The sequence below is a fragment of the Pseudoalteromonas amylolytica genome (genome assembly GCF_001854605.1).
GTDB classification, from domain to species: Bacteria; Pseudomonadota; Gammaproteobacteria; order Enterobacterales; family Alteromonadaceae; genus Pseudoalteromonas; species Pseudoalteromonas amylolytica.
Window position 1 is genome coordinate 230,686 of the sequence record NZ_MKJU01000028.1, and the last position, 57,671, is coordinate 288,356.

Below are 57,671 nucleotides of genomic sequence, written 5' to 3' on the forward strand. Positions count from 1 at the left end.
TTAGTACTAGATCCCGATGGTCACATAATCGCCGCACCAGAGCGACATATGCAAACACAACACTTCAGTAAATTTGATCTGCCCATTAACTTCAAACTATTGCAAACGGCACTCGCTCAAAACGCAAGGATTATTGAATTTAATGAGTCAAAGTTTGTTTTTGAGGCATATTTTCCGCTGCAGTTTCAACATCGTGATGAAACCAAAACAGCCATACTATTTGCCACGTACCACATTGCGCATGAAGTTCAGAGTGTTCTAGAAATTGGCCTGAATAAGAGTTTTATCGTTGCCTTACTGCTGCTGTGCTTGATCTGCCTTACAGCGATGTTTGTGTACGCTTTTATCACCAAGCCCATAAATCAACTAATTTATGTTGGTCAGAAGCTGCGCTCACTTGATTTTAGCCAAAGAGCGAAAATTGAAGGCAGTGGTGAACTAAAGTTACTAGCTGATAACTTCAATGATATGGCTGACAATTTACAGGAGAAAATTGCCGCACAAAAAGCGGCTGAGCTATATGCTCTGTCTAAACACAACTTGCTTGAAAGTATTTTTTCGGCACTGCCAGATTTGTTTATTGTTATCGACTCGCACGGTAAAGTGATCGAATTTAGTAACTCTCATCAAAACGATATGTTTGTTGAAAGTCCTCCGCTCATCGGCTGTGATGTGACCACTTTATTGCCTAATACCATTATGAAGCGCTTTAATGGCGCTATCAAAGAGACCAGAAAATATAAAAAGCTCACTTGTATTGAATATCCCTTTACTCATAGGCATCAAGAAAAATTCATGGAAGCGCGCGTGTCTGTTATGCCTCTAAGCAGTCATGTTGTTATCGTACTCAGAGACATTACTCAGCGTAAGCGCCAAGAAGAACTTATTTTCCATCATGCATTTTTTGATACCCTTACCAATCTCCCCAACCGTTTTTTAGTCATGGAACGACTGACTCAACAAATCAAAACAGCGACCAGAAATAAAACTATTATTGCTGTGATCTTCATTGATTTAGATGATTTTAAAAAAGTAAACGATTCTTTAGGGCATGAAATTGGTGATAAGCTGCTCATTGCCTCAGCGCAGAGATTGCAAGATACGCTGCGCGATGAAGACACCGTGGCTCGCCTTGGTGGTGATGAGTTCGTAATTCTAATCAATAACTTACACAACAGCGAGGATATCATTCCAATCGCCGCAAATTTGGTAAGGCGATTTCGCATCCCCTTAAATATCGATAAAAGAGAGTTTAGCATTTCATTGAGTTTAGGCGTTTCTGTATACCCACAAGATGGCAGTACACCCAGTGCGCTACTTCGTAAAGCTGACTCAGCAATGTATCACTCAAAACAGCAAGGTAGAAATACGTACTCATTTTTTACAGAGAAAATGAGTCAGGATTTATCTCGGCGCTTGCTACTTGAAGAGCATATGCGTCACGCTCTGGAGCATGGAGAGTTCGAAGTTTATTATCAGCCACAATTTACCATTGATAATAACGAGCTGATTGGCGCAGAAGCCTTACTTAGGTGGCACAATAAAACCCTAGGCACCGTTTCACCAAGTGAATTCATTCCATTAGCAGAAAGCAACGGCGAGATAGTTGCTATTGGAAAATTCGTGCTGCAATCAGCAATAAAGCAAATTAAAAAGTGGCAATCCGTGCTAGAGCGACCATTGAAAGTGGCAGTTAATTTATCTCCGCGACAATTTAAAGATCGCACCTTAATTGAAGATATTCACAAATACATTCAACAGTCGCAAATACCCACTTCTTTACTTGAGCTTGAAATCACCGAAGGCGTGCTTTTGTCCGGTGATGACGCACTCAAAGATTCGCTAGATAACTTACATCAATTAGGGTTAGTTATCTCAATGGACGACTTTGGAACAGGCTATTCATCCCTCAATTACCTACGCCAATATCCTTTTGATATCTTAAAAATCGATCAAAGTTTTATTGCTGACCTATCCACCAGCCAAGCTGCTGATGAATTGGTAAACTCTATTATTACCATGTCTCACAGTCTCGGGATAAGGGTCGTTGCTGAGGGTATCGAGACCCTCTCTCAACTCAAGATTTTACAGAATTATCAATGTGATATTGGACAGGGCTTTCTACTTGGAGAGCCAATGACAAGTGAAGATTTCGAACATTCGATTGGCATCACTAGGGAGCGATATAGCAAAGGCTAACGTATTAACTTTTCAACCCCATGCGACGCTTTTTCATGATAACTTACTCAGTTTATAAGACTATTAATAAGAATATGTTAGTATTGCGGTGCAAGGGTAAGGATTAAGATAATGAATGTAGAATTACTGATCAGCAAAGCAAAGCAAGTGTGTGATAATCGCGGGGCTAGGTTTACTCCTATCCGCGAGAAGGTATTTCGTCTGCTCGCAAGCAAGCAAGGCGGTGTCGGAGCTTATGACCTACTGGAAGAACTCAAAGTTACAGAAGCCGCAGCTAAACCGGCAACGATTTATCGCGCTTTGGATTTTCTGGCAGAATTAGGGTTCATCCACAAGATAGAAAGTACAAACTCGTTCATGCTTTGTCATCATTTTGATCATATTCACCCCGTACAGCTATTAATATGTGACCAATGCGGTAATGTCGAAGAGTTGCACTCCAGTGCCATTTCTCATGAGCTTAATAACCTCGCAGCCGAGAAAGGTTTCGTAGTAAGTGCACAAACAATTGAAGCCCACGGTAAATGTGAAAAGTGTAATGAGTAAGTGCATCGGCTCCAAAACCACACTACACTCAAATATTATCTCTAAAACAATATGTAGTTAAGGAAGTCATATGAAAGTAGAGTTTATAAACCCCTTTCTATCGTCTTTAATCAATGTATTGGCAACCATGGCGCAAACGGAGTTAACGCCAGGCAAGCCAAAAATAAAAAAAGATGAAATTGCTCTGGGTGATGTGTCTGGGCTCATAGGAATGGTTGGGCCGCAAACCAAAGGTTCATTTTCTATAACGTTTGATGAAAGCCTAGCCTTGACCATTATGGAGCGAATGCTAGGTGAGCGCCCAGATACCATTAACGAGGAAGTCACCGATATGGTCGGTGAAATCACTAATATGGTAACTGGCGGTGCCAAAAACCTATTGGGTGAAAAGGGCTACGAGTTTGAAATGGCCACACCAATTGTTGTATCTGGTAAAAACCACACCATTACACATAAATGTGAAGGTGCAAAAATCATTATGCCTTTTACATCACCAGATGGTGATGCAAATATAGAAGTCAGCTTCGACAAGCTTTAGGCTGCAAGGCTAAGAGCAAATTTCACCTTGTAAGGTAACAATAAGGGTTCTGCTTGAAGCATGATCCCTGTGTTCGCACAGATAAAGCCCCTGCCACACCCCCAATGCCAATTGTCCATTACTCACGGGTATACTTTGGCTGCTGCCTATTAAGGTGGACTTGATGTGTGCAGGCATATCATCAGGCCCTTCATATGTGTGTATGTAATAAGGAGCGTTCTCAGGTGCAAGTACATTAAAATGGCTTTCTAAGTCCTGCCTGACTGAAGGATCTGCGTTCTCGTTAATGGCAAGAGAAGCTGACGTGTGCTGAATAAATACATGGAGTAAACCTACACGGACATTTTTTACCTCTGGAAGCTGATGTTCAATTTCATCGCCAATAAGGTGAAAGCCTCTCTTTCTTGCTTTGAGTACTATTTTTTTCTGTAACCACATGAAACATTCCTAGATTCGAGTATCGGCTGTAAGTAGCTTACGCTTGGTTTTTATCCACATATTCGTAGCTTACTCGCGGAGTCACATTACATAGCAGTTCATAAGGTATAGTATCCGCATACGCCGCAACTTCTTCAACCGGTAAATTGGGACCCCACATTTCTACTTCGTCGCCAACCGCGATACCAGCTTTGTTATCACCAATATCTACCGTTATCATATCCATAGAGACACTACCCACAATGCCAAAGCGTTGATTGCGGATCATCACTGGCGTACCATTTTTCGCATGTCGAGGATAGCCATCACCGTACCCCATTGCAACAATAGCAAGCTGTGTCGCGTGCTTGCTCTGCCAGCGCCCACCGTACCCGACGGGTTCGTTGGCTGGTAAACTGCGAATAGCAATGACTCGAGTAGTTAAACGCATAACGGGCTGTAAACCATGATGAGCGCCAACCTGCTCTTGCATTGGCGACACACCATAGAGCATAAGCCCTGGGCGCACCCAATCATTATGACTTTCAGGCCAACCAATAATACCCGCCGAGTTTGCTAAACATAGAGACTCATTTTTATTGTCTACCAACTGAGTAAATTTATTTAGCTGTACCTTAGTTTTACTATTTTCGACGTCATCGGCACACGAGAAGTGGGTCATCAAATTAACTTGGGGCTTCACATTCTCAGAGCTTTTCAAACGATTATAGAAGCTGTCCAATTGCTCAGGCTCAATTCCCAACCGATGCATTCCTGTATCAACTTTTAGCCATGTCGCTATCGGTGCGTCTAACTTTGCGCTCTCTAACGCATTAAGCTGATACTCGTTGTGGATCACCGTTTGAAAGTTATTCGCTAAAAGGATAGGAATATCATTGGCATTAAAAAAACCTTCAAGCAACACTATCGGTTTAGTTAAACCACCAGCCCTGAGGGCTAATGCCTCATCGATTCGAGCTACTGCAAACGCATCAGCGTCTTGTAAGTGCTGAGCAATGGTCACTAGGCCGTGCCCATACGCATTGGCTTTTAACACCGCCATAACTTTGGCTCGCGGTGCCAGCGCTTTGATACGCCGTAAATTATGCCTTAATGCCGATAAGTTTATCTCCGCCGCCGCTAACTTCATGTGCGACTCTCCTAGTATTCGTCGTCAACCGCAGGACCTGCGTAGTTATCAAAACGTGAGTATTGTCCTTGGAAGGTTAACCTAACCTTACCAATTGGACCATTACGCTGCTTACCTATAATGATCTCTGCGACTCCCTTATCTGGGCTATCTTCGTTGTACACTTCGTCGCGATATATAAACATAATTAAGTCGGCATCCTGCTCAATTGATCCTGATTCACGTAAGTCGGAGTTTACTGGACGCTTATCGGCACGTTGCTCTAGCGTTCGGTTAAGCTGAGAAAGCGCGATAACCGGGCACTGTAGCTCTTTTGCCAACGCCTTTAAAGAGCGAGATATCTCAGCAATCTCAAGTGTTCGATTGTCTGACAAGCTAGGTACACGCATGAGCTGCAAATAATCCACCATGATCATACTGATACCACCATGGTCACGTGCAATACGTCTTGCTCTGGAGCGAACATCCGTTGGGGTCAAACCTGATGCATCGTCAATATACATCTTGCCTTTTTCCATTAACAACCCCATAGTTGAAGACAATCTCGCCCAATCATCATCATCCAACTGACCGGTACGTACCTTGGTTTGGTTAATACGGCCAAGAGATGCGAGCATCCTCATCATGATTTGCTCTGAGGGCATCTCTAGAGAGTAAATGAGTACTGGTTTATCTTGGGTCATCGCCGCATGTTCCGCAAGGTTCATTGCGAAGGTGGTTTTACCCATTGAAGGACGCGCGGCGACGATGATCAGATCCGATGGTTGTAGGCCTGCAGTCATTTTATCCAAGTCTGAGTAGCCTGAACTTACCCCGGTTACACCATCTTGAGGTGACTGGTATAGCTCTTCAATCTTATCGACGGTTTTTTCCAAGATACTATGAAGATTTTGCGGGCCCTCTGTGCTTTTGGTACGTTGCTCAGCAATTTTGAACACTTTACTTTCGGCCAAGTCGAGTAGTTCATGACTATCACGACCCTCGGGGTTAAAACCAGCCTCAGCAATTTCATTTGCGACCGCTATCATCTCTCGAACAACCGCGCGTTCGCGCACAATATTCGCATAAGCATCAATATTAGCGGCACTGGGCGTGTTTTTAGCTATTTCAGCAAGATAAGCAAAACCACCGACATTAGCGAGCTGATTATTTTTCTCCAAATTCTCGGAGATGGTGATTAAATCAATGGGGTTACCCATTTCCACCAGCTTTTCCATCGCTTCAAAAATCAGCTTATGCGTACGGGTGTAAAAGTCCTGCGCAACAACAAGTTCTGCAACTCTGTCAAACGCTTGATTATCTAACATAAGGCCGCCGAGAACGGACTGCTCGGCTTCAATTGAATGGGGTGGAACTTTTAGCGTATCAACTTGAAGATCTGGTTTTGCCATAGCACTGCACAATTGGGAATTCAGAGGACTATTTTATCCGCTCATGAGATAAGTGCAATGCTATATCCAAAACCACGAGTAATAAAAAGATACACCACCAACGAGTGGGTTGGTGGTGTGAGGGAGATTAGTTTTTTTTCAGTTCAATGTGCCCACTCACAGTGTCGATTTCTACATCGGCATTACCGCCGTTGAGCACAAATTCTAATTCTCTTGAGGGGCCATATTTTGCCTTTTTCATTTTATGGTCACTCAATTCATTAATAACCTTACCACCGGCATGCATATCAATGTCAAACCGAGCGGAAACATCCGCTGGAAAGTAAAACCTAGCATCACCACTAACTGAGTCCATATTAATGTTCGCGTTATCTTTTAGCCTTTTGATGTGTACATTGATTTCACCATTTACCGTGTTCAGACGTAAATCAGCTAATTCCTCTATACGTAAGTCAACTTCACCATTCACATTCTCTAACCGTACGTCCTGCGCTTTTGTGTCGCTCTCGATATCACCATTGACCGCATTAAATTTCAGCTTACCATCTGATCCCCTATCATTGATGCTGCCGTTGACCGTTTCATACTGAATGTGGCCGCTAAGTTGTGATGCATCAATATCGCCATTTATGGTCTGCAAAGAGATTTTCCCCTTCAAATCAGAAACCTGAATATCACCTTTAACAGTTTTTATACTGGTGCCCGCATATAACTGGCTCGCGTTTACATCAATACTCACACCTTCGAGATTTAACTCGCTACTCTTGGGCATATGAATTGTCAGCTTTGACCCATCATGACGGTTGTTCCAACCTCGGTACTGATTTGGCATCTGTACAATAAACTCAGTAACGGATCCGTTAGTTTCTAGCTTATATCCCTTGGCTTTTTCATCTAAGGTACCCGTAACTTTAAAGCTGTCTTCGTCCCAAGTTTTAATTGTGATGACACCGCGCTGATTCTCGATAAAAACCTTCCCTTGCTTTGGCAGAGATATCTTCTCATCAATACTTTGCCCAGCAAAAGTCGTCAATGGCAGTAGTGCTAATCCTGCTAATAGTGCTCTCATACTCTTCTCCTAAATTTGTTGCCAACGAGGTGCATGTACCTTGTTTATTAAATCCAATTGTTGCTGATAAACTTGAGCAAGCATTTGTAACAGTGCCGCATTTTCAGGATCATTCTGCAACGCCATTTTTATCGCTTGCTCAGCACTTTCAAGCTCCCCCAGTTGGGCTTGCCAATCCGAAGTTAATGCAGGCTGAGTTTCATACTGCACCAACAAACTCTGTTTTTGCTGCTCAAAGAACGCACTCATGTTTGTCATGGTACTTTGCTGTGGTTGATTCAGCACCACCTGCCAAGCCATTAATCCAGCGAGAATGCAAGCCGCTATTCCTGTGAGTTTCGGCCAATAACTATTTTGCGTATCCTCTACTGGTGTTGACGCGATTGCGTTTTCAATTCCTTTCCATAAGTCTCGCGTTGGTGCGATGTCTTTTGTTTGTTCGAGCGATTCTTTCAAAAACTGCTCAAAGTCAGGTTTACTCATTGTCGTACCACTCCTGCAATAACTGACGAGCACGGTGATATTGCGATTTACTTGATCCCACTGCCATGCCTAACATGTTGGCTATTTCCTCATGGCGATAACCTTCAACAGCATGCAATACAAATACTAAACGGGCTCTCTCTGGTAAACGTACTATCAGCTTGTCTAACCCGTTAAGCCCGTGACACATCTGCGCTGATTGTTCATTCATTCCGCAGCCTTCAATGCTCACCACCTTTTGCAGCCAGTTTTTATGCTTTCGTAAATAACTTATTGCTATGTTACTCGTGACGCTGTGGAGCCAAGTCGAGAACTGTGACTGCCCCTGAAACTGCGCAATCTTATGCCACAACTGCACAAATACCTCTTGGGTTACGTCCTCCGCATACTCTGGAGATGCGAGCAACCTTAGGCAAAGCCCAAAAACTCGCCTTTCATGCTTTCTATACAGTTGTTCAAAAGCCCGTTGATCACCCTGTTGTACTTTACGCACCAACTCATCGATAGGATTTTGCTCTGTGTTCGACAATGCCTGGTTGGCATCAATTAACATTTTTACTTTCCTTTTTCTTGGTCGAGCTAGCTTGATATAAATAGGGCTTGCTTTCAAGTTGCTAAGTAAGACGTCTTTAAAGCGAGAAAAGGTTTAAATATAAGAAGTATTTTTTGAAAAAATAAAAAACCCGCTATAAAGCGGGTCTTTCTATAAAAAGTTATATTACTCAGTGCTATCGGGTAACCTGTAATACCAACGCTCAAATGTAAGTAATGGCTTCGTTTGTGTGCTTCCACTACCATCACCGACACCGAAATCTACCGTTTTCAGTGCCTCATCAAAGTGAAAGTCACCGCTGCCAGAGCCATCAATGAACGAGCCAATAATGCTGCCATAAAGAGAACCGCTACCTGTCACTTTAACTGTTGATAATGGCGCATACACCATAGCGTACATGTCACTATTGCCACCCAGTGAGACCCCTTCTCCGGATTTAGATGAGTAAATGTTAAATGCCGCATGCCCGCTGTTAGTAAGCCCATGTTGCTCCACATACACATTACCGCTGCCACCTAGGTCTATATTGCCCGTCACAAAAATACTCAGGCTACTTCCAGCTTTAATGGTCATTCCCGAACCACCTTTAATAGAGAAGTCACCATCAATGAGGAAAATAACATCGCCCCCTTGAATCGTAACAGAGCCATTGCTACCAAGTTCAAAGCCGCTCATGCCATATACATATTCAAGGTCATTGTCGCTTTGTACAACATCTTCATAATGCTGCTCCAAGGTATTGAATATGTAAATATCCTTCTGAAAGGCAGAAATTGCACTCAAACCACCACTATTGCCATTTCCATTTCCATTTCCATTTCCATTTCCATTTCCATTTCCATTTCCATTTCCATTGCCATTTCCATTGCCATTTATAGTTTCGTAATAGGCCCAAGTAGGTGCAAACGTATAATGCTGGTTGGCCCATACCTTGTAGTATGGATAATCATTACTTTCTCCGATCACTTCGTCCATATTCTGTACGATTGCTAATGGATCACATTGTGATGAGTCTGCTGCATGGATCTCTATGGGCGTGATTTGTGGGTTAACGTTAAAACGGCTATTCGAATAGTGAATTCCATCCTGACTAAAGGTGCTATCATCAGGGAAAGAGCCAGAACCGCCATATTGAATATCAAATTCATCGTTGCTGAGATTAGTGATTGAGGCCCCCCAATCCATTGTCGCATCTCCATTGGCACGCACATAACCCGTTATTTCACCGCCTTTATGCACAATGTCACCTAGCGTAATCGCGTTACCGTCAACACGCACACCACCACCTGATGAAATCTCAATCCCGGTGTTCGATTTAATATTGCCATAAACTGGCGAAGAGCCCGTTAGGTATATTGCGCCCGCGGCGTTAACATCACCTTTTATGATTGAGTGTCCGCTCAATGACACATTTGCATTACTGCTGGAAGTATTGATGACGGCATTGCTGCCTTTAGTCTGTTCATAACTACCCGCAGACGAGTCATAACTGTCTATCAACGAGCTGCCTTTGAGACTAACTCCCGTGCAACCTGCCATAATGCTGTCATTAACCGCAGAAGAGCTACCTGGTGTGAACTTGTAGTGAGCTATAATTTTGTCATTAGAGTCACCGCTGTAACGCTCACCAGAGCTTGTAATCACCACAATATCCGGTGCATCCCCCGCCTCAGCCGAAGCGTCATACTTTAGATCGTCCCCTGCGCTACCACCACCAGTGTATGAACACTGGGTCAACACAAGCTCATCTCTCGTTAACGACGGATCCTCTACCAGTTTATCCTTTAGGCATTTTGCTACAATATAAATACCTTTTTCAGACAAGAATCTGGCATTCATGCTTTTTTGAAAATTACCTGATAAACGCTCTTGAACAAGAGTTTCTCTCATTGCACCAAACACAACAACGCCTGCCATCGTGCTCAATAACAAAACCTTTATCAGTGTAAAGCCGTTTTGCTTCTTCATCATTTACCTCATAATTACCCTGGTAGTAGCTAGGCTAATCACGATGCCTGTAGCAAATTGCGCTGGTACATCTTGTGGCGTCACGTTAACATTGATTAAGCGTCCGCTTTGACTACTACTAAATCCAAGCGCCTGTACACCTTTTAAAAGGTTTAAGACCCCTACACTATTCCCATCATCATCCAGATTTAATATATCGCAGGTTAAGTATCCATCACTTAAAGTATAGACCTCCTGATAATTAAATGTAGGTACAGTTCCTTGACACGAAGTGCTGTACGCATCTTGATCGATGGTAATTATCGTTCCGTTTTCTGTAATTGCTGGAATAACAGAAGTTTGCTTCACACTACGAGACAAAATATGGTTTGTATAACGCACAACTTCCTGCGCTTGAGACAGTTGTTGTGTGGTCATCACCGTGCCTTTTATTGCTGAATAAGACATCCCAATCCCCGCCAATAAAAATGTCCCGATAGTTAACGCTACCATCAACTCTACGAGTGAATAACCTCTAACTGAGTACGAGCTTAATCGCATGTGTCATCCAAACTCATAAATGTGGCATTCAATACCACTTGGTTTTCACCATCTACATCCGGATCCATACGATCATCGACCCAATTCACAAATATATTCATTTCATTTTCATAGGTCTGAGGAACAATCACTTCAAAGGTTGTACGTATATCTGATGGCGCTAATAACCACTCTCTAAATTCTTCATCTTGGAACAACGATGGGTCGTTATGTTGAATATCACATAATCGAGACCAAATTTTCTCCATCGCATTTTGGCCCTGTACTAGCGCTACAGTATAGTCAAAACTATTGGTCGCATATTGCAAAGCCCTGAGCTGCGTTGCAGCTAGTCCAAGCAGCGCGATACTCGCTATCAGCATCGACACCATCACCTCTACCAATGAAAAACCTTTCGTTAAGCGCAATTTTTATCTGCCTCATCAACCCAACTTTGCCCACTTTGTAACACACACAGCCGATAGTCAGTGGTACTGTCATCGTTGTCTGTCACTAATAGATTTAGCGCCTGATCCACTTCTCCCGTTGATGTAATTGTTCTATCAGCGTATTCAATTTCTATTGAATCATCTACAACTGAAAATTCATGTACCGTTACCCATTCACCATCAGTCTGTGACTGCAATAACCATTTAGAAGAGCTGGCAACCAGATGTAATGTTTTTGCCTGCTTTACTGCTTCACTACGAGAGTACTTATAAAAAGCACTCAAATAGTTCGCATTATTAACAACTCTGTCCTGCTTTATTTGCCTAACAAAAGAAGGCATTGCAAGCGAAGCCAATATACCTGCAATCAACAGCGTTATTACAAGTTCCGTCAAGGAGAAGCCACGGATGCTTTTACTACCAGCAGTCATCAACTTCAGCCCCCTGTGTGCCTATGTGGTTCAAGGTGATTGCCCCGCAAGGATCAGACTCCTGTAATGTTCCCGTTTTTGGCGTTGCTGTTAGTAAATATGAACGACTTGTATAGTTTTCTCCATTCTCAGGCTTGTTTAGGTGCTCATATTTAAATGTATACATTTCAAGTACTGGTAGAGCTGTAAAGGTGTCGCTGTCTGGATAGCCGCCGTTACGTGAGTAGGAACGCTCTAATATGATTGCCACTTGTAGCATTTCTTGTTGCGCTTGTGAGCGACGGCTCTCTTGCATAGACTCTATGTAGGTGGGGTAAGCAACTGCGCCAAGTATTGCAACGATTGCAGCGGCGATTAACAGCTCCGTTAACGAAAACCCTTTACTAACCATACATACCTCAAAAGCCTTAGATTTACCCAATACAAGGACAGCGCTGTCATCACTATAATTAAAATTATAGCAATTTTTGCAGCAATACTTAATTCTTATATTTTGTTTCTATAAGTTAACATTGCGCGTTGCGAGTTGGAAGTTCCATGCAATAATATTTGTGTAAAAACCATGCGAATTATTCAGCCTCAAGCAATTTCATCACATTAAATAACAGCGAGTTACGCAATTATGCACAGTATTCTTTGGTTTTTATCTGAAAATTAGAGTTGTTGTTATGTGTTTCAGGTGTGATAAATAAAAAACCGCGCACGAGCGTGCACGGTTTTGCTTAATACAAAAAATTAAGCTTCAGCAATAACGATTACTTTGATAGTAGCAGTTACGTCTGAGTGTACTGCGATTGCTACGTCAAATTCACCAGTCTCACGGATAGTACCTAGAGGTAGACGAACTTCTGATTTAGCAACTTCAACACCAACAGCTGAAATAGCGTCAGCGATGTCGCGAGTACCGATTGAACCGAATAGCTTACCTTCGTCACCAGCTTTAGATACTAAAGTAACTTCAGCTAATGCTTCTAGCTTCTCAGCGCGTGCTTGTGCAGCTGTTAGCTCTTCAGCGATTTTCGCTTCTAAATCAGCACGACGTGCTTCGAAAGTTTCAATGTTTGCTTTTGTCGCAGGAACTGCTTTACCTTTAGGGAATAAGAAGTTACGTGCGAAGCCAGATTTAACTACAACCTGGTCACCTAGGCCACCTAGGTTAGCGATCTTGTCTAGTAGAATAACTTGCATGTCTCTACACCTTTTAAAAACTGTTAATCCGCTGCTTACTTGTGTAAGTCAGTGTATGGAAGAAGGGCTAAGTAGCGAGCACGCTTGATAGCTGTTGCTAGCTGGCGCTGGTATTTAGCGCTAGTACCTGTAATACGGCTAGGTACGATTTTGCCACTTTCTGTTACATAGTTTCTAAGAGTAGCTAGATCTTTGTAATCGATTTGTTGTACGCCTTCCGCTTTGAAACGGCAGAACTTACGACGTCTGAAATAACGTGCCATGAGTAATTTCCTCAATTAATTCTTTCAATATGTTGTGCGTGTAATACCAGTTGACTTAAACCATTACGGTTTTCGTGTCGGTTTAAAAAACCGCTAACTTGTATTGCTTGCCCAACGTATAAATGCTGAGTTTGAGACTGGAACTTGTGCCCACTGGCAACCACTTGAATGCGAACATAACTATTACGGTTTAAGTCAGCTTCAACTTGAGTAGATTTATGCTCAAGCACAAAAATACAATGTGGAATGCCGGCTGGGCTTTGATTAAATTTGGGTGTTTTACAAATCACGCCCGAAAGCACATATTGATTTGTATACAGGTCAACCTGTTTTTGCACCACAAACCCTCAATGTCCAGAGTCAATAACGATTAAGCAGTAGCTGCTTCTTTTTTCTCTTCTCTTACAAGAGGAGATGCTTCAGTTACAGCAGTTTTAGTACGCATAACTAGGTTACGTAGTACTGCATCGTTGTAGCGGAAAGAAGTCTCAAGCTCGTTGATTACTTCAGTTGGTGCTTCAACGTTCATAAGAACATAGTGTGCTTTGTGAAGCTTTTCGATTGGGTATGCCAGTTGACGACGACCCCAGTCTTCTAAACGGTGAATAGTACCGCCAGCTTCAGTGATAGAACCAGTATAACGCTCGATCATACCAGGTACTTGCTCACTTTGATCTGGGTGAACCATGAATACGATTTCGTAATGACGCATGGATATTCCTTACGGTTAATATAGCCTTTTCCCGTTTCGGCCAGTCGGGTGAAGGCAAGGAACTAAATGTGATAGCCGAAAGAGCGCGTATTTTACGTAGAGTTGGATTATTAAGCAATTAAAATTTTTGTTAGAGAGAGAGATTTTTGGGATATTGAGATAAATCAAAGAGATTGGAGCGGCACACGAGGTTCGAACTCGTGACCTCGACCTTGGCAAGGTCGCGCTCTACCAGCTGAGCTAGTGCCGCATTCCATAGTTGCTCAAGTTTTATTGTTAGGCATTTATCTAACATTTCAACAGTTGAGCTAAGTATTACTTGGTAATACTGAAAGATTGGAGCGGCACACGAGGTTCGAACTCGTGACCTCGACCTTGGCAAGGTCGCGCTCTACCAGCTGAGCTAGTGCCGCTTCATAATCACTCATATTTTTGACCGCTGAAGCGCAACCTTAGGTCGCGTCTAACAATCTAGCAGCTGAGCCAGTGCCGCTTCATAATCACTCATATTTTTGACCGCTGGAGCGCAACCTTAGATCGCGTCTAACAATCTAGCAACTGAGCCAGTGCCGCTTCATAATCACTCATATTTTTGACCGCTGGAGCGCAACCTTAGGTCGCGTCTAACAATCTAGCAGCTGAGCTAGTGCCGCATGCTCAAGTTTTATTGTTAGGTGTTTATCTAACATTTCAACAGTTGAGCTAAGTATTACTTGGTAATACTGAAAGATTGGAGCGGCACACGAGGTTCGAACTCGTGACCTCGACCTTGGCAAGGTCGCGCTCTACCAGCTGAGCTAGTGCCGCTTCATAGTTACTCATATTTTTGACCGCTGGAGCGCAACCTAGAGGTCGCGTCTAACAATCTAGCAGCTGAGCTAGTGCCGCATTCTAAATCTTTTTCAACTTAAATATGTAAAAAGCCCCACTCAGGCTTCACGTCTTAAGCGGGGCAGGATTCTACAACATAGAAAATGCTTTGCAAGCACTTTTTTAAATATTGAAAAATTTTTCTTGGTAGACTTTCAATTCCATAATGGAATCTTTGATATCGTCCAAAGCGAGATGTGAACTTTTCTTTTTCACCTCATCTAGCAATTCAGGTTTCCATCGACGTGCAAGCTCCTTGACGGTGCTGACATCTAAATTACGATAATGGAAATACGCTTCAAGCTCTGGCATATACTTGTTTAAAAAACGACGGTCTTGACCGATGGAGTTGCCACACATTGGCGACTTAGCAGGAGGAACCCAACCTTTTAAGAAGTCTAAGGTTTGTTTAATCGCGTCAGCTTCTGTGAACTTACTGGCCTTACAACGAGCGGTAAGCCCTGAGCGGCCATGTTGGTTTGTGCACCACTCATCCATGCCATCAAGCAACTCGTCACTTTGGTGGATGGCAATAACTGGGCCTTCAGCCAATATATTCAAATCACAGTCTGTAATTACTGTGGCAATTTCGAGGATTTTGTCTGTCTTGGGTTCAAGCCCCGTCATTTCGAGGTCAAGCCAGATCAAATTAGATTCATTAAACGACATAGACTACCTTAGCGGTACTTTCCTTTAGATCCAATGCAATTAGATATATCATATTAGCTTCACCAACGGACCAAAAGCTTTTTTTTAAAAAGCGGGGCATTTAATTGAGTTATAGACCAATTACATGCAGCCCACAAAACAAACAGTACAGGAATAGATGAATTTAGACAAATTTACCTATTTCCGAGCGGCAGATCAAAAGTAACATGGCAAAACATAAAAAACTTAGTAAAGGCCAATCCAGACGGATTAGTGCCAATCATCAAAAGCGTTTGCATAAAGCAAAGCAGCAAAAGACGGACACGACTGAAACCACTTGGCAAGCGGATAATTTAGGGCCTAGTGAACATGCAGTTGTGATCAGTCGCTTTGGTCAACATGCTGATATTGAGACATCTCGCGGTGAAATACTACGATGTAACATTAGACGCACCGTAACAAGTTTGGTATGTGGTGATGAGGTATTCTTCCGCCGCGCTAAGGTGAGTGAAGGTGACTTAGCGGGCGTAATTGAAACCACTGAGGAAAGGCGTTCTCAGCTAACCCGTCCTGATTTTTACGACGGTGTGAAAGTGGTCGCAGCCAATATAGATCAAATCTTAATGGTCTCTGCAGTACTTCCTGAGTTTACTCCTCATATTATTGATAGATACCTTGTGGCATGTGAAGACATGGGCATTGAACCAATTTTGCTGCTTAATAAGGTCGACTTACTAGATGAGGAAAGTCGTCAGTATATCGATGAGGTTTTAGACATCTATCGAGAGCTTGGTTATCAGGTACTTCTGGTCAGCAATAAGACCAGCGAAGGCATTGAAGCGCTGAAGCACAAATTAGTCGGTAAAAATAATATTTTTGTTGGTCAATCCGGCGTCGGTAAATCGACCTTAGTAAATACGGTACTACCTAATGCCGACATTTTGACCCAAGAAGTTTCAGAAAACAGCGGCTTAGGGCAGCACACAACAACGGTTTCTCGCCTGCATCACCTACCGAGCGGAGGTAACCTAATTGACTCTCCAGGGATCCGAGAATTTGGTCTGTGGCACTTAGACGTTGAACGCGTTACTTGGTGCTTTAAGGAGTTTAGAGAATTCATAGGCGGATGCCGCTTTCGTGACTGCAAGCATTTAAACGATCCCGGCTGCCTATTAGTGGAGGCTGTAAACGACGGGAAAATAAGTGAATTGCGCTTTGAAAGCTATCATCGTATTTTAGAATCTATGGCCGATGGGCGAGCGGGAGCCCGTGCCCCTCGTGTTTAAATCTGTGCTACTATCAGCAAAATTTTTGTAGGAAATAACAACGTGAACTTGGATAAATTGAAGATTGCTATGCAGTACGCGCTACCAAAGCACGCGCTATCTCGTCTGGTTGGGAAGTTAGCTGCCGCAGAGGCAGGCGCCCTTACCACGCAATTGATTAAGTTATTTATCAAGCAATACAAAATTGATATGAGCGAGGCGCTTCACGAAGACCCTGCACATTACAAAACTTTCAACGAGTTTTTCACTCGCCCTTTAAAGCCTGGTATTCGTCCATTGGCGACAGACTCAAACACGATTGCACATCCAGTAGATGGCGCAATAAGCCAACTTGGCGATGTGGTAGATGGGCAAATAATTCAGGCTAAAGGTCACGATTATAGTTTACAAGCCTTGCTAGGCGGTAAAGAGGAAGATTTCTTGCCATTTAGCGGTGGTAAGTTCGCAACTATTTACTTGGCACCAAAAGACTATCATCGCATACATATGCCAGTCGATGGCACGCTAAAACGCATGATCTATGTGCCTGGCGACCTATTTTCAGTTAATCCACTAACCGCACAAAATGTACCAAACTTATTTGCCCGCAATGAGCGTGTAGTTGCCATTTTTGATACCGAACTAGGCCCGCTTGCGATGGTCTTAGTTGGCGCAACTATAGTAGCAAGCATCGAAACTATTTGGGCTGGTACAGTGACGCCACCAGCAGGAAAAGATGTATTTAGTTGGGATTACCCAACATCAGGAAGTAACGCGGTTACTTTGAAAAAAGGCGAAGAGATGGGACGCTTCAAACTTGGTTCAACAGTGATTTTGGCCTGGGGTGCTAATCAAGCTGAATTCCTAGACAGCGAGCAACCAGAAACAGTCACTCGCATGGGCACTCCATTTGCGACACTTAGCCACGGCTAGTTCGGCACACCTTATTTAGCGTAAAATCCTAATACGGGCTTTACGCTTTTTCTACAACCTCTTTTTCAGATACCTTACGTGTACTATTGAGATAATACCGTGTTAGAAGCAAAACCACGACAAGTATGAAAAAAGTTACTCCTGAGCTGCGAAATATACTCGACATTGCCAACGTAGCAACAAGGTCAGATAAATAACTACCATACTCAAATGCATGGTCAAAGTGAGCATCTATGAATGGTCTTTGTATATTGCTAAGTAAAGACTCGTAAGTGTAATGCTGCTGTGATTGCAACTGAATAAAACCTAAGGCAATAAAAACATTAGAAGATGTAATTCTCAAGCACATAGAAATAGAGTTTGCATTGATAACTTTATCACTTGTAATCGACAATAATGACATTGCTGTTAGGGGCGTAGCAAACAACACTATCCCTAAGCCTGCCACTACTCTTGCAGAGGCGAGTTGTGAAAATGTGGCATCCAAGGTGTATTGGCTCATCATGAAAAATGATATACCCGTTAAAATCAAACTGACCAATGCCGTGAAAAAATACCACTCTTTGCGTACATATTTACCAACAAATGGACTTAACAACCCCGCAACAGCACTACCAATAGCAACAACAATACCCGCATTCATCGCTGGCATTTTATAATTCATTTGTAACCAGATAGGTAACACGATCAAAGACGCAAAAATTAAGCCGTTCCCAACCACCATTACTGCCATAGCCGCGCTGAAGTTGCCATCTTTAAAAACAGCAAAATCAAAAACTTCCAGCCCATTCCTCTTGTTAAAGAAATAAAAAAGAACCATCCCAACTACAAATGTGACGGTACAAAGCAATATGCCAATATTGCTAAACCAATTGAGTTTCTCACCAAAATCTAATACATACTGAATTGAAGCGATAGCAACAGCAAAAGCTATTAATGCCGCATAGTTAACTTTACTGCTACCATCATTTTTCTTAAGCTTCGGTTCTAGCTCATCGACAAGAAAAATTAAACACACGATCATCAGCGGAAAATTGATGAGAAACAACCACCTCCAACTGAAGTATTGTATAACGAAACCACCGATCACGGGTCCGACAATCGGTGCCAATGAAATAGCACTGCTCCATAGCGCGACCGCCATAGCTCGCTTGTCTTCACCCATTATTTTAAACAGAATAGATTGACTTAATACGATGAGGAAGCCTGATGACAGGCCTTGCAAAAATCTGAAAATGATAAAGTCAACGTCAGAAAAAGCAAAGCCGCAACCAAGCGAAGACAGGATCACAACAACACTGGCTAGAACAAAGAGTAAATCGTTGCAATAACAACGACTAAGTGCACTGGTCAAAGGAAATGAAATGACAAGTCCAGCACCAAATGCAGTGATGATCCACGCAGCGTTATATACCATAATACCCAGATCCGGGGCTATTTTAACTAAAGCTAAATTGGCAATAGATGTATCCAGCATCTGGGTGAATATGACCAAATAGACGGCAAATATCTTAAGGTAGTTTTGCATCATTATCTACAATCGACAGTTCACATTCGACGCATATTTAGTAAATGAAGCTTGCTCTGCTGCTACAATTTTTTGAATATAGTCTTCCGGCTGCTTTTGCCAGTTTGGCAAGCTGTGGTAACCATGCCTTACTTGCGCTCTTTGTTCTACAGAATCTAATTGCTCATCAAGCAATAACTCGACTTTGGCGCTTGAGCCAATCGGTAACGTCTTGGCACCTTCATCTAATAAACTTACGATGACGGGCACACGTTGACTCACTTTGATCCAGTTTGAGTCGGTATTATTTCTTGGAATAGGTGAGAAAGAAGCTGCGGTAGAAGGAACAATAGAATGCACAACGCCCTTATAAACTTGCTGCGGGTTTACATCGGAATATACTTTGGCACGCATACCGGGCTTTAACGAAGCAATTTTTGTCTCAAGCACATTAGCTTCAACTCTAATATCATCCGTTGCAACTAATACAGCAATTAAATCACCAGCATCAACGTACTGCCCAGCATAAATATTGAGAGTATATATGTAGCCAGTGCGTGGCGACCTAACTTCCTGTAAACGTTGGTTGTGCAACTCTTCTTCAAGCGTGTTTTTAGCTTGCATCACTTTCGTCCGAGACAGTATAGCTTCATTCGTTGCATACCCCATCACTGACCATTCCAATTGAGCAATGCTTTTCTCTTTCATGGCGACGGAATACCCCAAAGACAAGTCCTCAAATGTATCTTCTGCAAGCAAATTGGCACTACTTAACTTTTTGCCTCGCTCCAACCTGTCCTTTTTAAAACTACTGACAAGGTCACTACTAGATAGCTTTTCTTTGGCTATGCTCTCTTCAAAGCAGGCTTGTAACTCATCTTTAATGCTTTGATGGAAAGCTTGTGACGCTTTTTGGACCGAAAGCTCCGCTGAACGTTTATCATAAGCGAACAAAATGTCTCGCTCATTAACTGTACTCCCATGTTCTATCAGCACAGTCTCGATAATGCCATCTTTAGGCGCTCTAATCTTTATGATTTTTCCACTCACATAAGCGTTATCCAGCACAACCGTATTGCTGTCTAAACTCATCACATAGCCAGCCGCAAGACCAGCGACAACCAATAGCAATATCAGAAAGTTCTTCACCATTATGCATTTAATTCCTTTTCGTTGTTGTGGTGCTCTAGCACCACTGCATATTCTCTTCAAGTGTAGCAATGCCCTTATGAAGAGCTTGTTTTACATCAGTCTCTGAGTGCCCAACTACGACAAAACTTGCTGCACACGCGACACTGACACTAGCACCACCGTAGCTTTCTCCTTCTTTAACAGCGATTTCAAGCTCCGTCATCCAAGCAGTGTCACTTTTATTTTTAAGACCTTGGTAGGTGGCACTTTGAGGTTGATATAAGATCATTCCCGACATTCTAGTCGGGATACTAGCGATTTCTAGCTGTTGAGCAATGCCCGCTTGAGCCTTGACCCAAAGTTCATACAAATTCACATTGAATGCGTGGTTAAGGGCTGAAACGATCCTCCCCCCCGCCAATCGACAACCAATTTCACACAGCACCAGCTCATTCTCTTTTGTTACAAATACCTCGCAATGAAACGCCCCGTTATCAGGTAGCCTAAGCGCATTAATCACTTCTTTCGTGAAAGTAATTAATGGCTCTGTCAGCGGGTTGTCTTTTTCGAGCAAGTAGCTGCCAACATGCTCACCGTTAGCAAAACTCAGCGCGTCGCCAGCCAAATAAGAGCTAGGCCATATTATTTCGACTTTTCCATTAATAGAAATACCATCTACATGATATAAATGCCCGTCGACGAATGTTTCAATATCTAAGCCAGCAGATTTATTGTTGTCCAGAAAGTGCTGAAGCTGCTCATCATTCCTTATTACATGCACACCACTTGAACCAGCTCCATCTGCGGGCTTCACTACCACTGGGTAGGCATTACTCTGAACAAAGCTAAGAACGTCAATGACATTCTTAGCTTTCGTGAAAGTGGGCACATTAACTCCACATTTACCAGCGGTCTCTTTCATCAAGACTTTATCTCTAAAGGCAAGCGCATTGGTTGCCTTTTGACCCGGTATGTCAAAATACTCTCTAAGCTGTGCACAGCGTAGTACATCAAACTCAGAAGTGGTTACAATTGAATCAACTGGATAAAGCTTACACAATTCATAGGCTTTAGCAACAATTCCATCATCATCATAACTGTCGAATGCATAAGGTTCTAATTCTGAAAACTGATCCGCTACCTTGCTACACATTAAATAGTGACATTGCAAAGTGTCATCATTTAACCACTGCCCAAAGTCAGCAATCGCCTTAGGCAAGCGATTAAATATAATTATATGTCGCATCCTGCTCCCCTAATTTCCATTGCTAAATTTCGACTCTGACTGATAACGTAGATTGATCTGTTGCAGCTTAGGAAAAACCTCTTCATGTGAATCACACTTAACAACAACAAATCCAAAAGCATCACAAGACATTGAAGCCTTTTCAAACTCTTGACCAACTTGCTTCCAAATTTGATGATAAAGCACTTGCTTATCTTCAATAATCTTTTGTTCATCACCAAGTTCATCAATACGTCCTGTACACACACTTTTTAATAATGCAGCTCCCACGTATGGTCGCGCTTGGTACTGTACAACATGTTTCTCAACCAGTTCAGCACGTACCCATTCTTCCGCCATTTTAATCTGATACCCCTCTTTGATCAGATTAGATACATACACGCCAGGCAAACGCGCACCTATCTCCCCAAAGTAAACTCTTTTGTCCGGTGTTAAAAAGAATTCAACATGTGCAACACCATTAACAAAGCCAAACTCTCTGATGATGATCTCATTGAGTCTTATCATCTCTTTTATGTGCGGTACACTTTCGTCAAATATAATTTGGCTCGCAAAAAGTGTCGTAGGATCCTGTAATGACTTTAATGGCGTAGTGGAATATTCTGATACGGATTTAAAAATAACTTCACCATTTTGGATTACACTATCCACATGAAACTGTTCACCTTCGATAAACTCTTCAACCCGATATTGCTTTAATATCTCATTGGATAATGCCAAATCTTGTAGTTCGGTTTCGTTGTGTACTTTATATGTCGAACGTGAGCCCATACCATCATAGGGTTTTACTATCACGGGAAAGTGCAGACCGCTTTGGTTAAATTCTTCAACCGACAAAGTGCTGGGTATGTAACTTTGCGCAATCGGAACGCCTATCTCCTTGGCTTTGGCTTGCATCACATTTTTGTTTCGCACAAACTCTGAAAGAGCTTGCATATTTTCTCGCACACCAAGGTGTTCCATTGCTTGCAATGCAAGTCCCACATCCTCTTCATAAGCAGGCAAAACACTTTTGATTTGAAAGTCTTTTGCAAGCTCATCAAGAATAGTCAGTGTCAATGAGAAGTCACTAAAGTTAGACACTTTGAAGTGCGCATCGGCTTCTATATCACTGATTTCTGTTCCATCAAGTGTGATTACAAACGCAGTCGCATTTTGTTCTCTTGCTGCTCTAGCCATTGCTTTTAAGTTAAGTCTATAAACTGGTCCAAAATCTCTATATATCACTACTATTGCTTGTTTCATGCTGCACTCTCCTCTTGTGCATCTGGTGCTACTTGCTCAAGGCCAACACTGTGGTAGCCATTATCAACGTGTATTATTTCTCCTGTGGTACACAAAGATAGATCAGACGCCAGATATGCAACACTTTTAGCCACATCTATTTGGTTAATTTCATTGTTGAGTGGGCAACGGTTTGAGTAAGCATCTTTCATGGTGGCGAAGTTGCCAATTCCGAACGAAGATAATGTTCTTAATGGACCCGCACTGACTGCATTCACTCGAATATTGTGTGCACCTATATCCTGCGCCAAATACCGAACAGAGCCTTCAAGAGCCGCTTTAGCAATCCCCATCCCATTAAACCCAGCCATAGCCCTTTGCGCCCCAAAATGGGATAATGTGATCAACGAACCGCCGCCCAAAATGTCCTTCGCTTGATTGGCAACTTTCAATAGACTGTACACAGAAATATCCATCATTTCTGCGAACCCTTTTCGGGACATGTTGGACACGCCAGAGGCTAATTCTTGCGTATCGGCATAAGCAATAGAATGCACAATAAAATCAATCTTTCCATATTGCGATTTTAGTTTTTCAAATAACGCTTCAATATCTTCGTCATTCGCGACGTTACAAGGGTAAAAGCTAGCTTCAGGAGAAAGCCCACTACCTTTTTTGATACGAGCAAGGTACTTGTCTTCATCCCCTCCCATAGGTTGATATGACACAGCTATTTCAGCACCTTGCTCCTCTAAAAACTTTGCAATATGGGTGGCAATTGAGTTTTTATTTGCAATACCCATCACCAAACCAACTTTATTTTTCATCAATTCCATTTCTACTACCTTCAACTACAATGATTTATCGAGCAACGGTTCAGGGAGTCGCTCAACTATGTTAAACTCTGTGGGAATACAGCTGCTAGGCAACTGAGAACGAATGTATCTCTTTAACTCGGTGACCTCAAAAGGTGTTGCCGCTTCTATATATGCAACAGGCACTTCCCCCAGAATAGGGTCTTGCTGCGCCGTTACTCGTACGTATTCCGACTGTGTGAATTCACTAATCACATTTTCAATTTCACTTGGGTAAATCTTTTCCCCTGCGCGCTTAATAATGTTCTTTGAGCGGCTACTGAACGCAAATCCGCCGTTCAATCTAGAGAAAAAGTCCCCTGTATTCAAACGGTGGTCGAGATGCAATTCAACAATGCTATTGTTAACGGCTATTCCAACCATCTTCGTAGGAGTTTCAATCACTAACTCGCCAACACCATCCACCTCATTAGCTAAGCTCAAGGACACGCCATCTAGAGGCTCACCCAAAGGTACTTTCGTCAGATTAATAAGGTGTTGAGCGTTAGCTTTGTATGTTGAAACACGAGGGCCAGCTTCTGTGAGCCCATATGTACAATAGATTTCTGTCTTATCAAAAAGCTTCAACACCCTTAACAAAGTCGCTTTGTTTATCGCATCCCCTCCGATAGTGAGGGTGCGTATGTTAAGAGCAGGTCGTTGCGCGATGAGTAGTTTCACAATGTGCGGTGTCACACTGGCAAAGGTGATAGCATTTTCTTGCAGCCACTCTCCTAACTTACCCATGATCTGGTTGCTGTTTTTGCACATAACAATGGTGCTCTGAGATTGAATTGCACCAAATAAATTTGCTATCAAGCCGAAACTGTAGAAGATAGGCAGTACGATGGCCACTCTGTCTGAGCAACGCATATCAACCGACTTGGTATGCAGCCAGCTATTATGCAATACTCTGTCCAATTTATGCAGAATCAGTTTAGGCTCTCCAGTCGTACCTGAGGAGAAAATTCCCAAGTCTGCCACCTGCTTTAGAGAAGACAATGCATTATGGTTTACGTTAAACCTTATGCCTGCGAAGCCTTGAAGATTTGAATCAATGACTTCACCATTAGAGTTCTTACCAATGGCATTCACCATTGTGCTTTCAGACAGGAAGAAGTTAAAATGAAACTTTTCTATGAGCTTGTTTATATAACTGGCTTTTACAGCATTTTTTACTATTGCAGTAAACACCCCCACTTTCCATAGAGCACAAAGCGCTGCTACGTGTTCCACAGAGTTTTTTAACTGTACGAGAACCGTATCGTTGTTTCCCAACCCCATTGCAGAAAGTTCATCACACTTTTGCGCAACAAGTAAACAAAAGTCTCTACCAGTCAACGCTACTTCGTCATCTACAATGTTAAAAGTGTCTGATGCTTCAATTTTTGAAAGCAGTGCTTGTATATCAAAATTCGCTTGCATTACTCCTCCCTAACCAAAAGTGAATTCTGCCAGTTAAAGCAAACAAGAATCTAAGTACATCGCTTCAACGACTAACTCATCTCCAACATAATCTGCTTCTATTAGTAGTACTTGTTCGAGTATTTTTTCTTTTACTAAACTATTAACGATATTTTCTACAACAGTTCTAGAATCAGGGTTCTGTTGTATAAAGTAGGTATAACTTGCGCCATGTAGATCAAATGCAATTGAGCAATAATTGGCTAGCATTTGTGGACCACCACGCGAAAAAAAGCCCTGTCTAGGGCGACTTTGTTGGGCTGCTTCAACCACTTTATTAATATGAGATACGCAGCCTGTCTTCGTGATCACAACTACGCTGGTTGTCTCCGGTAGCATTAAACTAGACTCGGACAACAGCCGCTCAACACACCGTATACTTGCACTCGCCAGAGGATCACAACGAACATCCTTACCTTTAAGCCTTGCCGGTGGTTTACAATCCGCGATTGAGATTTTTAATCGGCTAGAAATCGACTGTTCCATCATTGTCACTCCCTCTCGAACGCAATACATGAATTGACGCCACCAAACCCACAAGTAATAGACAAGCCACTGCGCAATGTTGTTTCGGCCGAAGCACCCGCACCTATAACATTGAGGGGAATTAATGGGTCTAACTCACTATGGCCAACTGTTCCCAAAAGCATCTGATTCTTAAGAGCCCATATTGAAATCACAGCTTCAGCCAGGCCTGCTGCCCCCAATAAGTGCCCAACAGCCCCTTTAGTTCCATTTACAGGAATATCGTGCGCTCTCTCAGCAAATACCAGTGTTAAAGCTGCAGCCTCAGCCGCATCACTTAATGGTGTACCACTGCCATGCAAATTTATAAAATCAGGTGTGCCCACTGAAGCCGTCGCTTTGCTTATCGCTTTTGCCAAAAACTGACCGTGTTCAGCAGGCGCTGTAATATCACTCGCATCACAACTCATGCCAAAACCTCGTATAGTGATATCAGACGTTTCACCAATTTGTGACAGACCACGTGAATTCGCTACCACAACACATGCTCCCCCTTCTCCAAAAGTAGTGCCATTGCGTTTTGTATCCAATGGCATTGCTCCCTCGGGAGATTGAGTTCCAAGCGCTAAATGCTGTCTTAATTTTGCAGGGTCTAGGCAGTCGACTGCGAGCACGGCAATTATGTTTGCTGCACCGCTCTTAACCATTGCATATGCCTGACCCAGCACATCTGTACCACTTGAACAAGCACTTGACACCAGCAAGTCCACATTTTTCTCACATCCAATCTGCGACAAATGCGCTTCGATATCATTGATGGGACGACCTGCATTTTTTCCTTTCAAATCACCAAGGCTACTTGCCGAAAAAATATGATCACACTGCCCTATCCAGCTGGGAATAACCCCAGTAGCAGACATTTTTTTGAGTATGTTGGGTATTCTGTATTCGCTCTCGGAAATATCTTTAATCACACCGATTGGTGTGTTTTCATCAGGAAATGATTCAGGAAAACAGGTGCTCGCAGGAGAAAAACCGCACATTCCTTTAAATAAACGTTCTTGCAACGCCAACCCATCACCAAGACAAGTTAAAACGTTCGCAAACGCGACATAAACCTTATTGTCACTCATGTGAATAGCACTTTTGATTAAATTAAAGAATAAAGAAAGGTTGCTGCACAAACAGCAACCTCAATAGCATTAAAAACCTATTCCATGATAAATTTTCTTTTTAACACGGATCATTTTGCCGCTACCCTTAAGTGCAGGGCCAAAAGTTACCCCAAACTTATTCCCTTGATCATAGTAAGGGAAGTCTCTCACCCTCACCTCAAACTCAAATGGCATTTGAGAATCCGTTGTTTTACCAGTTGCCCAAAGAGCAACATCAAGTAACGTACCCGGTGGTACAGGATGTCCCATTGTCAAAGAGAGATCAGCAACAGCTGATACTTCTTCATTTGAGCCATCAGGAATAAGCGGACGAGTCATTCCCAAGAACAACATGATTGCCACTTGAATAGTGTCTTGCGCCAAGTTAGTTCCAGGATAAATAGCCGCATCAGGAAAGTGGCCTTCAAACGCAGGAATAGAACAAGAAATTGCTCTTAAACTGTGTACCCAACCTTTTTCAAAGTCATGATCCGCCACCTGGTCTAAGCCCAGCATTGGGTGAGTATGGCGTAAGTACTGCTTCACACCAGTATGAGAAATTGGCCCTTTGCCATGGCCTGATAACTCTTTCACTATGTATTCAAAACTATAATCTGACATACTTTAATCCCTTGTCATTTCTTGAAGTTTTTCAACCAGCTCAGTTGGTAATTTAACAACTTCATTGTTTGATTTGTCGATGCATACCACTGTAAGAGACACCGAACAATACTCTGTCTTGGCAGTATCATCTGCAATTAAAAATTCCAACATAGCGCGCGTACGACGCAGTTGCGAGGTCTTCAAATATACAGAAAATTGCTCAAGAAACGTCAGTGAGTTCATGTAGGTCGCATTCGCACCCACAATTGCGAGCGTGTGGTTTTGCTCTTGTAAGCTACTCCAAATCTGTGGCTCAACAACTTCGAAAAGCGCTTCTTCTGTATGTCTAAAATAGTTTGAGAAATGACATACACCATCAGCATCTGTTTCGTAGTGATTTAATCTTCGGGTACATAGCTTACGCATTTGCACCCTCCAATTTTTTACATACGTCAACATATGCCTGAACAATTCGAGGCACCATCTGTATGTCCATTCCTAATGGAGGAGTCATGCGTAAGGTTTCATGGATTCTGTATTCTTTTGGAATACTCGTCATCATCATGCCACTTTCAACTTCTGACAGTACACCTGCACGAATCAGCTCATCTCGTACAAGCCTTCCTTTTCTCGCATATTTTCGTTCAAGTTCGATACCTACTAACCCAGCTCGTCCTCGCACATCACGAATGATGGTAGGGAACTGTTTTTGAACTTCTTTAAGTTGCTCGATCAAGGCATCGCCTATTAATTTAATATTGCTGTTCAAGTCATTAGTTGCGATGAAATCCAACGCTTGTTCAACAATTTGAGCCTGAAATGGACGAGCATTAAATGTTCTTACACCCACTCCAGCGCGAAGGTTTAACTTTTTATTGTTCCAAATCACCGCCGATAGGGGGAACAAGCCGAAGCCAAGCGCTTTACCTAAAGTGATACAATCTGGAATTCGGCCCTGTGGTAACGCCAAAGTCGCTCCCGTTCTGAAGCCTGTTAGTATCTCGTCATCAATTAGCACTGCTGACTCATCACGTGCTAGCTGCTCTAGCTCCGACCACCATTGCTCAGATGCATCAATCACACCACCATCGCCAAGAATACCTTCCACGATCACGGTACGAATACGTCCCTTATACTGTGCAAACATGTCACGCAATGAAGACAGCTCTCCATAATGCATAAACACGACTTCATAACCTGCTACTCGAGGGATCCCTCCAGTGAACTGCTTTCGATCAAGCAATTGGTTTGCGCCAGTAGCCCAGCCATGCCAAGCACCATGGCAGGCCAAAATAACATCTTTGCCACTTGTGTCTGTATCCGTGCCCAGCTGATAGTCCGTCATTAAGCTCATTTGCATAGCTAACTCAACAGCTTCTGTACCCGTACTCGTAAATGATACATCCCAATCACTGGCACTTGTTTGCGTGTGCTCACCAATTAAAGACTTAATTTTCTTAACCAGCGATAGCCGATCTATCGAATGGTGCTCATCGTTCATAACCGGAGCAGTGTTTAAGGCTGCAGATACACGCTCACTTAGAAAGTTTAAGTTACCTCCCAATACTCCTGCGCCATAGCCACCAGTACAATTGATCACATTATAAGCGTCAACACACTCATCAGAATGTTCTGATTTCTCCACAACCAACGTTTCAATGCCTGTTGTTTCAAGGAAAACGAAGGGAGTTCGACCGCCATAGTGATCAAATAGACCATCACCGGACGTAAGACATTCCTGCAAATTGACATCCAATTCGCCATAACTAATAGGGGATTTCGACGCCGCGGCATCCCACAACATGCTATACTTGCTTGAGATCATCTTTAGCCCTTTACATGCTCAGCTATTTGCCCCACGATATGCTCTAAAGTATCTAGCTTTTCAGCGATAAGTTTTGATGGATCCAGTGAAAAGTTCTCTTCTACGAACACACGTAGTTCAGTGGTATCCAAGCTGTCTAAACCAAGCTCAGCATTTAAAGCCACACCTTCTAATTCGTCCTTCATTAAGTCTTCAATTAAAAAGTTACGTACTGATTGTTCGATCTGTTCTAAGTTCATTATCATTCCTTAAATATTATTTTATTCTGAAAATTCAGATATTTGAGCTCCAGTTATAGAGACTAGTTTTGAAGGAGAGGTTTTAATCAACAGCTCAGGTTTTCCGCCACCGCCAATAATAAACTCTTCCTTCATAACATTTTCATCAACGCATAGCGTCAAATGCTCAGGCAGACCCACAGGTGGTACTCCGCCTGGCGCAAATTCAGTAATATTCAAAACTTCATCGCCGTTGAGGAAACGAAACTTCTTAACGCCTAAATGCTTTCGAACCTTCTTTTGATCCATCGAATCGCACCCTCTCATAACTACGGCTGCATACGTCCCAGATGACGTTTTCAATAAAAGTGTTTTTATCACCGCACTATCAGGTAGCTGACAATAAACGGCAGCATCTTTTGCCGTTGGCAAAGCTCTATCAGCAACCACCAACTGCAACTCAGCTTGGTGCGTGTACATAACCTCCCGAAACATCTCAGGTAAATCCTTTAATGCATTTTCGTTGTTAGTGTTCATTTAAAACCCACCTCATTTAATTAACTTTCCTGTAATATAAAATTCAACTTCAAAACAATAATCAAGCGAGAAGTCGATGTTCACAATACGTACAATCGCTGAGCTTTAAAACGCAAAAGTGGTCAATGGCGTTTAAAAACAAGTACCATAAAGCGAAACGAAACTAACAAACAAAACACAAAATATCAACATACGAAAACACCAAGTAAACCAGTTGATAATTTGAATTTTACAAACAAATATTTAAGCTCAAAGCTTCGAACAAATGATTGTTAACTACCTAGCAACTTTTGCACTAGAAAATTCAGATCATATTTAGGAGGGGTTGGAAAAAACTATTGAGAAATGCGGTTTAATATAAATATATTAATTTTTTATTTTTATACTTTTATACTATATCTGCTTACTCACACCTATCCTTTTTTACCTATGAACGATTGCCTACTGCGCTCGAATCATATTTCAATCAATTTGAAATAAAGCTTTTAAAATATAAATCAATAGCTTAAAAAATATTAAGGAAGAGGGATGGTTAGCAGTGTATTTGTAGATCCTGCAGATACACTGATCTACTCTTGTGTACAAAGCTGACTGTGCAACTGGTGAATTGGAAGATTTAAAGAATGGCTTTCAGGTATCGTGTCCATTCTAAAGGTATGGCTACGGAAGGTAGACCATACACAGCTTTTTTAAAAATACTAATGTCTGCACTCAGTACACTGAGCATCCTTCGCTAATTGCCAAGGTTGATGAGTCAAGGTCCGTGCATCTATGCGCGCAAAATAACAGCCTCTTTGATGACCCAATATCACATTAACAGCCAATAAAGCTTGTTGCGAGCCTATCACGCCTAATAATGGACTTAATACGCCAAAGTTATCACAGTTTTCCATCGGTGCGTGTGTGTGTTTAGGAAAGACACAAGCATAGCAAGGAGAATGTCCTCTAAAATCAAAGCACATCAACTGCCCCTGTGTTGCAATGGCAGCTCCTGAGATCAGTACCTTATTAGCAGTCAAGCAATACGAATTTAGAATATAACGCGTCTTAAAGTTATCGCTGCAATCTAACACAACATCAGCCTCACTGAGTAAATCGGCCACATTGTCTTCTGTCAATGCGACATTAATTGGCGCAAGGCTAATTTCATTGTTAAGGCTCGCGAGTACTTTGCCAGCCGCTTGCGTTTTTTGCTGACCAAGGTGGTTGACTTTATACAAAATTTGCCTTTGTAAATTAGATAGCTCGACCTGGTCATCATCAACAAAAGTGAGATGCCCAACGCCACTTGCAGCTAAATAGAAAAGCGCGGGGCTACCCAAGCCACCGCAGCCAATGACGGCAACATGAGCAGCCTTTAATTTTATCTGTCCTTGCTCACCAACTTCTTTGAGCAGCAAATGACGGCTATACCTCAGCCGCTCTTTTTCACTTAACGTCATTGTCTAACGGTTCCCTAAATAGGCTTGAAGCTGTTCAATCGCACTGGCGTGATCATTTGACTCCGTAATGGCTCTCACGACGGCAATACTGCCTACGCCCGTTTTCACAACGTCTGGAGCAACAGATAAGTCAATACCACCGATCGCGACAGTCGGATAATGCTCAGCCATTAAAGGCACAAAATGCGATAGCTTCTCAAGGCCTTGTATCTGCCCTGTCATGTCTTTGGTAGTGGTGGGGTAAATCGCCCCAAAAGCGAGATAACTGGGTCGATAATTGTGTGCTCTGAGCATTTCGTAAAAACCATGAGTGGAAACGCCTAGTCTCAATCCAGCTTCCTGAATGGCTTGCAAATTAGCCTCACTCAGGTCTTCTTGTCCTAGGTGAACACCATAAGCACCATGCTTTATCGCCAGTTGCCAGTAATCATTAATAAATACCCGCCCCTGATATTTATTGCCTAATGTGACGGCTGTTTGAATATCCGCTTCAAGTGTTTCAGGATCCGCATTCTTTACTCTCAGCTGCACCGTTGGAACCCCAGCAGATAAACATTTTTCAACCCAATCAACACTATCAACAACAGCATATAGCCCAAGTTCGCCACCTGTGTCTGCAAATCCTGCGGCAAAGTTGAAGGGGATTGGCTGTTCAAAATCAAGCTCATCTGCAAGCCAACTACCCGCTTCGATAACTTGTGGGTAATCATTGATGTCCTCTGGAAAGCCTGTATGCGCCAAAGGCCCAATCCCCTCTCCAAAGCGTTGTGCATAAGATAACCCTTTGTTGACATAGGCTTTACCAAGAATAAAGGCATCTTTTAACGGGTAGCCTTTGGCCAAACAAGCTGCGATGGCGGATGATAAACTACACCCGGTACCATGAGTGTGAGGCGTATTAATCGCTTCGTTACCAAGCCAATACTCTTGCCCTTGTGAGGCACAATAATCCACACAATACCCCTTTGGATAGTCCCAATGCCCCCCTTTTATCACCACCGATTGTACACCCAGTTGCTGCAACTTCTGCGCAGCTTCACGCACTGCATCTGGGCCAATTAAATAAACCCCGGTGAGCAACTGGGTCTCTTGTGTGTTGGGCGTGATCACGTCAATCAAAGGCAGTAAATATGTTTTTAGCGCGTCGATGGTGTCTTCTTCAGTTAACCTATCACCACTACTGGCAATGGCTACTGGGTCATATACTACCAATGGTGGTTCAACCCATTTTGCTTTGTAGTGACTGAGGTGCTCCGCCACCAGCTGAATTTGCTGCACATTCGCAAGCATGCCTATTTTTATAACACGCGCAGGCATATCAATTGCCAATGCTTGAAGCTGAGACTCTATGACTTCAGTTGAAGTTGAGTTTAGTGCCTCAACTCCCAAGCTATTTTGTGCGGTAAGTGCGGTAATAACAGTACAGCCATGTACGCCAAAGCTATGCATCGCTTTGATATCCGCCTGAATACCAGCCCCGCCACCTGAGTCTGACCCCGCAATACTCCAAACTACATCTGCCACTTCAGACCCCTATTGAATGATTAATTTTGATGCCAGAACGGCATTCCCATCGTTGGCGTTGACGGTGCAGCCACATCTTTTTCAGGCATTGCCTGTGCGATGTATGCCGCTCGTCCCGCTTGCACTGCATGATTAAATGCACTGGCCATTTTTACTGGACAACCTGCTCCCGCGATTGCCGAGTTGAGCAATACCGCATCATACCCCATTTCGAGCGCTTGACAGGCATGCGATGGCACACCTAACCCAGCATCAACAATCAACGTGGTATCCGGCATCCGCTGACGGATCATAGCTAAGTTATATGGGTTTAATAACCCTTTACCCGTGCCAATTGGCGCACCCCATGGCATTAATACTTCACAGCCAAGTGCCGCTAGACGCTGACATAATACTAGGTCATCGGTACAGTAAGGCAGTACCTTGAAACCATCCTGTAACAATATTTCTGTGGCTTCTAACAGTGCGACTGGGTCTGGCTGTAAATTGTACTCATCGCCAATCAGTTCCAGTTTAATCCAGTCTGTCGCAAAGACCTCTTTGCACATCTTCGCCAGCGTTACCGCTTCTTTGACACTATGACAGCCTGCTGTGTTGGGAAGCACCGTTAACCCTGTGTCTTTTATCAATTGCCAAAAGTCTTCACCGGCTGACACCGAGTTTTGACGACGCAGTGATACCGTTACGATTTGTGACTGTGATGCACAAATTGCCTCTTGCATTATGTGTGGGGAAGGATACAACGCCGAGCCTATCAGTAAACGACTCTCAAATGTTTGCCCATAGATGTTAAGTGGCTTCTCTTCACGCATCACTTATCCACCTTGAATAGGTGACAACAACTCTATGCTATCGCCATCAGTAAGGTGTGTTGATGAGCACTGAGTTCGCGGCACAAATGTGCCATTGAGTGCCACAGCAAAAGGCTCTTTTGCGCCCATTTCAGTCACCAATGCTTGCAAGTCTTGGCTGCTGGTTTCAGTTAGTTGACCATTAAAAGTTATTTTCATAGTAATTCCTTAGTAAGCGCTTGGCGCACCACAGCGGGAGCCAATAAATAGCCATGACGATACAAGCCATTAATGGATATTACATTGCCCTTGATTGAGCTACGAGGGCGATTATCTCCAAAGGCTGGACGCAACCCAGCATTAATAGCCATCACTCGGCCTTCGGCAAAGCCACTATGCACCGTGTATGCTGCCGATAATAACTCGAGCGTTGAGCGTACCGTTGCGGGCCCACTATCTTGTGATTCTATTTCGGTTGCACCAATCACAAACTCATTGTTTGGCTTTGGAGCTATATAAATAGGGTAACGAGGATGCATTAGCCTCACGGGCCTTTGTAACTGCACCTCAGGTGCATATATTCTAGCCACTTCCCCTCGCACCCCTCTTAAACCATCACACTGTTCTTTAGCCCCAATTCCTCGACAATCAATAATCCAATCGAACGCTTCACCGTTTACCATCTCAATACCAGATTTGTGGCTTTGGGGATGCAATTCCACGTTTTGTGAGAAGTGAAATTGCACGCCTTGTTGCCGTAAGAAAGCATAGCTTTGTTGATAAAAAGCGAGGTTATCCAACTGCCCTTCGCTGGGTAAATACACGCCTTGATGGAATCGCCCTGCTAGATCTGGCTCCAATTTAGCAATATCTGCGCCGAGCACTCGCTGAGCATGGTGTCCTCGTATAGGCTTTAGCCGCTGCATAAAACTTTGCAAGTCTCCCATATCTTGGTTATGGGCAATCACCAAAGTACCTGCTTGTTGAAACATGACGTTGGTGGGTAACTGTGCCAGCAGTTCTGGCCACATGGCCATTGCTTCAAGTCCAAGTTCAGCGATATCGACTTCGCAGTTGACCGACTCTGCCATTGGCGCCAACATAGCAGCCGCCAGCGCACCAGCACCATTTTGACTTGCATCACATGCAGCTTCAAAGATGCTCAGCTGGTGATGTTTATGCAACATCATTGCCGCCACTTTGCCAACTAGGCCAAACCCCAATATTGCAACACGATATTCTTTCATGGAAACGCCTCGTTTATAGATGATTTATAACACACACCACATTCAGTGGTGTCGCTATTAACGTCTATGGGTAAGCAAGGCTTACCCAAGCTCACCATGTTAAATCGCTTTGTGATATAACTCAGATCCCGAACGCTTAAACTCATCTGATTTGGCTTGCATTTCGGCTTCAACATCCAGCATTTTTACCTCGATAGCCTCACCGACATTGTTGGGATCAATGCCCTTTGCTTCCAAGTCTTTGGCATAGTCTCGTACTTCTTGAGTAATTTTCATTGAACAGAACTTAGGGCCACACATAGAACAGAAATGAGCGACTTTCCCAGATTCTTGCGGCAAGGTTTCATCGTGGTATTCTCGCGCTCTAACAGGGTCCAAACCAAGATTAAACTGATCGTGCCAACGGAACTCAAAACGCGCTTTGGATAACGCATTATCACGAATTTGTGCACCGGGGTGACCTTTCGCCAGATCAGCGGCATGCGCTGCTATTTTATAGGTGATCAAGCCCTCTTTAACGTCTTCTTTGTTCGGTAAGCCTAAATGCTCTTTGGGCGTCACATAACACAACATCGCACAGCCATACCAAGCGATTTGCGCAGCACCAATCCCAGAGGTAAAGTGATCATAGCCTGGAGCAATATCTGTTGTTAGCGGCCCTAAAGTGTAGAATGGTGCTTCATAACAGTGCTCTAATTGCTCTTTCATATTTTGCTCAATCATGTGCATTGGTACGTGACCTGGGCCCTCGATAAACACTTGTACATCATGCTTCCACGCAAGCTTTGTCAACTCACCTAAGGTGCGTAGCTCAGAGAACTGTGCTTCATCATTCGCATCAGCGATAGAGCCTGGACGTAAACCGTCACCCAAAGAGAAGCATACGTCATACTGCTTCATGATTTCACAGATATCTTCAAAGTGTGTGTAAAGAAAGTTTTCTTTGTGGTGTGCTAAACACCATTTAGCCATGATAGAACCACCACGCGAGACGATACCTGTGACACGCTTTGCCGTCATGGGTACATAACGCAATAGCACACCTGCATGAATCGTAAAGTAATCAACACCCTGCTCGGCTTGCTCAATCAATGTGTCGCGGAAGATCTCCCAAGTTAAATCCTCTGCTACGCCATTTACTTTCTCAAGCGCTTGGTAGATTGGCACAGTCCCAATGGGTACAGGGGAGTTACGCACTACCCATTCACGAGTTTCGTGAATATAGCGCCCTGTGGAAAGGTCCATGACCGTATCTGCTCCCCAACGAGTAGACCAAACCATCTTTTCCACTTCTTCTTCGATAGAAGATGTGACCGATGAATTACCTATGTTTGCATTAACCTTCACCAAAAAGTTGCGTCCCACAATCATAGGCTCTGACTCTGGGTGATTAATATTATTAGGTAAGATCGCACGGCCTCGGGCTATTTCATCTCGTACAAATTCAGGCGTGATGAATTCTGGGATCGAAGCACCAAATGACTGACCCTTATGCTGCTGTGCTAGTAGCTCTGCTTTGATTTTGGCCCGCCCCATATTTTCACGAATAGCGACGTACTCCATCTCTGGGGTAACAATCCCCTGACGCGCATAATGCATCTGAGTGACGTTTTTCCCCGCTTTGGCGCGGCGGATTTTTGGTAGGTGCTCGAAACGAATATGATCTAACCCCTCATCCGCCATACGCTGCTGAGAGAACTTTGAGGTGACTGAATCTAACCACTCGGTGTCATCTCGCGCATCGATCCACTCTTTGCGAAACTTAGGTAGCCCCTGACGCACATCAATTTTAAAATCAGGATCAGTATAAGGTCCGGATGTATCATAGACCCTCACTGGGTCATTTTTTTCATACACAGGGTTGTCTTCACTACCGCCGACAAAACTATCTGATAGGGTGATTTCACGCATGCCCACGCGAACTCCCGACTGTGTACCCTCAACATACACTTTGTGCGAACTTGGAAAAGGTTGCCCTGTAAGGTTATATATAAATTCAGATGCTGCCGCACGAGTTTCGCGGCGAGATGGTTTGCTACTATTGTTTGACATGACTTGCCTCATTGTTATTTAAGGTGTCTTGTCAGATCTCCTTTCAAAGGAGCGAGATGAGGTTGCCCTCAGATGATCAAAATCTCCAACTTATGAGATTTTGGCGGCCTACAACAGTAAGTTGTAATACTGGCAGCTTGTTCCCTACGCAGGTTTTAACCTGATCAGGTTCACGGATCCCGCAAAATGCGATCTCAGCCCAAGGGGCACTCCGACAAGTAACGAATTGACAATGAGTGTACTTAAGAAGACGCTAGCCTGCAACTTGAAAACGTAGTTCCGGTTGGCCTTTAAGGATCAGCGTATTATCTTGCAATAAAATCGGTACTCCTTTTCCCAACATTTTCAGTAAGGTGCGCTCCATTTTATTGGTTGGTTCATCACAAAGCTTACGAGTCATACCGATATGGTTCACTTTCAATATGCTGTCATTGAGTTGGCCTTCACCAAAAAAACGATTACAGCCACCGTTACCATTCACTTGCATCGCTTCGATAAAAGTAAGAGAAACCGGACTGGATTTTACAGCTTTCCCAGCAATATGACTGAGCTGCCACTGAGTATGTTTAAGCTGCGTAGTGTTCACTTTCCCTGTTGATGTGCAGCCAAATAAAAACGCGCTAGTTGCGAATAAAAGTGTAAGGGTTTTCATGTTAAACCATTAAAAAATGAACTAACGCAATTATACACTTGTAATCGCAAATAGCGGCAAAAAATAGCGTAAAATACGCTAAAAATTGCTATTGTGACGCAAAACGTTATGAAAACAGGCCTTCAATTTCCTCTGTTAGGAACGGACGACCACGCTCATTAACCGAAGTGCCAGTAACAACAGCGTCCAGCATCAGTTTATCGTCAGACTTTCTAATGACTTTTTGTACAAATGCAAATTTCAACTTACTTTCTCTATGCACACTCACTTGTACATAAAACTCATCTGCAGGCTTGAGTGAATCTTTAAAATTCATCTCACAGCGGATCACCACCAGATTAATTTTTTGCTCAGCTAAAAGCGCAAAATCAACCCCCTTAGAGAGCAGAAACTCATGCCTTGCATGTTCTAAATAATTAAAGTACACACCGTTGTTTACTATCCCCTGCAAGTCACATTCGTAATCTCGCACTTTAAAATCTACGCTAAATGTCACATTCGCTCCTTAAAAAGATCAGTACCATAACCGTAAGTGTCAACGTTATAACACATTTAAACGCTATTTATGTTTTAACCTTGCTGTCATTTGTTAAAATATGCGCAACTCAAATGACTAGCAAAAGATTATGATGCCAAAATACTCTCTGTTAAGCGCCAGTATCATTGCGCTACTGTCGCATACTGCTGTGGCTAACGATAATAACCCGATAGAAACGATTGAAGTCACAGGAGACTTTAAGCGAGAAAGTTTACAGACCCTCAGCGCCAGCGCCAGCGTGTTAGGTACAGATGCTGTCGTTAATCGCGGGGCAAACTATTTGGACCAGCTGCTAAATAGCACTGCAAATATTAACTTCACCGCCGGTGCATCTCGCGGCCGCTTTGTACAAATTAGAGGAGTGGGACTTCGGTCACAGTTTGTGGACCCAATTCATCCAAGCGTGGGGATGTTGATAGATAACATTGACTACTCGGGTCTAGGTGGCAGTGCTTTGTTATTTGATGTCGAACAAATTGCGATTTACCGTGGTCCTCAAGGCACACGCTTCGGTGCCGATGCAATGGCAGGTATGATTGATGTACAAACACACGCAGTAACCCATGAGCCTGCTCTAAATGTGCAGCTCGGTGTGGGTAACTACAGTAGCTATGAAGCTGGTATTGCAGCAGGTACATCTCTTAGTGATAGCACCGCCATGCGAGCTAGCTATTATCAGCATCAGTCGGATGGCTACACTGACAATGTCTATTTGAATGATGCGACGCAAACTCAAGATGAGCAGGTTGCGCGCATTAAACTTCGTACCCAATGGAATAGCACGCTGAGCACCGAACTAGTCGCTCATCACATTGACATAGACAACGGCTATGACGCGTTTACCCTAAACAATGATCGTAAAAGTAGTGCCGATGAGCCAGGTCAAGACAATCAGCAAAGTGATGCTTTTGCCCTGACCACAAAATATTCAGGAGCAGCGCTTTTTGATGTGGCCGTATTGATTAGTGGGCTCACAGGCGACACTCTTTATAGTTACGACGAAGACTGGACTTGTAACGATAGCAGCAAACCCACAGTTTGCGCAGCAGGACTTCATCCTTATGGTTACAGCTCGACGGATAGTTATCAGCGTGAACATGAGCGTGGCACCTTTGAGTTAACCTTCTCAGATAAAAATAACAATTGGGTAAGTGGCTTATCCGCAAAACGCAAGCAAGTGGCTTTAACAAGAGCTTATACATGGCAAGCGCAAGACTTTAGTTCGCACTATGATGTCAGCCATTTGGCTCTATTTGGCCAAAAAGTCACTCAGCTATCAGATAAAACCGAACTCGTCACTGGATTACGTGGCGAATATTACGACTCCGATTACTTCGATAATAACGGCATTGCTGGTAATACCGATGACTGGATGTGGGGCGCTAAGGTAGCACTAGAGCACTTTGTTGTCCCACGCACCATGATTTACACCAGTTTATCGCGTGGCTATAAAATTGGTGGAGTCAACGGTCAAGCGTTGGCACAGGCCAAAGATGAAGGACTAAACATTACCAGTGACAGCTATAACTTTACCCCTGAATACCTGTGGAATCTAGAGTTTGGCGTGAAAGGTAGCTCAGAAGATAACCGTCATACCGTGCGTGTCAGCGCGTTTTACATGCACCGAGATGATATGCAGGTAAAACGTTCTATTGAAGTAGAGCGCAAGTTTCTCGAATTTATTGATAATGCGACGCAGGGGCGCAACTACGGTTTAGAAGTTGAAGGCAACTTGCAATACACAGACCGTTTGAATTTAGCTTACAGTGCAGGCTATCTAGACACCAAAGTTGAAGGAGACTTCGCTCAACTTACATTAGATGGTAGAGAGCAGGCGCAAGCCCCCCGATACCAGTACTCATTGGCAGTAAACTATCAAGTTACTGAGCGACTCTTTGCTGAGGTGTCTGTTGAAGGTAAAGATGATTACTACCACTCGATAAGCCATGATGCCAAAGCAGATAATAGTAACTTGCTGAACGCCAGTATCAGCTATTATGCCAATAGTTGGTCATTGACAGCGTGGGGAAGAAATCTAGCGGATCAAGACGTTGAAGTACGTGGCTTCAGGTTTCCAAACAATCCACTGAAAGACTATATTGAGGAAACTTATGTGCAATATGGTGAACCACGCTTGCTTGGCTTAACCTTCAAATATGAATTATAAAGCCACTAGAAAATAAAAAAGCGCTCATTGAGCGCTTTTTTAATGTTCAGAAGTTATCAATCAACTTCTGGCAGATTACGCCCGTAAAACACCTCTTGGATTTCACGGTCTAGACGTGCTCTGATCTCAGCTTCTTCTTCTTCGCTCAAATCGTCCGTCGTAATGCCGAAAAGATACGTATTTAAGTCGGTCTCTTTTAGCATCATCTTAGTGTGGAACAAGTTCTCTTGATAAACATTCACATCTAGCATCTGATACGCTTCTTTCGTATCTTCAGTCATATAGTTCTGAATTGAGTGGATTGCATGATCAATGTAATGCTTCACACCTGTTACGTCACGCGTAAAACCACGAACACGATAGTCGATTGTTACCACATCCGACTCTAACGAGTGAATTAAGAAGTTTAACGCTTTTAATGGTGAGATCACCCCACATGTTGATACCTCAATATCAGCACGGAATGTACAAATACCATCATTTGGATGTGCTTCTGGATAAGTGTGCACACAAATGTGGCTCTTATCTAAGTGCGCAACCACAGACTCAGGCAAAGGCCCCGGTGTTTCATTGCTATCAAAAGTCTGTTGTTCTACAGGTTCTTCCGACACCAGAATAGTCACACTTGCCCCTTGCGGCTCGTAATCTTGACGCGCAATATTCAATACATTTGCACCAATAATATCAACGACGTCTCTTAAAATATCAGTTAAACGATCCGCACTATACTGCTCATCAATATATTCTAAATATTCTTTACGTTGTTGCTCTGTCTTGGCGTAACAAATATCGTATATGCTAAAGCTTAAACTCTTAGTTAAGTTGTTAAAGCCATGGAGTTTAATTTTATCAAAGGGCTTGTTCACGATAGACCAACCTTCAAACTGTAAATCTGCTTTGCAGAACCAAAAGTTCGCGGATTTTATACGAAAATCACGCTATGAAAAAGCGTTATTTTGCCTCTCTTTCAACAACTTCGTGGCTGTGCGTAATTTCTACTGCCTTATCAAGCATTAACGCCACCGAACAATATTTTTCAGCAGACAATTGCACCGCTCTAGCAAGGTGTTTTTCCGATACACCGCGGCCAGTAACCACAAAGTGTAGGTTTATTTTGGTGAATACTCTAGGTGCGGTTTCTGCACGCTCTGCGCTTAGCTTCACTTCGACATGGTCAAAGTCTTGCTTCGCTTTTTTTAATATGCTCACGACATCAACGGATGAACAGCACCCAGCCGACATCAGGACCATCTCCATTGGGCTTGGCGCTGCACTATCTGACCCTGCGTCGAAAACCACATTATGCCCTGAATCAGAATGGCCAATAAATGTATCTCCGTCTACCCACTTTACACTTGCTTGCATAAACACCTCAAATAAAACAATAACACCGCCGTTTGGCGGTGTTATAAAGCTCATTGCTATCAATTAGCAATTGTTGTTATTAAACGGCCGAGTCAAACATGTTTTTAACTAGACCTGCAAATTCTTCAATAAACTCACGCTGTTCAACGGTCACCCGCTGCTCTGTGACACTTGAGAGTACTTCTTGTAGGTCATACACAATACCGTCAACCTCACGAACAATCAGGCTGCGTTGCTCTGTTGTGAGTTCACTGTGTTGCTCACAAATAGATATCACGTTTTCCGCAATAACATCTTCTATGAGTTCCATCACTTTAGGTGCACCAGGCTTAATTTCACCAGGCTTTTCAAACAAGGCTAAATTTTGCGTCAGATACATGACTAGTTCGTCATAACCTTGTTTATCTAAAACCATCTTTATTCCACCTAAGATTTTTAACACATCTGCTATAGATTTAAGCAGAAACTCACTCCTAATGCTACTTTTGTCGCTTAGTCGAGCACAAAAAAAGCAGCCTTAGCTGCTCTTTTTAGGAACAAAGTATTAAACTGTATTTTATCCTAAAATACTCTCTAACCCTTTGTAAAATATCTATTAGTCGATATTCAAGCCAGGGCTTAGAGTGCCAGGTAGAGTGACTTTCTCCAGCTCTACTGAGGCAACTGGGTAAGCACAGTAGTCAGCTGCGTAGTAAGCACTTGCTCTGTGATTACCTGAAGCACCGATACCACCGAATGGCGCTGCACTTGATGCCCCCGTGATTGGGCGGTTCCAGTTCACGATGCCCGCACGAATGCGACGTAGGAAGTGCTCATAATCAGCTTCATTGTCGCCTAATAAGCCAGCTGATAGGCCAAAGCTGGTATCGTTGGCTTTTTCAATCGCTGTGTCAAAGTCGCTGTAACGGAACACTTTTAACAGAGGACCGAAATGCTCTTCATCTGGGAAATCTGTCACGTTAGTACACTCGATAATACCCGGTGTAACAAAACCTGTGTTAGGTGTGTGAGTCAGTTCAATTAAAGACTCGCCACCCAAAGCTTGAAGTTGCTGCTGCGCGGCAACCATACCTGCTGCAGCACGCTCAGAAATCATTGAGCCCATAAACGGCTGGTCAGCGTCATCAAAATTACCTACTTTAATGGCTTTAGTAGCACGAACTAGGTGCTCTAGAATCGCATCGCCTTGTGCACCAACAGGTAAGAATAACTTACGTGCGCAAGTACAACGCTGGCCACTTGAAATAAACGCTGACTGGATGATGTCGTGTACTACCGCTTTGGTGTCTGAGGCATCTTTAACGATCAATGGGTTATTGCCACCCATTTCTAACGCTAGAATTTTGCCTGGTTGACCTGCGTATTGTTCATGAAGTAAATGACCTGTACGTGATGACCCTGTGAAGAACAAGCCATCAATACCTTTATGAGAAGCCAGTGCTTTACCCGTTTCAACTTCGCCTTGTACTAAGTTAATCACGCCAGCTGGTAGCCCCGCTTTTTGCCACAGTTTCAGTGTCAACTCAGCAACATACGGAGTTAACTCTGAAGGTTTGAAAATAACCGTGTTACCCGCAAGAAGTGCTGGAACAATGTGGCCATTTGGCAAATGCCCTGGGAAGTTGTATGGTCCAAAAACAGCTACTACACCGTGTGCCTTATGGCGGATCACTGCACGACCTACAGGCATTGGATTTTCAACCGTTCCCGTTCTTTCATGATAAGCTTTCTCAGAAATCGCTATTTTGCCTACCATAGCGCCCACTTCTGTGCGGGTTTCCCAAAGAGGCTTACCAGTTTCTTTAGCGATTGCGATTGCTAACTCTTCACTGTTGTCTTTGAGCGCTTGTGCAAAGCGTTGCACAATGACTAAACGCTCAGCAAAGTCTAAATCAGCCCATGTATAGAAAGCTTGTCTTGCAGCTTTAACTGCCGCATCTACTTGCTCGGCAGTTGCCGAGTTAGCAGACCAGATCACTTCGTTGTTTGCTGGGTTAACTGATTTAAATTCGCTGCCTTGACCTGCAGCCCATTCACCATTAATCAGTTGAGCAGGATGTGTTGTCATAATTAATACCTACAATTAGAGTGTTGCGATGCTGACTAGGTCACCATCGACAATGTTCAATGCGTTTGCCACTTCTGCGCTAATAACGACTTCTTCACTTGCCGCATCAACCTGAAGCTCTGCAACCGTAGCCCGATATTCAGCTAGTTTATCATTTGCAACCATCACAGGGGAACCGCCCTGTGCGTTGCCGATACGCGCAGTTTTATTTTGTACCGAGCGAACCGTGCGAATATTGTCAACTTTGGCTTCTACCGTTGGGCCCGCATCAAAAATATCTACATAACCATTGAAGGTGAAACCTTCACTCTTTAGTAACTCGATAGCAGGTCTGGTATTGGTGTGTACTTGACCGATAACCGCCTGAGCTTCTTTGCTTAGTAAGTTTACATAAATCGGGTACTTAGGCATTAACTCAGCGATAAATACCTTTTGGCCAATACCCGTTAAATAATCCGCTGTCGGGAAATCCATTGAGAAGAAGTGTTCTTCAAGCCATTGCCAAAATGGGCTTTGGCCGTTTTCATCAGACACACCGCGCATCTCTGCAATAACGGTATCCGCAAAGCGATACTGGTGTTGCTTGATGAATAAGAAGCGAGATTTAGACAGCAACTTTCCATTCAAGCCCTTGCGATAACCATCCTTTAAGAACAATGTGCATAGCTCTGTTGCGCCAGTGTAATCATTACAAAGCGTGAGAATATCTACCGCTTTATAAACATCTAACGTGCGTGAAGAATGAATAACTTTACTCAGGTGGTAATGATAAAACGCATCATCTAAACCCACAGCAGCTTCAATCGCACTTGTCCCGACAACTTCACCTGTTTCGCTATCTTCAAGTACAAATAGATATCCTTCGTCAAAAGGAATATCCGTCTGTTTTTGGAAAGACGCTTCTGAACGTGCAATCTTATTTTGCAACAATTCTTCATTTACAGGTAACGAAGTAAAACCATGGCCCGACTCGTGGGCAATGTTTAAAAGCGCTGGGTAATCGCTTTTTTGGATTGGGCGAAGGATCATCATGAGCCCGCTTACTCCTCAAGTTATAACACTAGACGGTAAATCAGGACCAAGTATTACTTGGCCCCACCAAGATTAGGCGTTATTAGCTACAACGCTGGCAACCGCTTTTTCAAAGCGTGCCATACCTTCACGGATATCCGCTTCAGGGATAACCAAAGATGGCGTGAAGCGCACAACATCAGCGCCAGCTACCAAAGACATAACACCCTCTTTGATACCTGCAACTAAAAAGTCTTTTGCACGACCTTTATATTGCTCAGCAACGACGCCGCCTAAGAGCAAGCCTTTACCACGGATTTCGCTAAAGACGTTGTACTTATCGTTGATTGTAGTAAGTAGCTCTCTAAACAGCGCTTCTTTGGCTTTCACACCTTCGAGTACTTCTGGAGTGTTAACAGTATCGAGTGCAGCTTCGGCGACCGCACACGCTAGTGGGTTACCACCGTATGTAGAACCATGTGTGCCCACTTTAAGGTGCTGCGAAATTTCACTTGTCGTGATCATGGCACCAATTGGGAAACCACCACCGAGTGCTTTGGCCGTTGTTAGAATATCAGGCGTAACACCTAAACCTTGGTAAGCATATAGCTCACCAGTACGTCCAACACCAGTCTGAACTTCATCAAAGATTAGCAGCGCATTGTGCTTAGTACATAACTCACGAACACCCTGTACAAAATCTGCATCAGGAGAAACAATACCGCCTTCACCTTGTAGCGGTTCCATCATAACGGCACACGTTTTATCAGAGATTAGTGCTTCAAATGCAGCTAGGTCATTGTAGTCACTGTGCACAATGTCACCCGGCTTAGGACCGAAGCCATCTGAGTATGCAGCTTGTCCACCAACCGTTACAGTGAAGAAAGTACGACCGTGGAAACCTTTGTTGAACGAGATGATTTGTGATTTTTGCTCACCAAAGTTATCAAGTGCAAAGCGACGCGCCAATTTTAATGCAGCTTCGTTTGCTTCCGCGCCTGAATTGGCAAAATACACTTTATCAGCGAATGTTGCGTCGACTAACTTTTTAGCCAAACGTAGCGCAGGCTCGTTAGTCATAACATTTGATAAGTGCCAAATTTTTTCGCCTTGCTCTTTTAAAGCAGAGACTAAAGCAGGGTGACAATGACCTAAACAGTTAACCGCGATACCGCCAGCAAAGTCAACGTATTCACGTCCCTCTTGGTCCCATACGCGCGACCCTTCGCCTTTTACCGGAATCACAGCTGAAGGTGCATAGTTAGGCACCATTACTTGATCGAACAATTCACGATTTATAGTCATTTTAACTCCTCACTTTGTTGAGTACGGCACCGCAAATGGCTGAATTTAAGCATTCAACTTGCACATTTCAGCCAACATATTTTTTAATTTGGTGCAAAATTCATTCACTTATTATTTCAGAAAAACATATGAAAGTCTCATAGAAAACTTTCATTGAGGCCTTGATATTCAAGGGATTGAGATAATATTTCAGTCGCAGTGAATAACTATTTGGAAGAAAATAGACGACAATGCAAGCACGCAGGCACCTTAGCCAAATCCTAAGAATTTAGTGCTGAATGAATAGTCGTAAAAAAAATGTCTAAATATTATGAAATTGTTAGTTGTAAGCCATGGAATGAGCATGAAGAGAGCGTTTTTTGCTCTTCTTTGGTCAATTCTAAGTAAGAAAACCACAACTGAGTTTCATCCGGCTCAATCAAATGTTTGTCCGTCAACAGTAAATACAGCGCATAGCCATGGGCCTTCTTTAAAACGGTTGTTAATGGTAGCGGATCGCTTAGCTTTTTATTCGAATTTGGTAAATAACTAACCGCAAACTCTTCCATCGCAGCAGAAAATGGCAAGTATCTAAATTCCATCTTATCAATTAGTTGCTGAGTTACTTTTGCTGAGCTTTCTAATAGCAGGTTTCTCAAAAATAACGGGTCCGGACCCAACTCTAGCAGGGCTGTATGTAAGTCTTTATGGGCCTTATCTCGCGCTCTACGCACTCGGTCTTGCCAAATTTGTTCATGTGTACGCAAGTACAAACGGGTAAGCGCCGCCTTACCAATATCTAACATCATCCCTAACGTATACGCATACTGCTCTTTTACACCGTTACTTGGTGCCAACGCTTTAGCAGCAATAGCCGTTGACATACTCAAGTCTCGTAGTTTTCGCTTCATCAACGAAAATGGTTCCGTTGAATAAGGTAACCAATGACGCATCGCATATGTGGGTAACACCCACTGTAAATTCTCCAATCCTAAATAACGTAACGCCAATGCTGGTGTATCAACCTTTACGGCCATACCTGTTGAACTTTTCTTGCGATATTGAGGTAGGTTCACTAACGAAACCAACTCTCGCCCAAGCCACGATATATCATTCACTAACGGTTCTAACCTACCAACCGAAGCAGATTTTACCGCCAGAAGATCGAAAATCGCTGGAACACCATCTTGAATGCCCATCACCTCATAATACAGACTGTCTATGTCATTAAGCTGTTTGACAATCGACTCTTCAATCGCTTGATGAATATGTGCACTGGCTTTGGCAATGTATTTATGATGGCTGGTACTACTCTCTTTACGTTTTGCCGAAGCCGCTATTTCAACTTCCAACATGGTACGCTGTGGGATTTTTTCACCTAAATTCATTTCCAAGGTGTGAATATATCCAATTTGCTCCTGAGCAAAACTGTGACTAACCAGCAAGTCATGGGCTCGTTCCGTTAGTGCTTGTGCCATCCTTACATGCTTATTGTCTTCTGTCATAGACTCTCTACCAGCTCACAGTTAGTTGTATAAATAAAAGATTAGAAGTGACGTATAAAGTTATCAAGTAAGCTTAGACCATGTTCTGTCAAAATGGCCTCAGGATGAAATTGCACCCCTTCCAAGGCCAAATCAGTGTGGCGCATTGCCATTATCTCATCTACATCGTTATTCATAGTCTGCGTCCAAGCGGTGATCTCAAAGCATTCAGGCAATGTACGTTTATCGACTATCAATGAATGATAACGGCATACGTTAAGCGGGTTAGGCAACCCTGCAAACACACCTTTTCCTGTGTGTTGAATGGGCGATGTTTTACCATGCATGACGGTGTGTGCTCTTACCACATCCGCCCCTAGTGCCTGAGCAATAGCTTGATGGCCCAAACAGATACCGAGTATAGGTATATCACCCTTAAATTGTTCAATTACCGACAACGAGATACCCGCTTCATTTGGTGTGCAAGGACCCGGAGAGATCACAATATGCTCTGGATTTAGCGCTTTGATTTGTGCAAGGCTAATAGCATCGTTACGCTGTACTAAGACCTCTTGATCCAAACGTTGGAAATACTGCACTAAGTTATAGGTAAATGAATCGTAGTTATCAATCATTAATAACATAGAAATTTCCATAAAAAAGCCAGGCGCAAGCCTGGCTAACTACAATACAATAAGTTATGGACGAGGGATAAAGCCTACCGCATCATATACAGCCTTTAATGTTTGCTGTGCACGCACGCTCGCCTTTTCTGCACCTTGTCGCATAATATTATCTAGAAGAGTACGGTCTTCACGAATAGCTCTAAAACGAGCTTGGATCGGCTCAATCATCGCAACCACAGCGTCAGCCGTGTCTTTTTTCAAGTGACCGTACATTTTGTCTTCATACTCAGGCACCAACTCTTCAACTGAACGTTTTGTAGCAACAGACAGCAAAGTTAGTAAGTTTGAAACACCTGGCTTTTCATCTCTGTCAAAGTAGATACGGGCCTGTTCATCCGAGTCAGTTACTGCTTTTTTTAGCTTTTTCTCAATTTTCTTTGGCTCATCCAAAAGCATGATAAACGCATTTGGATTGTCATCTGATTTTGACATTTTCTTTGATGGGTCTTGCAGACTCATCACCCTAGCACCAAGGTCAGGTATGTAAGGCTCGGGTATCTTAAATACCTCACCATAGAGGTTGTTAAAGCGGGTTGCGATATCTCTGGTTAGCTCCAAATGCTGCTTTTGATCTTCGCCAACAGGCACCTGATCAGCTTGATACAACAAAATATCCGCCGCTTGTAATACAGGATAAGAAAACAGACCAACATTGACGTTATTTGCGTGTTTAGACGATTTATCTTTAAACTGCGTCATGCGGTTCAACTCACCCATTTGGGCATAACAATTCAGTACCCACGCTAATTGCGCATGTTCTGGCACTTGTGATTGTACAAACAGCGCCGCTTTTTCAGGATCAATACCACAGGCTGTGTACAGCGCAATACCATCCAATACGCGCTCTCTCAGCAAATGGGGCTCTTGACGAACAGTGATCGCATGCAAGTCAACTAACATAAAGAAACTTTCATGATCTTGTTGTAAGTTAAGCCACTGGTTAATGGCACCCACGTAATTGCCTATCGTCATACCACCGGTTGGCTGAATGCCACTTAACACTACTGGTTTAGTCATGATGTTCCTTTATTTAATATATTATCGCTGAGTTAAAATGGGGATTATATCCAAGAAATCGTCACAGAGGTACTGTGGATTAAGATCTTGTAAATTGACCCCTTGATGATAACCATAGGTTAAGGCTATCACATCAATGTTGGCATTATGAGCAGCCACAATGTCACTTTTAGAGTCACCAATCATTATCACATCTTTGGATTGTAATCCCAAGGCAGTACAGGCATTTAACAGAGGTTCAGCCGAAGGCTTTTTACTACCGTCATCACCACAAATCAGCACCTCAAAATGCGCGCTTAACTTAAGTGTATGCAACAAGGACTCTGTAAAAGAGCGATCTTTATTTGTGATCAAAGCTTTAGGAAACCCAGCCAATGCGGCTAATCCCGTTTCAACATGAGGATACAGGCTCGCGTATTGCCCTGCCAGTTGCCCATAATGACTTCTGAAAGTCTGAATGGCAAGGTCAATTAAGGCCGCTGGCAGTTCAGGGTTAACTTCAATACTGCCACTAAGTCCGCGCTTAACGAGTGTATCAATACCATTGCCAACCCAACTACACACTTGTGCATAACTGACGATGGGAAAAGCGACTTCTGTCAGAGTGAGATTTAACGCAATGTACATATCTTGGGCACTATTTACTAAAGTGCCATCCAAGTCAAACAAAATGCCTTGATAACGCATAAGTTGTTATACCTTTGCCAGTTCTTCACGCATCTGTGTTATCACCGCTTCATAGTCTGGTTGATTAAAAACCGCCGACCCTGCAACGAACATATCGGCACCAGCTTTCGCAACCTCGGCAATATTTTGTGCTTTAATGCCACCGTCAACTTCTAAACGAATATCTCTACCGCTGGCATCTATCAATGCTCGAACTTGACGAAGCTTATCTAACGTTTGTGGTATAAAGCTCTGTCCTCCGAACCCTGGATTAACCGACATCAATAAAATAACATCTAGCTTATCTATAACATAATCTAGATAATGCAATGGTGTAGCAGGGTTAAGCACAAGCCCAGCCTGACACCCGTGCTCTTTGATCAGGCCTATTGTTCTATCAATATGTTCACTGGCTTCTGGGTGGAATGTAATAATATTCGCCCCAGCCTTGGCAAACTCAGGAATGAGCGAGTCCACAGGCTTGACCATCAAGTGTACATCAATCGGTGCGGTGATACCGTAATCTCGCAACGCTTTACATACCATGGGACCAAACGTTAAGTTCGGTACATAATGATTATCCATTACGTCAAAGTGAACAACATCTGCCCCTGCCTTTAATACCTTTTCGACGTCTTCTCCTAAGCGCGCCAAATCAGCTGATAAAATAGATGGTGCGATTAAATAGTTAGATTTTTTCTGCACAATAAAGCCCTTGTTCCTCGGTGTTAACGTGCCTACTTTACCTTATTTTGCATTTTCGACACAGCATAAAAGTCCACACTATGAGCTGTTAGGCAATTTAAAGCTCCAAATCTGACCGATTTTCGTTTGTTTCATGAGCAATTATTGTGTAGTATTTAATGATAACCGTTGGGTGGAGTAATACTATGTTGGGTCGGCTTAAAACACGGATGCTTGTGCTCGGTGCAATTGTAATTATGTCAGTGGGTGTATTATCTCAAGACGAAAGTACAACTGCAGTAACCAAATACACTAGTTGCACATGTGAAACCTCACAAAACAATGATTCGAGATACTGTAGACAAGAGTCTGAGGTAAACTGGTATTCTTGGTTCAGAGGCGAGAGCGGTAGCGCACAATTTCATTATCTAGATTTACTCGAACTGCTACTTGGCTCAGATAGAAAGAGCGACAGTGGTTTAGCGTCTAGCCTCTAGTCAACCATGAACTGGCTAAGGGTAGTACAAAGCGTGATAGCAGCGCTCTTTGGCGTGCAAAGCGACAAGAAGTATCACGAAGACTTTGAAAAGCCCAAAGCTCTACCATACCTGATTGTTGGGATTATCTTAGTCACCACGTTTGTCGTTGCGCTGAGTATCATGGTTAACTACATCGTCCCCTAGTTTTGTGGGATGTGTTGTACATGGCCATTAGCTCATTTACTTTATTTCTACCCGCCCCTTTTGGACTAATCGTTCTCTTCACTTGAATAACATCTAGCTGAGCTTGGCTATATATTTTTCGTGTCCACACTGTGTCATGATTTGATATCAGCACAGGAGTTTTGTGTGAAAACGCCGTTTGCTCCGCTAAGTTGGCTAAGTTAGCTTGATCATCTAAATCAAAGCCACCTTTTGCATATGAGGTAAATGATGCGGTTTTACTCAGAGGCACATACGGTGGATCGCAATATACCACAGCATTGCTGGGTAATTTCCGAAACACATCCGCATAACTTTGGCACGTGAAAGTCGCTTGCTGCGCCTTATTGGCAAACGCATAGAGTTCTTTTTCTGGAAAATAAGGACGCTTGTATTTACCAAATGGTACGTTAAAAATGCCTTTTAGATTGTAACGACAAAGGCCATTGTAACCATGACGGTTCATATATAGAAACAGAACTGCGCGCTCATAAATATCAACACTTTCGTTAAACTGCAAGCGATACGCGTAGTATGCATCTGGGTGATTATTTAGCTCCACAAACAACTTTTTGGCATCACTGACAAATTCTTCAGGCTGTCGCTTCAGTTCGTTATATAGGTTAATCAAATCAGCATTAATATCATTCAAATAGTAATGCTTAAAATCTGTGTTTAGAAATACCGATCCAGCTCCAACAAATGGCTCGACTAACGTATCGGCATCTTGACTTGCGACTTTCAATCGTCGAGCAATATCTTCAACCAAACTGTATTTACCACCTGCCCATTTAAGGAAGGCCCGAGTCTTTTGTTGCATGCTGATTCTGTTTATAAAAATTGTGGAGCGATCTTACACTAAAAGTCGATAATTACCGAGTGGACTGGCGAATTTCCTGTTTTATTTTATCCACTTTTTTGAAAAATGGCTGACCACTTAAAACCTGTTCTGATAGAGCGGTTCTAACCGACTTGGCTTCTTCTAACGTTGCATAAGGGCCCAATACAACCACCCACCACTGACTGCTGGCACGTACCGTGCGATAAACCTTCACATCACCAAGTTGATGCTGGGCAATAAACTCCACCGCCACTTGAGCATCTTTCACCGCCAATAACTGTACGGTCCACTCACTATCCTTTTTTGTTAGCAACCATTCACTATCATCTTCTAGCTCGTTGTTTTCAGGCTTCTTGCTTGTACTTGGTGCTTCCTCAGGTATGGTTGTGCCAGCTTTTGCATCAGCCGCAGCCTGATGTTTGCCTTGTTCTATCAACTTTACCTGTGCATTTGGTGCAGCTTCTCTGTCTTCTGGTGTTTGAGAGTCGCTTGTAGTCTGCGTAAGATCACTATCAAGTGCCGATACTATCGCTTGAATATCTTGTTGACTCTGTGCCATGTCATTCGATGTTGTATTGGGCTGCTCACGCAACAGCTTCGGCTCGCTTTGCGTCTCGGGCTGTCGTTGAACAGGCGTGGTCACCACATCCTCGGTGCTGTTCTTTTGCGGTGGCTCAGCTTTTATTGCAGCTACGGTTGGTAGTACAGTATCGACTTCACTGCTCACAGAGTTGGTAGGAAGCAATCCTGTTAGCTCTTTTTGATATATCAACGCCACCATTAATAACGCCAATAATACGCTGAATAAAACCAAATGCCACGAGGACTTTATTGATTTTTTATGCTGCGGCCTTAGCTCAACTTGTTGCTCGCTTTGCCATTGCAGAAGCAGTGCGGGGTTGCCTTGACATGCATTCAAGAAAGTCTGAAAGATCGGATCTTCTCGCATTGGTAACTGTTTGAAAAACATGCTCATCAGTTTTACAGATTCCATTGATGAGAGTGGTTCGAGATGAATATCAAGTGCATTTGGTAGCATATTTGGCGTTTGTGCGGTCACCAAGATGTAAAGTGTGACAGGGGAATTTTTCGCCAGTAAAGCAAGCTGTGCAGCCATTTCTTCCGACAAATGCCTAGCTCCATCAAGCACCCATAAACAAGGCTCACATGGATTTTGGCGATACAAATTTATGAAGTTCTGAGTTAAAGACAGGTGATGATCTATCAATGGCCCACGAAAGCTGTGTTGTAACAGCTCAGTCATCAAATCTACGTCTTTGGTCGAGGCCGATAACTGGATAAACGCTTTATTAAATTCTGGGTACTTATCGGTAATAAAAGACTCTGCGATGTAGCTTTTTCCTAAGCCAGAAGGCCCGACCAAGCAGATAAGGTTCTGCCCATATTCAAACTGCAAAGCGATTCGATCTACTAAAGCAGATCGACTGGGTAGAATTTGCGACTGCATTAGCGGCCTATTAGCAAACTCACCGTGTCATCAGACACATCATCAACCAAGGCACATGTACCTAATGCCGTTGGTACTATAAAGCGAATGCGCCCTTGTTTATTTTTCTTATCTTTACGCATATGCGTTAAAAACTGTTCAGCTGTCATATCCGTAGGCACCTCTGTAGGTAACTGGTAACTGGCTATCAATGCTTCAACTCTAGCAACTTCCGCACCAGTTAGGGCGTCTCGTAACGCCGCCAGTTTAACAGCAAGCATCATACCCGCAGCAACCGCTTCTCCGTGCAACCAATTACCGTAACCCATTTGTGCTTCAATGGCATGACCAAAAGTATGACCTAGGTTTAACAACGCTCGCTGCCCGGCTTCAGTTTCATCCTGCGCGACAATCTGCGCCTTAATCTGGCAACAACGATATATCACTTGCATCACAACATCTTGCTGCAAGCTGGATAACTCATCGTGTTTTTCTTCAAGAAATGTTAAGAACTGCACATCATGGATCAAACCATATTTGATGACCTCTGCCATACCAGCCGCAAACTCTCTAGCAGGAAGCGTCGCCAAACTCTCGGTATCGATAAACACCGCTTTTGGTTGATAAAAAGCCCCTATCATATTCTTGCCCAGCGGATGGTTCACTGCGGTTTTTCCACCGACCGAAGAGTCGACTTGTGACAATAGAGTTGTTGGTATTTGAATAAACGGTACCCCACGTTGGTAACATGCGGCTACAAAGCCCGTTAAATCACCAATAACACCGCCCCCCAGCGCAATCAAACTCGTATCTCGACCACAGTTATTCTGTAATAGGAAGGCATTTATTTGCTCAAACGAGTCTAGGGTTTTGTATTGCTCACCATCAGGTAAAATGAAATGCAGTGGCTCATAATTATCAAGCGCACTTAAAAGGCTATCTAAATATAGTGGTGCAACTGTTTGGTTGGTAATGATGACAGGACGACATTGACCAATGTATTCGGTCAGCCGTCCAGCATCAGCTAGTAAGTTTTGACCTATGTAGATAGGATAGCTTCGCTCGTTTAAATCTACCTTCAACTCAAGCATCTATCCCTCCTAGGTGATCAAAATTAGAAATCTAGCTTTTCTATGATTTGGTTTGCAACAACCTTTGCACTTTGCTCATCGGTGCGTACCACAAAGTCTGCTACTTCTTTGTACAGAGGTTCACGCTCCTCTGCTAAACGCTCTAGTACATCGCGTGGCGCCTCTTCTGTTTGCAGTAGAGGGCGACGTTTGTCACGTTGTGTACGAGCAACTTGCTTTTCAATCGGTGTCTCTAAGTAAACAACAATACCGCGTGCCGATAATTTGTTGCGCACTTCTTTGCTTACCACAGACCCACCACCGGTAGCTAAAACTATACCTTGCATTTCTGTCAGATCTGAAATTACGCTTTCTTCACGTACTCGGAAACCTTCTTCGCCTTCAAGATCGAACACCCAGGCAATATCTGCCCCGGTACGGCGTTCAATTTCTTGATCCGAGTCGAAAAATTCAAGGTGTAATTGATCAGCAAGGTGACGACCAATTGTGCTCTTACCAGCCCCCATCGGGCCTACTAGAAATATATTACGTTTCTCAGCCATATCTTTTTAGTACTAACGAACTCTAAAATTTGAAATAAAACCCCGCCTAACGACCTGGCCCCAAAATTAAGGAGGGGATTATCTCAGTAATCCACGAACGATTTCAAGTCAAATAGTATAAAAAGCAACTACAGTACGTAAATTCGTTCAACTATGTAGCAATTACTGATTGTCCAGCATTATTTTTGGGGTAACAAAAATCAGTAATTCTTTTTTCTCGTTTATTTCACGCGTATTTCTAAACATTGCACCCAAGTACGGAATATCGCCCAATAAAGGGATCTTACTTACCGCACTGGTAATTTCTTGTTGATAAATTCCACCCAACACGACCGTTTGACCATTATCGACCAATACCTGGGTCTGAATTTGCTGGGTGTTAATCGCTACAGCTGGGCCATTAGGCGTCTGCACATTATCACCACGAGTATCCTGTGTGATCACTAAGTCTAGAATAATTTTATTATCTGGTGTGATTTGTGGCGTCACTTCTAAGCTCAACACCGCTTTTTTGAAGCTAACGGAAGTCGCACCACTTGATGCCGCCTCCACATAAGGAATTTCTGTCCCCTGTTCTATTCGCGCCTTTTTCTGGTTTGCAGTGGTAATACTCGGTGTAGCGATGATTTCCCCTTTGTTTTCTTGCTCCAGCGCTGATAACTCAAGATCAATCAACGTACCATCCGCAAGTTTTGCAATATGCATCCCAATCGTGCCCGCCGAAGTGCCCGCTACTGGTAAGTTTACGTTCAAACGATTTGCAAGATCTGGAATTTGCCCATTTGAAAGCTGCTCAGCGCCAATCAAGTTACCAGCGATGGCGTCAGTCCCCTGCTGATCGCTAAAACCCCAGCGTACTCCCAAATCTTCTTGGACGTTATCTTTAACCGTCACCATGCGAGACTCAATGCGTACCTGTTTGACTGGCACATCCAGTGTCTCAACCATACGGCGAATACTTTCGATGCTACGTGCACTATCCTTGATCAACAAAGTATTGGTGCGTTTATCAACAGATACGCTGCCACGTTCACTGACGATACTATTGATGTCAGTTTTCAACAGGTCCGCAAACTCCTCAGCCTTGGCATAGTTAAGTTGAATATACTCACTATAAAGCGGCTCTAAATCTTCTACTTGCTTACGTGCTTGCAACTCCTTCGCCTCACGTGCCGCCAACTCTTCAGAAGGTGCAATCATCAAAATGGAACCATCCATTCGCTTGTCCAGCCCCTTAATCCTAAGCACCACATCAAGTGCCTGATCCCAAGGTACGCCATCCAAGCGCAAGGTGATATTTCCAGATACCGAGTCACTGGTTACTAAGTTAAAATTATTTGTATCGGCAATAATCTGTAGCACTGAGCGCACCGGTATATCTTGAAAATTCAGCGTAATAGGTTGTCCTTGATAGTTTTTATTCAAGCCAAAACTACGCTCTTCGGTATCTTTTTCCACGGTTAAGGTAAAGATATTGTCCAACTGCTGATAGGTATACTTAAATGCACCGTTGGGCTCTATAACCAAACGACTTTTGTTACTCTCTCTGAAAGTTTCTATTCGGCTTACAATCGTGCCAAAGTCCAGTACATCCAGTTCGTAAAGTAAATCGTCAGGAATAGTAATATGATGAAAATCAGCGTAAATCTTACCTCCGCGCTCTTGCACATCTATCGCGGCCTGTGGATTTTCTAAAAATGCAAGAACTTTAGCCTCGCCTTTTTCACCGCGCCTAAAGTCAATCGATTGAAGCTGATTGTTGTGCGTACTCGTTACCGTATCGTCACCGGATGCAATCGGGTTATCCGATACCAATATGTAAGCGATGTTATTCTTAACGTGCGTTTTATAGAGCTTCAGTTGTTCCATGTGCACACTCACCGTCAGCCCTTCATCATTCAGCGCGCTCTCAATAAATTTGATACCCGCCTTGTTGACTTCCAGTGACTTGAGACTTTCTTCGAACTCAACCCCAGGGAAAAACAGCTCTAAACGCGCAGGATCAGCTAAGGCTTGAACTTGAGGCTCTTCAGCAAGTTGTTCATCAAACACCAACTCCAGTTGTGTTTCCCCATCTGGTATTGGGTTGTAGCGAACATCATAGAGCATAGGAAGCGCCTGAACCCACCCTGTCATCATAAGTAAAAAGCTCAAAAAGACATTTTTAATGCTCAATTTATTCCCTCTCAGGGCCATATTCACACTACCTTTATTATTGTTCACTCGCGTCGCTCTCTTGTACTTCACGGATCTCTACCCGCGACAAGCGCTCTTTCCAGCAACCACTACCATCGGGGATAAGTTCTAATAATTCTATAAAGCCCGGCTGCACGTTTATAACCTCTCCATGGTAAAGCCCCATATATTGACCACGTTTGATTTTATATAAACCTTGATCCGAAGCCTTTATCAACGCCCATGTGACATTTTTCGTTGCTATTGTACCTTTCATAGACAAGGTGTCTATGGGGTACTTTTCTAATGGATCCCTTGCTCTATCTGGGTCCGGATGTAAACAGTTTTGCACTTGAATCATTTTGCTTTCTATCAC

Annotated in this window: 62 protein-coding genes, 3 tRNA genes and 1 riboswitch (2 of these 66 only partly in view); of the genes, 8 read left to right on the forward strand and 57 right to left on the reverse strand. The window is 43.2% G+C overall.

Features of this window, described 5'->3' with window-relative positions; translation table 11 throughout:
• The 3 genes from BET10_RS14650 to BET10_RS14660 all read left to right on the forward strand — a co-directional run.
• Positions 1-2,199 carry the 3' portion of an EAL domain-containing protein gene (locus tag BET10_RS14650; RefSeq protein ID WP_083330564.1) on the forward strand. 264 nt of this gene lie to the left of the window's left edge, so only the last 2,199 of its 2,463 coding nucleotides appear in the window; its start codon lies off the left edge, out of view; the stop codon is at positions 2,197-2,199.
• A gap of 111 nt (positions 2,200-2,310) precedes the next feature.
• Positions 2,311-2,745 (forward strand): zinc uptake transcriptional repressor Zur, encoded by a 435-nt coding sequence (zur, locus tag BET10_RS14655; protein ID WP_070986343.1) that lies wholly within the window; start codon positions 2,311-2,313, stop codon positions 2,743-2,745.
• A gap of 70 nt (positions 2,746-2,815) precedes the next feature.
• On the forward strand, positions 2,816-3,283 hold the full coding sequence (locus BET10_RS14660; RefSeq protein ID WP_070986344.1) for a chemotaxis protein CheX: 468 nt from the start codon (positions 2,816-2,818) through the stop codon (positions 3,281-3,283).
• Between the two features lie 9 nt (positions 3,284-3,292).
• Here BET10_RS14660 and BET10_RS14665 read toward each other — a convergent pair whose 3' ends face one another.
• From BET10_RS14665 to orn, 19 genes are all read right to left on the reverse strand, one after another.
• Positions 3,293-3,721: a secondary thiamine-phosphate synthase enzyme YjbQ gene (locus tag BET10_RS14665; protein WP_070986345.1), complete on the reverse strand. Its 429-nt coding sequence runs from the start codon at positions 3,719-3,721 to the stop codon at positions 3,293-3,295.
• A 37-nt stretch (positions 3,722-3,758) separates the two neighbouring features.
• Positions 3,759-4,850, reverse strand: a complete 1,092-nt coding sequence (gene alr, locus BET10_RS14670) for an alanine racemase (protein WP_070986346.1) — start codon at positions 4,848-4,850, stop codon at positions 3,759-3,761.
• Between the two features lie 11 nt (positions 4,851-4,861).
• On the reverse strand, positions 4,862-6,241 hold the full coding sequence (gene dnaB / locus BET10_RS14675) for a replicative DNA helicase (protein ID WP_070986347.1): 1,380 nt from the start codon (positions 6,239-6,241) through the stop codon (positions 4,862-4,864).
• Between the two features lie 127 nt (positions 6,242-6,368).
• Positions 6,369-7,310, reverse strand: a complete 942-nt coding sequence (locus BET10_RS14680) for a DUF4097 family beta strand repeat-containing protein (protein WP_070986348.1) — start codon at positions 7,308-7,310, stop codon at positions 6,369-6,371.
• Positions 7,311-7,319: 9 nt separating this feature from the next.
• Positions 7,320-7,793: a hypothetical protein gene (locus tag BET10_RS14685; protein WP_070986349.1), complete on the reverse strand. Its 474-nt coding sequence runs from the start codon at positions 7,791-7,793 to the stop codon at positions 7,320-7,322.
• Positions 7,786-8,346, reverse strand: coding sequence for an RNA polymerase sigma factor (locus BET10_RS14690; protein ID WP_070986350.1), 561 nt, complete (start codon positions 8,344-8,346; stop codon positions 7,786-7,788). Before BET10_RS14690 ends, BET10_RS14685 begins: the two co-directional genes overlap by 8 nt.
• A 165-nt stretch (positions 8,347-8,511) precedes the next feature.
• Positions 8,512-10,317, reverse strand: coding sequence for a DUF7305 domain-containing protein (locus BET10_RS21355; protein WP_070986351.1), 1,806 nt, complete (start codon positions 10,315-10,317; stop codon positions 8,512-8,514).
• The gene (locus tag BET10_RS14700; protein ID WP_070986352.1) at positions 10,318-10,854 is read right to left on the reverse strand and encodes a PilW family protein; all 537 of its coding nucleotides are present in this window, start codon (positions 10,852-10,854) and stop codon (positions 10,318-10,320) included. It lies immediately after the preceding gene.
• A complete protein-coding gene (locus tag BET10_RS14705; RefSeq protein ID WP_083330566.1) occupies positions 10,845-11,261 on the reverse strand; it encodes a prepilin-type N-terminal cleavage/methylation domain-containing protein in 417 nt (138 codons plus the stop codon). Before BET10_RS14705 ends, BET10_RS14700 begins: the two co-directional genes overlap by 10 nt.
• Positions 11,252-11,713, reverse strand: coding sequence for a pilus assembly FimT family protein (locus BET10_RS14710; RefSeq protein WP_070986353.1), 462 nt, complete (start codon positions 11,711-11,713; stop codon positions 11,252-11,254). The genes BET10_RS14705 and BET10_RS14710 overlap by 10 nt, the downstream gene beginning before the upstream one ends.
• Positions 11,700-12,104 carry a type IV pilin protein gene (locus BET10_RS14715; RefSeq protein WP_070986354.1) on the reverse strand — a complete coding sequence of 135 codons (405 nt, stop codon included), beginning with the start codon at positions 12,102-12,104 and terminating at the stop codon, positions 11,700-11,702. The genes BET10_RS14710 and BET10_RS14715 overlap by 14 nt, the downstream gene beginning before the upstream one ends.
• A gap of 344 nt (positions 12,105-12,448) precedes the next feature.
• Positions 12,449-12,901: a 50S ribosomal protein L9 gene (gene rplI / locus BET10_RS14720; RefSeq protein ID WP_070986355.1), complete on the reverse strand. Its 453-nt coding sequence runs from the start codon at positions 12,899-12,901 to the stop codon at positions 12,449-12,451.
• 35 nt (positions 12,902-12,936) lie between these two features.
• The gene (gene rpsR, locus BET10_RS14725; protein WP_002962753.1) at positions 12,937-13,164 is read right to left on the reverse strand and encodes a 30S ribosomal protein S18; all 228 of its coding nucleotides are present in this window, start codon (positions 13,162-13,164) and stop codon (positions 12,937-12,939) included.
• Between the two features lie 11 nt (positions 13,165-13,175).
• A complete protein-coding gene (gene priB, locus BET10_RS14730) occupies positions 13,176-13,505 on the reverse strand; it encodes a primosomal replication protein N (protein WP_070986356.1) in 330 nt (109 codons plus the stop codon).
• Between the two features lie 29 nt (positions 13,506-13,534).
• Positions 13,535-13,876, reverse strand: a complete 342-nt coding sequence (gene rpsF / locus BET10_RS14735; protein WP_070986357.1) for a 30S ribosomal protein S6 — start codon at positions 13,874-13,876, stop codon at positions 13,535-13,537.
• 174 nt (positions 13,877-14,050) lie between these two features.
• Positions 14,051-14,126 (reverse strand) — tRNA-Gly (locus tag BET10_RS14740).
• Positions 14,127-14,213: 87 nt separating this feature from the next.
• Positions 14,214-14,289: transfer RNA gene (locus BET10_RS14745), tRNA-Gly, on the reverse strand.
• A gap of 318 nt (positions 14,290-14,607) precedes the next feature.
• Positions 14,608-14,683, reverse strand: a tRNA-Gly gene (locus tag BET10_RS14750).
• Between the two features lie 186 nt (positions 14,684-14,869).
• Complete coding sequence (gene orn, locus BET10_RS14755; protein ID WP_070986358.1) at positions 14,870-15,415, reverse strand: oligoribonuclease; 546 nt, start codon at positions 15,413-15,415, stop codon at positions 14,870-14,872.
• A 206-nt stretch (positions 15,416-15,621) separates the two neighbouring features.
• Between orn and rsgA the strand changes: the two genes are divergently transcribed.
• Positions 15,622-16,680 (forward strand): small ribosomal subunit biogenesis GTPase RsgA, encoded by a 1,059-nt coding sequence (gene rsgA, locus BET10_RS14760; protein WP_070986359.1) that lies wholly within the window; start codon positions 15,622-15,624, stop codon positions 16,678-16,680.
• A gap of 42 nt (positions 16,681-16,722) precedes the next feature.
• Positions 16,723-17,592, forward strand: coding sequence for an archaetidylserine decarboxylase (gene asd, locus BET10_RS14765; protein ID WP_070986360.1), 870 nt, complete (start codon positions 16,723-16,725; stop codon positions 17,590-17,592).
• Positions 17,593-17,632: 40 nt separating this feature from the next.
• Here the strand turns inward: asd and BET10_RS14770 are convergent, their stop codons facing one another.
• The 21 genes from BET10_RS14770 to BET10_RS14870 all read right to left on the reverse strand — a co-directional run bounded on the left by BET10_RS14770 (position 17,633) and on the right by BET10_RS14870 (position 38,024).
• Entirely contained in the window at positions 17,633-19,123 is a 1,491-nt protein-coding gene (locus BET10_RS14770) for a DHA2 family efflux MFS transporter permease subunit (protein ID WP_083330567.1), read from the reverse strand.
• 3 nt (positions 19,124-19,126) lie between these two features.
• Positions 19,127-20,251 carry an HlyD family secretion protein gene (locus BET10_RS14775; RefSeq protein ID WP_070986362.1) on the reverse strand — a complete coding sequence of 375 codons (1,125 nt, stop codon included), beginning with the start codon at positions 20,249-20,251 and terminating at the stop codon, positions 19,127-19,129.
• A 34-nt stretch (positions 20,252-20,285) separates the two neighbouring features.
• Positions 20,286-21,476, reverse strand: coding sequence for an ATP-grasp domain-containing protein (locus BET10_RS14780; RefSeq protein ID WP_070986363.1), 1,191 nt, complete (start codon positions 21,474-21,476; stop codon positions 20,286-20,288).
• 9 nt (positions 21,477-21,485) lie between these two features.
• A complete protein-coding gene (locus tag BET10_RS14785) occupies positions 21,486-22,721 on the reverse strand; it encodes an ATP-grasp domain-containing protein (protein WP_070986364.1) in 1,236 nt (411 codons plus the stop codon).
• The gene (locus BET10_RS14790) at positions 22,718-23,536 is read right to left on the reverse strand and encodes an enoyl-ACP reductase FabI (RefSeq protein WP_070986365.1); all 819 of its coding nucleotides are present in this window, start codon (positions 23,534-23,536) and stop codon (positions 22,718-22,720) included. The genes BET10_RS14785 and BET10_RS14790 overlap by 4 nt, the downstream gene beginning before the upstream one ends.
• A 15-nt stretch (positions 23,537-23,551) precedes the next feature.
• Positions 23,552-24,979, reverse strand: a complete 1,428-nt coding sequence (locus BET10_RS14795) for a class I adenylate-forming enzyme family protein (protein WP_070986366.1) — start codon at positions 24,977-24,979, stop codon at positions 23,552-23,554.
• Positions 24,980-25,012: 33 nt separating this feature from the next.
• Complete coding sequence (locus BET10_RS14800) at positions 25,013-25,507, reverse strand: hypothetical protein (RefSeq protein ID WP_070986367.1); 495 nt, start codon at positions 25,505-25,507, stop codon at positions 25,013-25,015.
• A 2-nt stretch (positions 25,508-25,509) separates the two neighbouring features.
• Complete coding sequence (locus tag BET10_RS14805) at positions 25,510-26,616, reverse strand: beta-ketoacyl synthase N-terminal-like domain-containing protein (protein ID WP_070986368.1); 1,107 nt, start codon at positions 26,614-26,616, stop codon at positions 25,510-25,512.
• Positions 26,617-26,685: 69 nt separating this feature from the next.
• Complete coding sequence (locus BET10_RS14810) at positions 26,686-27,258, reverse strand: hypothetical protein (RefSeq protein WP_070986369.1); 573 nt, start codon at positions 27,256-27,258, stop codon at positions 26,686-26,688.
• A 3-nt stretch (positions 27,259-27,261) separates the two neighbouring features.
• Entirely contained in the window at positions 27,262-27,666 is a 405-nt protein-coding gene (locus BET10_RS14815) for an acyl-CoA thioesterase (protein ID WP_070986370.1), read from the reverse strand.
• On the reverse strand, positions 27,659-29,065 hold the full coding sequence (locus BET10_RS14820; RefSeq protein ID WP_070986371.1) for an aminotransferase class III-fold pyridoxal phosphate-dependent enzyme: 1,407 nt from the start codon (positions 29,063-29,065) through the stop codon (positions 27,659-27,661). Before BET10_RS14820 ends, BET10_RS14815 begins: the two co-directional genes overlap by 8 nt.
• A 2-nt stretch (positions 29,066-29,067) precedes the next feature.
• Complete coding sequence (locus tag BET10_RS14825) at positions 29,068-29,304, reverse strand: acyl carrier protein (RefSeq protein ID WP_070986372.1); 237 nt, start codon at positions 29,302-29,304, stop codon at positions 29,068-29,070.
• Positions 29,305-29,325: 21 nt separating this feature from the next.
• A complete protein-coding gene (locus BET10_RS14830; RefSeq protein ID WP_070986373.1) occupies positions 29,326-29,820 on the reverse strand; it encodes an aminoacyl-tRNA deacylase in 495 nt (164 codons plus the stop codon).
• A 698-nt stretch (positions 29,821-30,518) separates the two neighbouring features.
• Positions 30,519-31,262, reverse strand: coding sequence for a HesA/MoeB/ThiF family protein (locus BET10_RS14835; protein ID WP_070986374.1), 744 nt, complete (start codon positions 31,260-31,262; stop codon positions 30,519-30,521).
• Positions 31,263-31,265: 3 nt separating this feature from the next.
• Positions 31,266-32,786, reverse strand: coding sequence for a thiamine phosphate synthase (thiE, locus tag BET10_RS14840; protein ID WP_070986375.1), 1,521 nt, complete (start codon positions 32,784-32,786; stop codon positions 31,266-31,268).
• 20 nt (positions 32,787-32,806) lie between these two features.
• A complete protein-coding gene (locus tag BET10_RS14845) occupies positions 32,807-33,598 on the reverse strand; it encodes a thiazole synthase (RefSeq protein WP_070986494.1) in 792 nt (263 codons plus the stop codon).
• A 3-nt stretch (positions 33,599-33,601) separates the two neighbouring features.
• The gene (gene thiS, locus BET10_RS14850; protein ID WP_070986376.1) at positions 33,602-33,796 is read right to left on the reverse strand and encodes a sulfur carrier protein ThiS; all 195 of its coding nucleotides are present in this window, start codon (positions 33,794-33,796) and stop codon (positions 33,602-33,604) included.
• Entirely contained in the window at positions 33,793-34,824 is a 1,032-nt protein-coding gene (locus BET10_RS14855; protein ID WP_070986377.1) for an FAD-dependent oxidoreductase, read from the reverse strand. Before BET10_RS14855 ends, thiS begins: the two co-directional genes overlap by 4 nt.
• A gap of 99 nt (positions 34,825-34,923) precedes the next feature.
• Positions 34,924-36,876, reverse strand: a complete 1,953-nt coding sequence (gene thiC, locus BET10_RS14860) for a phosphomethylpyrimidine synthase ThiC (RefSeq protein ID WP_070986378.1) — start codon at positions 36,874-36,876, stop codon at positions 34,924-34,926.
• Positions 36,877-37,000: 124 nt separating this feature from the next.
• A riboswitch (TPP riboswitch) is annotated at positions 37,001-37,100 on the reverse strand.
• A gap of 29 nt (positions 37,101-37,129) precedes the next feature.
• A complete protein-coding gene (locus BET10_RS14865) occupies positions 37,130-37,528 on the reverse strand; it encodes an META domain-containing protein (protein ID WP_070986379.1) in 399 nt (132 codons plus the stop codon).
• A 106-nt stretch (positions 37,529-37,634) separates the two neighbouring features.
• Positions 37,635-38,024, reverse strand: coding sequence for an acyl-CoA thioesterase (locus BET10_RS14870; protein WP_070986380.1), 390 nt, complete (start codon positions 38,022-38,024; stop codon positions 37,635-37,637).
• A 130-nt stretch (positions 38,025-38,154) separates the two neighbouring features.
• Between BET10_RS14870 and BET10_RS14875 the strand changes: the two genes are divergently transcribed.
• Positions 38,155-40,233, forward strand: a complete 2,079-nt coding sequence (locus BET10_RS14875; RefSeq protein WP_070986381.1) for a TonB-dependent receptor — start codon at positions 38,155-38,157, stop codon at positions 40,231-40,233.
• Between the two features lie 56 nt (positions 40,234-40,289).
• Here BET10_RS14875 and speD read toward each other — a convergent pair whose 3' ends face one another.
• The 11 genes from speD to rpe form a co-directional block, all read right to left on the reverse strand.
• Positions 40,290-41,099: an adenosylmethionine decarboxylase gene (gene speD, locus BET10_RS14880; protein WP_070986382.1), complete on the reverse strand. Its 810-nt coding sequence runs from the start codon at positions 41,097-41,099 to the stop codon at positions 40,290-40,292.
• 85 nt (positions 41,100-41,184) lie between these two features.
• Complete coding sequence (locus BET10_RS14885; protein ID WP_070986495.1) at positions 41,185-41,598, reverse strand: OsmC family protein; 414 nt, start codon at positions 41,596-41,598, stop codon at positions 41,185-41,187.
• Positions 41,599-41,677: 79 nt separating this feature from the next.
• Positions 41,678-42,013 (reverse strand): DUF3802 family protein, encoded by a 336-nt coding sequence (locus tag BET10_RS14890; protein WP_070986383.1) that lies wholly within the window; start codon positions 42,011-42,013, stop codon positions 41,678-41,680.
• Positions 42,014-42,193: 180 nt separating this feature from the next.
• Entirely contained in the window at positions 42,194-43,666 is a 1,473-nt protein-coding gene (astD, locus tag BET10_RS14895) for a succinylglutamate-semialdehyde dehydrogenase (RefSeq protein WP_070986384.1), read from the reverse strand.
• Positions 43,667-43,681: 15 nt separating this feature from the next.
• On the reverse strand, positions 43,682-44,698 hold the full coding sequence (gene astA / locus BET10_RS14900) for an arginine N-succinyltransferase (RefSeq protein ID WP_070986385.1): 1,017 nt from the start codon (positions 44,696-44,698) through the stop codon (positions 43,682-43,684).
• A 72-nt stretch (positions 44,699-44,770) separates the two neighbouring features.
• On the reverse strand, positions 44,771-45,982 hold the full coding sequence (locus BET10_RS14905) for an aspartate aminotransferase family protein (protein WP_070986386.1): 1,212 nt from the start codon (positions 45,980-45,982) through the stop codon (positions 44,771-44,773).
• Between the two features lie 308 nt (positions 45,983-46,290).
• Positions 46,291-47,466: an HDOD domain-containing protein gene (locus BET10_RS14910; protein WP_070986387.1), complete on the reverse strand. Its 1,176-nt coding sequence runs from the start codon at positions 47,464-47,466 to the stop codon at positions 46,291-46,293.
• 41 nt (positions 47,467-47,507) lie between these two features.
• The gene (locus BET10_RS14915) at positions 47,508-48,089 is read right to left on the reverse strand and encodes an anthranilate synthase component II (RefSeq protein WP_070986388.1); all 582 of its coding nucleotides are present in this window, start codon (positions 48,087-48,089) and stop codon (positions 47,508-47,510) included.
• Positions 48,090-48,143: 54 nt separating this feature from the next.
• A complete protein-coding gene (gene trpS / locus BET10_RS14920) occupies positions 48,144-49,148 on the reverse strand; it encodes a tryptophan--tRNA ligase (protein ID WP_070986389.1) in 1,005 nt (334 codons plus the stop codon).
• Between the two features lie 21 nt (positions 49,149-49,169).
• Positions 49,170-49,835, reverse strand: a complete 666-nt coding sequence (locus BET10_RS14925; RefSeq protein WP_070986390.1) for an HAD-IA family hydrolase — start codon at positions 49,833-49,835, stop codon at positions 49,170-49,172.
• A 6-nt stretch (positions 49,836-49,841) separates the two neighbouring features.
• Complete coding sequence (gene rpe / locus BET10_RS14930) at positions 49,842-50,519, reverse strand: ribulose-phosphate 3-epimerase (protein WP_240503705.1); 678 nt, start codon at positions 50,517-50,519, stop codon at positions 49,842-49,844.
• A 185-nt stretch (positions 50,520-50,704) separates the two neighbouring features.
• Between rpe and BET10_RS14935 the strand changes: the two genes are divergently transcribed.
• Positions 50,705-50,995, forward strand: a complete 291-nt coding sequence (locus BET10_RS14935) for a hypothetical protein (RefSeq protein WP_070986392.1) — start codon at positions 50,705-50,707, stop codon at positions 50,993-50,995.
• A gap of 33 nt (positions 50,996-51,028) precedes the next feature.
• Complete coding sequence (locus tag BET10_RS14940; RefSeq protein ID WP_237125913.1) at positions 51,029-51,181, forward strand: DUF2970 domain-containing protein; 153 nt, start codon at positions 51,029-51,031, stop codon at positions 51,179-51,181.
• Here the strand turns inward: BET10_RS14940 and BET10_RS14945 are convergent.
• From BET10_RS14945 to BET10_RS14970, 6 genes are all read right to left on the reverse strand, one after another.
• Positions 51,162-52,019 (reverse strand): Dam family site-specific DNA-(adenine-N6)-methyltransferase, encoded by an 858-nt coding sequence (locus BET10_RS14945; RefSeq protein WP_070986394.1) that lies wholly within the window; start codon positions 52,017-52,019, stop codon positions 51,162-51,164. The genes BET10_RS14940 and BET10_RS14945 overlap by 20 nt on opposite strands.
• A gap of 52 nt (positions 52,020-52,071) precedes the next feature.
• Positions 52,072-53,508 (reverse strand): SPOR domain-containing protein, encoded by a 1,437-nt coding sequence (locus tag BET10_RS14950; RefSeq protein ID WP_070986395.1) that lies wholly within the window; start codon positions 53,506-53,508, stop codon positions 52,072-52,074.
• Positions 53,508-54,578: a 3-dehydroquinate synthase gene (gene aroB, locus BET10_RS14955; RefSeq protein ID WP_070986396.1), complete on the reverse strand. Its 1,071-nt coding sequence runs from the start codon at positions 54,576-54,578 to the stop codon at positions 53,508-53,510. The genes BET10_RS14950 and aroB overlap by 1 nt, the downstream gene beginning before the upstream one ends.
• 23 nt (positions 54,579-54,601) lie before the next feature.
• The gene (gene aroK, locus BET10_RS14960) at positions 54,602-55,120 is read right to left on the reverse strand and encodes a shikimate kinase AroK (RefSeq protein ID WP_070986397.1); all 519 of its coding nucleotides are present in this window, start codon (positions 55,118-55,120) and stop codon (positions 54,602-54,604) included.
• 162 nt (positions 55,121-55,282) lie between these two features.
• Positions 55,283-57,316 (reverse strand): type IV pilus secretin PilQ, encoded by a 2,034-nt coding sequence (locus BET10_RS14965; protein ID WP_070986398.1) that lies wholly within the window; start codon positions 57,314-57,316, stop codon positions 55,283-55,285.
• Positions 57,317-57,332: 16 nt separating this feature from the next.
• Positions 57,333-57,671, reverse strand: the 3' portion of a protein-coding gene (locus tag BET10_RS14970) for a pilus assembly protein PilP (RefSeq protein ID WP_070986399.1). It continues 207 nt past the right edge of the window; 339 of the gene's 546 nt are visible here — the last part of the coding sequence; its start codon lies off the right edge, out of view; it ends in the stop codon at positions 57,333-57,335.

Excerpts from the sequence above, each read along its gene's own strand:
- zur (WP_070986343.1), top strand. The coding sequence starts at position 2,311 with ATGAATGTAGAATTACTGATCAGCAAAGCAAAGCAAGTGTGTGATAAT.
- BET10_RS14660 (WP_070986344.1), top strand. The coding sequence starts at position 2,816 with ATGAAAGTAGAGTTTATAAACCCCTTTCTATCGTCTTTAATCAATGTA.
- BET10_RS14665 (WP_070986345.1), bottom strand. The coding sequence starts at position 3,721 with ATGTGGTTACAGAAAAAAATAGTACTCAAAGCAAGAAAGAGAGGCTTT.
- alr (WP_070986346.1), bottom strand. The coding sequence starts at position 4,850 with ATGAAGTTAGCGGCGGCGGAGATAAACTTATCGGCATTAAGGCATAAT.
- dnaB (WP_070986347.1), bottom strand. The coding sequence starts at position 6,241 with ATGGCAAAACCAGATCTTCAAGTTGATACGCTAAAAGTTCCACCCCAT.
- BET10_RS14680 (WP_070986348.1), bottom strand. The coding sequence starts at position 7,310 with ATGAGAGCACTATTAGCAGGATTAGCACTACTGCCATTGACGACTTTT.
- BET10_RS14685 (WP_070986349.1), bottom strand. The coding sequence starts at position 7,793 with ATGAGTAAACCTGACTTTGAGCAGTTTTTGAAAGAATCGCTCGAACAA.
- BET10_RS14690 (WP_070986350.1), bottom strand. The coding sequence starts at position 8,346 with ATGTTAATTGATGCCAACCAGGCATTGTCGAACACAGAGCAAAATCCT.
- BET10_RS21355 (WP_070986351.1), bottom strand. The coding sequence starts at position 10,317 with ATGATGAAGAAGCAAAACGGCTTTACACTGATAAAGGTTTTGTTATTG.
- BET10_RS14700 (WP_070986352.1), bottom strand. The coding sequence starts at position 10,854 with ATGCGATTAAGCTCGTACTCAGTTAGAGGTTATTCACTCGTAGAGTTG.
- BET10_RS14710 (WP_070986353.1), bottom strand. The coding sequence starts at position 11,713 with ATGACTGCTGGTAGTAAAAGCATCCGTGGCTTCTCCTTGACGGAACTT.
- BET10_RS14715 (WP_070986354.1), bottom strand. The coding sequence starts at position 12,104 with ATGGTTAGTAAAGGGTTTTCGTTAACGGAGCTGTTAATCGCCGCTGCA.
- rplI (WP_070986355.1), bottom strand. The coding sequence starts at position 12,901 with ATGCAAGTTATTCTACTAGACAAGATCGCTAACCTAGGTGGCCTAGGT.
- rpsR (WP_002962753.1), bottom strand. The coding sequence starts at position 13,164 with ATGGCACGTTATTTCAGACGTCGTAAGTTCTGCCGTTTCAAAGCGGAA.
- rpsF (WP_070986357.1), bottom strand. The coding sequence starts at position 13,876 with ATGCGTCATTACGAAATCGTATTCATGGTTCACCCAGATCAAAGTGAG.
- orn (WP_070986358.1), bottom strand. The coding sequence starts at position 15,415 with ATGTCGTTTAATGAATCTAATTTGATCTGGCTTGACCTCGAAATGACG.
- rsgA (WP_070986359.1), top strand. The coding sequence starts at position 15,622 with ATGGCAAAACATAAAAAACTTAGTAAAGGCCAATCCAGACGGATTAGT.
- BET10_RS14770 (WP_083330567.1), bottom strand. The coding sequence starts at position 19,123 with ATGATGCAAAACTACCTTAAGATATTTGCCGTCTATTTGGTCATATTC.
- BET10_RS14775 (WP_070986362.1), bottom strand. The coding sequence starts at position 20,251 with ATGGTGAAGAACTTTCTGATATTGCTATTGGTTGTCGCTGGTCTTGCG.
- BET10_RS14780 (WP_070986363.1), bottom strand. The coding sequence starts at position 21,476 with ATGCGACATATAATTATATTTAATCGCTTGCCTAAGGCGATTGCTGAC.
- BET10_RS14785 (WP_070986364.1), bottom strand. The coding sequence starts at position 22,721 with ATGAAACAAGCAATAGTAGTGATATATAGAGATTTTGGACCAGTTTAT.
- BET10_RS14790 (WP_070986365.1), bottom strand. The coding sequence starts at position 23,536 with ATGGAATTGATGAAAAATAAAGTTGGTTTGGTGATGGGTATTGCAAAT.
- BET10_RS14795 (WP_070986366.1), bottom strand. The coding sequence starts at position 24,979 with ATGCAAGCGAATTTTGATATACAAGCACTGCTTTCAAAAATTGAAGCA.
- BET10_RS14800 (WP_070986367.1), bottom strand. The coding sequence starts at position 25,507 with ATGATGGAACAGTCGATTTCTAGCCGATTAAAAATCTCAATCGCGGAT.
- BET10_RS14805 (WP_070986368.1), bottom strand. The coding sequence starts at position 26,616 with ATGAGTGACAATAAGGTTTATGTCGCGTTTGCGAACGTTTTAACTTGT.
- BET10_RS14810 (WP_070986369.1), bottom strand. The coding sequence starts at position 27,258 with ATGTCAGATTATAGTTTTGAATACATAGTGAAAGAGTTATCAGGCCAT.
- BET10_RS14815 (WP_070986370.1), bottom strand. The coding sequence starts at position 27,666 with ATGCGTAAGCTATGTACCCGAAGATTAAATCACTACGAAACAGATGCT.
- BET10_RS14820 (WP_070986371.1), bottom strand. The coding sequence starts at position 29,065 with ATGATCTCAAGCAAGTATAGCATGTTGTGGGATGCCGCGGCGTCGAAA.
- BET10_RS14825 (WP_070986372.1), bottom strand. The coding sequence starts at position 29,304 with ATGAACTTAGAACAGATCGAACAATCAGTACGTAACTTTTTAATTGAA.
- BET10_RS14830 (WP_070986373.1), bottom strand. The coding sequence starts at position 29,820 with ATGAACACTAACAACGAAAATGCATTAAAGGATTTACCTGAGATGTTT.
- BET10_RS14835 (WP_070986374.1), bottom strand. The coding sequence starts at position 31,262 with ATGACGTTAAGTGAAAAAGAGCGGCTGAGGTATAGCCGTCATTTGCTG.
- BET10_RS14845 (WP_070986494.1), bottom strand. The coding sequence starts at position 33,598 with ATGCGTGAAGAGAAGCCACTTAACATCTATGGGCAAACATTTGAGAGT.
- thiS (WP_070986376.1), bottom strand. The coding sequence starts at position 33,796 with ATGAAAATAACTTTTAATGGTCAACTAACTGAAACCAGCAGCCAAGAC.
- BET10_RS14855 (WP_070986377.1), bottom strand. The coding sequence starts at position 34,824 with ATGAAAGAATATCGTGTTGCAATATTGGGGTTTGGCCTAGTTGGCAAA.
- thiC (WP_070986378.1), bottom strand. The coding sequence starts at position 36,876 with ATGTCAAACAATAGTAGCAAACCATCTCGCCGCGAAACTCGTGCGGCA.
- BET10_RS14865 (WP_070986379.1), bottom strand. The coding sequence starts at position 37,528 with ATGAAAACCCTTACACTTTTATTCGCAACTAGCGCGTTTTTATTTGGC.
- BET10_RS14875 (WP_070986381.1), top strand. The coding sequence starts at position 38,155 with ATGATGCCAAAATACTCTCTGTTAAGCGCCAGTATCATTGCGCTACTG.
- BET10_RS14885 (WP_070986495.1), bottom strand. The coding sequence starts at position 41,598 with ATGCAAGCAAGTGTAAAGTGGGTAGACGGAGATACATTTATTGGCCAT.
- BET10_RS14890 (WP_070986383.1), bottom strand. The coding sequence starts at position 42,013 with ATGGTTTTAGATAAACAAGGTTATGACGAACTAGTCATGTATCTGACG.
- astD (WP_070986384.1), bottom strand. The coding sequence starts at position 43,666 with ATGACAACACATCCTGCTCAACTGATTAATGGTGAATGGGCTGCAGGT.
- astA (WP_070986385.1), bottom strand. The coding sequence starts at position 44,698 with ATGATGATCCTTCGCCCAATCCAAAAAAGCGATTACCCAGCGCTTTTA.
- BET10_RS14905 (WP_070986386.1), bottom strand. The coding sequence starts at position 45,982 with ATGACTATAAATCGTGAATTGTTCGATCAAGTAATGGTGCCTAACTAT.
- BET10_RS14910 (WP_070986387.1), bottom strand. The coding sequence starts at position 47,466 with ATGACAGAAGACAATAAGCATGTAAGGATGGCACAAGCACTAACGGAA.
- BET10_RS14915 (WP_070986388.1), bottom strand. The coding sequence starts at position 48,089 with ATGTTATTAATGATTGATAACTACGATTCATTTACCTATAACTTAGTG.
- trpS (WP_070986389.1), bottom strand. The coding sequence starts at position 49,148 with ATGACTAAACCAGTAGTGTTAAGTGGCATTCAGCCAACCGGTGGTATG.
- BET10_RS14925 (WP_070986390.1), bottom strand. The coding sequence starts at position 49,835 with ATGCGTTATCAAGGCATTTTGTTTGACTTGGATGGCACTTTAGTAAAT.
- BET10_RS14935 (WP_070986392.1), top strand. The coding sequence starts at position 50,705 with ATGTTGGGTCGGCTTAAAACACGGATGCTTGTGCTCGGTGCAATTGTA.
- BET10_RS14945 (WP_070986394.1), bottom strand. The coding sequence starts at position 52,019 with ATGCAACAAAAGACTCGGGCCTTCCTTAAATGGGCAGGTGGTAAATAC.
- BET10_RS14950 (WP_070986395.1), bottom strand. The coding sequence starts at position 53,508 with ATGCAGTCGCAAATTCTACCCAGTCGATCTGCTTTAGTAGATCGAATC.
- aroB (WP_070986396.1), bottom strand. The coding sequence starts at position 54,578 with ATGCTTGAGTTGAAGGTAGATTTAAACGAGCGAAGCTATCCTATCTAC.
- aroK (WP_070986397.1), bottom strand. The coding sequence starts at position 55,120 with ATGGCTGAGAAACGTAATATATTTCTAGTAGGCCCGATGGGGGCTGGT.
- BET10_RS14965 (WP_070986398.1), bottom strand. The coding sequence starts at position 57,316 with ATGGCCCTGAGAGGGAATAAATTGAGCATTAAAAATGTCTTTTTGAGC.